Below are 57,671 nucleotides of genomic sequence, written 5' to 3' on the forward strand. Positions count from 1 at the left end.
CGGCGCTTTTTTGCTCAAAGCTCAAATTACTTCATTACAGGAATGGCTCCTCATTTTTTGTGTAACTACTAAACGCAGTATCGGGGAGGAAGGTTGCATTTGTGGGAATGAAACGGCCGGCGTTCCTTAGACAATTCTGTAATCCTATGTTGGAAATCATCCAACCATATGAACCTCTGTTCGCTGAGAGTCCGGTTTATATTGGAAATCGTACAGCGGATCGGCCGTTTTTTTTCTCGAGGGGCGATCGTTGCTTCATTTTGCTGGACAGAATCCAGCATAGCGGTGAAAAGAGGGCTGCATCCCGATTTGCGTTGGATGAAACCCATCGGAGGTGCCCGGCACGGGAAGCTCAGCGGACGCGTTTGGCTGAAAGTCGAGCGGGCCCCAAGTGTGGCGCGTTGACGGCATGTATATGAACCCTGTCCGTACCGGACAGGGTTTCGTTTGACCTATGAACGGCTACGGCGCTTTTTTGGTGCTTTCCCTGACGACGAGTTCCGGCTTTTTGATCATCGCTGCCGGCGTGCTGCCGGGATCGTTGATTCGCTGCAGGAGCATGTCGACCAAGTGCTTGGCCGTAGGCCGCTCATGCGCAAACAGGCTGCCGATGAAGTGATAGCTGCTGTCCATATCCCCCGGCGTTCGGAGCACCATGTTGTCGGCAAAAGGGATCTCATATTCCTGCAGCGATTTTTTAAAGCCGGCAATACGGTTATGGTTGAAAGAAAGAACGGTAATCCATCAATCTTTCGTAAACAGTGTGCCAGCGTTCTTGAATGTCCGAAGATGTATAGGACAAATATTGAAACAAAGTGATAAGATCTTCCTTATTCATATTGCTAATCATCGAATACATGACTCGCTCTTCTTTGACAGTAAGCAAGAAATGCAATAGATCTTTTCGCATGAATTCCCCCTGTAATCGTTTTTTACAGGTCCATTCACTCTTAATGAATAACGCCGGTCAGCTTTTCTCTGGCTGCTCGCGCGGCTGTGATCATATTCCTCAGCGCATGGGCCGTCTCTTCCCAACCGCGTGTCTTCAACCCGCAGTCGGGATTGATCCAGAACAGCTCCGGATCGAGCACCCGGAGTGCCCGATCGATCATTTCGGACATTTCGTCCACGGACGGAACGCGCGGACTGTGGATGTCGTACACGCCGAGGCCGATCCCATGGTCATAGCCGTTGAGCTCGAAGCTGGCAATCAATTCGCCATGGCTTCGGGATGTCTCGATGGAGATGACGTCCGCATCAAGCGCCAGAATCGAATCGATCATATCGTGGAATTCGCAATAGCACATATGAGTGTGAATCTGAGTCGTATCCTTCACGCTCGCGGTTGCGATTCGGAACGCTTTGACGGCCCATTCCAGGTACGCCGCCTGATCCCGCTCTTTGAGCGGCAGTCCCTCGCGGATAGCCGGTTCGTCCACTTGAATCATCTCGATGCCGGCGCTCTCCAGCGCCTCCACTTCTTTCCTTAGGGAAAGCGCGATTTGATTGGCCACCTCTTCCCGGCTGCGATCATCGCGTACGAACGACCAATTTAGAATGGTTACCGGGCCCGTAAGCATACCTTTAACAGGCAACTCGGTCAAGGATTGCGCGTAGGCGGTTTCCTCTACGGTCATGGCTCCTGTGAATGCGACGTCTCCGTAAATAACCGGCGGTTTGACGCAGCGGGAGCCATACGATTGTACCCAACCATTCTGGGTAAACAAGAATCCGGCCAATTTTTCACCGAAAAACTCAACCATATCCGTCCGTTCGAACTCCCCGTGAACGAGCACATCCAATCCGATTTCTTCTTGAACCTTGATGCATTGTTCAATTTGCTGCCGTACGAACATGCCATATCTGGCGTCATCCCATTCTCCCCGCCGCCATTTCAGACGTGCCTGGCGAACCTCGGCTGTTTGCGGGAAGCTGCCGATCGTCGTGGTCGGCAAGAGCGGAAGGTTCCATTTGAGGCGCTGGACCTCGAAGCGGGATTGAAATGGAAGGTTCCGCTTGTCCCGAAGTGAATCGATACCGGCCATCTGAGCGGCGACATCCGGGCGATTCCGTTCCGGAAGCTTGCGGAACAAGGAAAGCGCAGTGCGGCTTGCTTCGAGATCGCCGGTCATATTATCCGATACTGCGGATTTGAGAAGAGTCAATTCATCCAACTTCTCGTTGGCATAAGCAAGCGCGTCTCTTATCGTCTTGTTCATCTTCAATTCCCGCTGCAACGAAACCGGTACGTGGAGCAGGCTGCAGGAAGGCTGCAGAATGAGCCGGTGACCGGGTACATGTTCCAGAATCTCATGGATGAGGGCTAATTTGGCATCCAGATCGGAACGCCATATATTGCGTCCGTCGATAATGCCCGCACCGAGCGATTTGTTGTCGGGCCAACCATACTGTTTCAGAGATTTCAAGTTGGCTCCGCTGTCATGCACGAAATCAAGACCGATGCCGTCAACCGGTAAATTTACAAGACGCTCATAGTTGTCGACCGCCTCGAAATAGGTCTGCAGCATGATGTTCAATTGCGGAACCCGATCCCTTATTGTATTGTAAATCAATTCCACTCTTTCAAACTCTTCCGCTTTCGTATCCGTAACGAGTGCGGGCTCATCAATCTGAACCCAGGCGACGCCCTCCTGTTCCAGTTGTTTCAGCAGTTCCACATAAACAGGAAGGAACCGTTCAATTTGATCGGCAAGATGATGGGATGGGAAACCCTTGGACAGCTTTAAAAAAGTATAAAGACCGACGATGACCGGCCTTCCTTCAATTCCGGCTCTGGACTTGGCAAAGCGGTAAGCGGCAAGCGGTTTGTTCTCCGTCAGGCAAGGAACCGCCTCTCCGATCTCCGGAACAATGTAATGGTAATTCGTATTGAACCATTTCGTCATTTCACATGCTGCCGCATTCTCGTTCCCGCGTGCCATGGCAAAGTAAGTGCTTATCGGAACAGCTCCTCCGGTGTGGCCGAACCGTGCAGGCACGACACCCAGCATGACCGCCATGTCCAGCATGTGATCGTAATAAGTAAAGTCGTTGACCGGAATAGAGTCCAGTCCCTTCGCTTTCTGAACTTCGAGATGCGCGAGCTGAATCCGTTCCATCTCGGCATAGAAAGCCTCTTCGCCGCACTTTCCCGACCAGAACGCTTCCAGCGTTTTTTTCCACTCCCGATCTTCCCCGATTCTTGGATATCCAAGATTTGCAACTGTGACTTTTCCTTGCATTTTTTCTTTTCCTCCCGCTTGGATAAATGGCTTACAGACAAATAAAAAAAGCGTCTCTCCCCGAATATGACAAAGGGAAAGACGCCGCCGTTATAGAACGTTGGTTGCCGTCTAACACCTCCCTATCTCCCGTAGGTAAAGCAGTGCCGTTGAAACAGGCAGGTCTCCTGGCTATTGGCGTCATCATCCACAGCAGCCTTCCCGGTTGCGTTTGCAACCAGTGGCCTATTTGCTGCGACTCTTCCATATACAGTGGCGGGACCGCGTCGGTTTTGCACCGAACTTCCCTTTTAAGCCGATCCGGGCATCTTGTTGTCGGATAGGCACCTGTTTCCGATATTCAGTTTTATGATGGGTTCATGAAGTTCATCGTAACCGATACAAAACCGTTTGGCAAGCATGTTGTGACAGCCATGTTGTGCAGTGTCCGTCATCGTATGAGGTCTTCGGCCATAAGCATACGGCGGGACTGCCGCATATACTGTCTCTGAATCTGTTTTCAGTTCAAACAGGAAAGGAACAGCAGGGATGGATCGTACAGTGCGTGTTCGGATTCATACACATACGCGTTCTAACGGCTTTCGGCAAAGGACCAAAAAGGCTTTGATCGTTTCAGGCGGGTATGCGCCGCACCAGCCGAAGGAAATTGCCGAAATTTTGGCCGATTTATTGAGGCAGGATAATTTTGATGTGGAAATATCCGAGACATGGGACGTTTTTAATGACAAGGCAAAAGTGATGCAAATGGATTTGATTGTTCCTAATTGGACGGAAGGCACCGTTACTCCGCAGCAATTGGACAATTTGCTCGAGACGATCAGCAACGGAACCGGACTGGCGGGGCTGCACGGCGGCATGGGATATACGTTTCCCTGTGAATCCAGATACCAGTTGATGGTGGGCGGAAACTTTGCGGCGCATCCCGGATACCGCTTCAAAGTGCTTATCAAGGACAAAGAAAACCCCATTACCCGCGGGATTTCGGATTTCGAAGTCGCCACCGAACATTACTACATGCTGATCGATCCGGCAATCGAGGTTCTGGCGACTTCTTATTATGAGACCTATCCGCCCGAAGTGTGGAGACCCGTGTTCATGCCCGTCGTGTGGACCAAAAAATACGGCAAGGGACGCGTGTTTTACAACGCGCTCGGTCATTCGGCCGACATTGTGATGATACCCGAAGTGCTGACCATGATGAGACGCGGAATGGCTTGGGCGGCCAGATAAGCTCGAGTCCGCGATGTCATCATTCACCTGCTTCTTTCATATAAATCATACGATGATTTGTAGAAAAGGAGCCCTCTTAAGGCGCTGCGGAAGGAAGGGGATTATGAGGATTTATATCGCGAGTGACGGCGAGGCGTTAAGGAACATTGCACGCCGCCGGAATGTTTCGCTGGAAGCGCTTATTTCCCTCAACCCGCATGTGGGTAGCCCTGACGCAAACCTTTCGGGTCAACCGGTTAGGCTGCCGCCCTATTCGATATCGATGGGAAACCGGGAGCCCGCGGCATCCTCTCCCCGCCGAACGGATTTCCGGAACGAATGGATACCGCTCACTTCGCCGGAGCGAATGGCGCAAACGGAGTACGATGTGCTCATTGTCGGATCGGGAGCGGGGGGCGGCGCCGTTCTGTGGAGATTAGCCCGACAATGGGGCGCAAACGGAAAAAAAATCGGCGTCGTGGAAGCGGGCGATTTGCTGCTGCCGACCCATTTTTATAATATTCCCACATACTCTCTTCCGCGCTTCAGGCAATATTTCGATAAAGTTGCAAGACCGGTTGAGCAAACTTATTTCAGAGAGCTGATCGCATTCGGCGGCAGGACGCTCGCTTGGCAATTAGTGGCGCCGCGGATGCCCGTTTCCGAAACGGCAGGGTGGCCCGTTCCGGCAAAAGAACTGCAGCATTATTACGCGATCGCCGAACGGGCCATGGGCGTCACTCCCTTTTATCAGGAAGGATCCTATTACACGAGCGTCCTGCTTGAACGGCTTCTCGAACGGGGCTTTCCGGATGCTGTCCCGATGCCGATCGCCGTTGACCTCGAGCCGACCCGATACGGACAGCTTCACTCCAATGCCGCTTTCAGCTCGATCGCCTGGTTTGCCGAAGCGCTGAACCGGCGGCCTTACGACTTGGCCGTCAATGCCCGGGCCGTGGAGATCCTTACCGGGCAAAAGAGAGTAACCGGCGTGAGGGTCATGACGCCGGACAAGAAGTCGTATGTCATGAAGGCCAAGACCGTCGTCCTCTCCGCCAGCACGTTCGAGAATCCTCGTCTGCTGCTTGCTTCCGGGATTCCGGGACGGGCGATCGGCCATTATCTGACCACCCATTCGCTTCAGGGGTTGACCGGATATTTTGACCGTGAACAATTTCCGGAGGTGCTGGGGGCGCTCGGCATATTAATTCCCGGCAGGGAAGACCGTCCCTACCAAGTCATGATCGGGGGACCCCCGGAAGAATACAATGCGTACCAGCAGTATCTCGTCAAGCCGCTGCAGGAACGGTTGCGAGTCGTAGCCGGCGCCTTCGGCGTAGTCGAATCGCGATTTGAGAACCGGGTCGAATTGGATCCGCTGGAGCGGGATGAATACGGGGTGCCGGTTATCCGCGTCCATTTTTCCTATAGCGAGAAGGATCAGGCGGTCATTCGCGACATGCAGGAAGGGGTCAGACGGCTTTTTTCCGCCATGCAGGCCACTGCCGTCGAAGAGGAACCGGGGCCTTTGACAGAGGCGATTCATGACGCAGGAACCTGCCGAATGGGATATGACCCCGATACATCGGTAACCGACCTTCACGGCCAGGTACACGGCATATCCGGTCTTTATGCGGCGGATAACAGCGTGATCCCGACGAGCGGAACGGCCAATCCCACACTGACCGCCGTGGCATTGGCGCTTCGGACTGCGGATTATATCAGCCGGCTTTGAAATAGATATGCCCATACAGGGAAATGTATAGTTCATCACAGGAAGAATCATACTAACACAAATTGGTACAGCAAACGGAAACTGGGTGACGTGGATGACCACCAATACTGCCGGCGGAACATCACAGGCGAATAAGGAACAACTTCCGATCTCCGAGAAGCTGTCGGACAATCTGCGTCAGCTGGAAAAGATATTCGCGGTCAGCTCGGATATTGTGTTCAAGCATTGGAATTACGGTCCCGAACTGCAGCACACGGCTTGTTCCGTTTATTACGATTCGCTCGTACAGGAAGACAAGATCAATTTTATGAAGACATCCCTGCAGGATCTCGTCACGCATGAGGTCGGTCCCGGGACGACGATCAAGCCCGAGCAATTCATCTCTTTTTTTGAGCACGACGGGGTTGCGCAGAAAAAACCGACGGTTCTCAACGATTTCAATCTCGTCGTGGAACATATTTCTAACGGACGCATCGTCATCCTGCTTAACCAATGGAACAAAGCGTTAAGCTACAAAGCGCAGTCCGTCGAGACGAGGCAGGTTACCGAACCGGCCAACGAGTCGGTTGTGCAGGGCCCGCGGGAGAGCACCGTCGAAAACCTGCAAAAAAATCTCGGGCTTCTTCGACTGCGCCTGAAGAGCCCTAAATTCAAGATCGAAACGATCATGGCAGGCGGAGAAACCCAAACGAATGTCGCTTACGGATACGTCGAAGGGGCGGTAGACCCCGCATTGCTGAAAGAATTCAAAAAAAGAGTGGAGCAAATCAAACAGCTCGAAATATTGGAGACTTCCTTTATCGAACAAATCATTGAGGATTCCACCTACTCCCCTTTTCCCCAGCATCGGTACACGGAACGGCCGGATGTGGCGGTATCCGCCATGCTGGATGGAAAGATTGCCGTCATGGTGCAGGGCACGAGCAGTATTTTATTGTGCCCGGGTCTCTTTGCGGAATTTTTCCAATCCAGCGAAGATTACTATCAGCGAACGGTATACTCGACCTTCGTCCGTTGGCTTCGAATAATCGCCTTTCTCATGGCCCTGACGCTGCCCAGCGTCTATATTGCGTTATCGACATTCCATCCCGAGCTGGTTCCTACGGTTCTGCTGCTTGCGGTCATTGACGCGCGGGAAGGCATACCGCTGCCCGCCTTTTTTGAAGCGCTGCTGATGGAATTTTTCTTTGAACTGCTGCGGGAAGCCGGGGTCCGGCTGCCCAAGCCGGTCGGCTCCGCGGTCAGCATCGTGGGGGCGCTTGTCATCGGAGAAGCGGCTATCAACGCCGGCATCGCTTCTCCGATCATGGTCATTATCGTGGCGGCGACAGGGATCGCCTCCTTCGCGATTCCCCAATACAATATCGCCATCGCCCTGCGGATATTGAGATTTCCGCTGATGATTTGCGCGGCCTTGCTGGGAGGCTTCGGGATGATGATTTGTTTCCTGCTGATACTGCTCCATGTTTGCAAGCTTCGCTCGCTCGGACAACCTTATCTGGCGCCTTTCGCGCCGTTCCGGCTCGTCGAGCTGCGCGACGTCCTGCTGCGGGTTCCGCTCAAAGTGCTGCTTCGCGCTCCGCGCGATCGGCATATGCATAAGACGGTCAAGTAGCCAGATGCAAATATGCGCATGGAAAGAATGAGGGAAAATGAAAAATTGCATGCTTCTTTTGTATCTGTCGGCACTGGTCTTGATCGTTCCCGGATGCTGGAGCAAATACGAGCTGACGGAGCGGGGATTCGTGATGGGTGTCGCGCTCGACCAGGGGGAGAACGGGAAAATCGCTTTAACGACGCAAATCTACCGCCCGACTCCCGCGAAAGGCGGTTCGGGACCGTCGACCGAAGCCTCCAACATTAATATCAAGACGACCGGCGCTTCCGTCATGGAAGCGGTTCGCGACATTCCGATCCAGCTGGGAAGGAAAGCCCAGTGGAGCCATATGCGCGTCATCGTTGTTGGGGAGAAGCTGGCCAGGAAAGCCGATATCGGCAAGCTGCTCGACTTCTTTTACCGGGACCACGAGCCGAGGCACAGCGTATCCCTCATCGTTGCGAAAGGGTCCGCGGCCAAATTGCTCGAAAAACAGCCGCTTGTCGAGCAGACGACGGGGCAGCAGCTGCTCAGGGCCAGGGAATCCGCTTACAACGATGCCGGCAAAACGCTGGATACGACCCTGCTTGATCTGGTCGTGCAGATGAGAAGCGCGCACAGCGATGCCGCCGTCTCTTACGTATATGAGAACAAAAAGGACAAGCAAACGTTTAACGCAGCCGGCCTTGCCCTTTTCAAGAAAGGGAAAATGACCGGCGTCCTGCCTGCGAAACAGGTGGAAGGTCTGCTCATGCTGCGAAACGAGTACAATGCCGGCGTCGTTGAAGTTGCCTGTCCCGGGAGGAAAGGGGAATCGGAGTCGCTGGAGATTCTTGTTTTGCAGACGAAAATAAAGCCCAGGCTTCGGGGAGACGAGGCAACCGTTCAAGTCCGGGCCCGGGCAGATGTCGCAATCGGCGAGCTGAAGTGTACGAGCATTGAAACGAGAGCGGATGAAGCCGAGCTTGTCCGCAAAACGGAAGAAAAACTGCAAAGCCAGATGGCCGGCGCGATCCGTGAGCTTCAAACCCGCAAAACGGATGTCATCGGGATCGGCAACCGGATTTATCGAATGAACCCCGGGAAGTGGAAGCAAATGAAAAAAAACTGGGACAATCAATTTGCGGAAACCCGTTTCGACATCCGCGTCGACGTGAGGATCGTGACAAGCGGAACCGCGAGCGGCAAACCCGTATTATCCGAAGCTCCGTAGAGGGAGGCGCCCCATATGATGGAACGAATCATCGTCCTGGTTGCCGTTTACGGCAGCCTGATTGCGCATGACAGGCTTCATTTGAAATCCCTGGATAAACCGGAGAAAGCCGTTTATCTGCTGCTCATGGCCGGCTCATTGTACCTTGCCGTTGATTATGCGGTCAACAGGAATTGGATTAATTTTCACGATTTGTTCGAACCTGTTTTCGGGGTGGCGGCGAAACAAATCGACGCGTTGCTGAAGGTTCGCAAATAACGGCGCTGACGCCGGGGAGGCGAGATGATGGATAAACAGCAAAAGATCAGCCACCTTCAGATCGGCGTGCTCTTTTTCGTGTTCATGACCGGCTCTTCCATCATCAATATTCCCGGTCCGCTCATCGCCAGGGCGAGCAACGGCGCCTGGCTGTCCCTTCTCATATCCGGCGGATTGGGAATGTTCCTGTTGGCGTGCATTCTCTTTCTGCAGCGCCGATATCCGGGCTTGACCTTCGTGGAATACAGCCGCAAATTGATCGGACCGTGGCTGACCGCCGCCCTGTCGATCGTGACCCTGTCTTTCCTTGTTCAAATGGAGTCGGCCATCGTCGTGGACGTCAGCTTATTCATGATCACCTCGATGCTGAGGGAAACGCCGATGTATGCTTTTACGTCTCTTATCTTCATGGTATCGGCCTTGACCGTTCGCGCCGGAATCGAGGTGATGGCGAGAATGTTTACGCTGATCATGCTGGTGGCCGCCGTTCTGATCGCAATGGTTCTGCTGTTTGCCTTGCCTGAGTACGAGCCGGCCTTCTTGCTGCCGGTTATGCCGGACGGGATCAAGCCGGTGCTCCACGGCGCCTATTTCACATTCGGTTTTCCTTATGCCGAAGTGTTCCTGTTTTCCATGCTTTTTCCGTTCGCCGCCCAAAGTTCATCCGGGCAATTATCCCGCACCATGGTCTATACCCTGATGCTGAATATTTTCACTCTGTCCGTTGCCAGTCTAGCCGCCATTATGGTATTCGGGCCATACGCCGGGGAAAGGCCGTACGCGCTTTTTGCCCTGGCGCGCATTGTCGAATTTGAGGAAGTTATTCAAAGGGTCGAATCGATCACCGGCATGGCGCTCATCGTCGGCTCTTACATGAAAACGAGCATTACGCTGTACGTGCTGAGCCTGTATTTGACCCAGCTATTCCGATTCAAGGACTACCGGACGTTTGTCATGCCGCTGGCGCTGATCGGATTTCTGCTCACGCTCGTCGGCTTTGACAGCGCTACCGAGTGGGCGGAAATCGTTACCGTCATCCATCCGGTATGGGCGTCGGCCGCGTTTGTCGTTCCGCTGCTGCTGGTCACGGCGGCGGCGTTGTTCAAGCGCGAATGATACGGTCGGCCGTCCGGATCGCCAGGGCAACGGTCGTCAGCGTCGGGTTGGCGGCTCCGAGCGAAGGCAATACGCTGTTGTCGGCAGCATACAGCCCGGAAATGCCGTGTATTTGGCCGTACCGGTCGGCGGCGGAAGTGGAGGGATCCTCGCCCATCCGGCACGTTCCGGATTCATGGTTGTCATCCCCGGGGGGGTGCAGGCACAGATCCGGCAGGCCGCCTGGGGAAATCAGACGGATTCCCGCGGCCGAGGCGGCCTGCCGCATGGCAGATGTCATTTGGCGGATAATCGCCCGATCCCGTTCACTGTACGAGAACTGGATCCGGAGCTCCGGCACCCCGTATTCATCCCGCCTCCAGGGATCAAGATCAAGCCTGTTTTCAAACCGCGATTCGACTGTGCCGAAAGCGCCGTAGAAACCGATGTCCCACTCCTCCCGTGCGGGTTTTTCTTCGTTATGGTAAAAGTAATAGCCTGCCGGTCCGCCAAACTGCAGCTGATAGGGGCGCTGCTCCGTCTGCGGAATCAGAATGCCCAGCGTTCCCAACACTTCGGGAAAGCTTCGGGTGCTTACGGTTCCTCTGGCGGTTATAAACGAATGGTTGGTGAGATAACGGCCGATCGCATGCCCCTGAATGCCCGAGTTCAGCAGCAAGCGCGGTGTTTCATAAGCGTTTGCCGCCAAAACGACGGTTTTAGCTTTGAGTAAATAAGATTGTTTGGCCGTGGTCATGACCCTCACGCCGGCCGCCTTTCCGTTCTCCGCAATCACCTGAACGGCGCGTGCTTTGACCGCCAGGTCGAACGGCCTCCGGTTAAGCGCCCTTCCCAAAAATATCATCGAGCTGAAAATCACATTGGAGCGAATTTCTCCGTATCGGGTCGATTCAAGATCAGCGGCCAGCGGAGCGTATACCGCTTCCGGAAAGCCGTTGTTTCGCAGACGGTCAAGCAGAATTTCCGTGATCGAAGAATCCTTGGCATAGTCCTGCGTAACGTTCATAGCCCGTTCGGCGATATTGTAGTATAACTCCATCTCCTGCGGGGTCACAGGCCATCCGGCAAGCGCGGAAGCATGCATTCGCGGACTTACCGCCCCCCAATGCACCGTTCTTCCGCCAAGGGCGAGAAACGTTTTCGCGCCTGAATATTCCGGCAGGAACCGCCCGAACCGATTCCATAATTTCGGATTTTCGATAAATCTCCCCGCACGCTCGCCATTAAACGTGGGAATATTCCAGGTATGCGTCGGCAGCAGCAGATCTCCCGCCTCCACGACTCCGATCCGTTTCCCGTTTGCCCCCCACTGCTCGCATAATCTCCACAGGACGGCTGCTCCGCCTGCCCCGGTGCCTACGATGACCGCGTCATATTCCGTTTCCGCCATTCGCTCCAAGGGCGTAAGCGGAATCCAGTCTATCAGATAAGCCCTCGGTTCAGGGGGCGGGCACATGGGAACTTCGCCCGTCCCGGATGAAGAAGGAAGCCTTACTTGTCTGCCGGCGATGTTGTGATCGGGATTCGCGATATGCGGATTGAGGGAAATAAGCTCCGTTATCCCGATACCGTTCTTGGCGGCGATCGTTCGAAGGGAATCTCCGGCATCGGCCACATAGAATTTCATTGGCATCACAGCCTTTTGATCAAATTTGTTACTATATATGACGCCATTGCGTGTTCAAGAAGGAATTCCGGTATTTTTCTAAAAATTGGACTCATATAATGGGAATACCTGTCGGGGAACGTTCGGAAGGAGCGGAGCAACATGATCAGAGTGACGATCGGGAATCGGACCGTAGAGTTGAAAACGATCAGAGTCACGATATGGAATGAATTTGTTCCCGAGAGAACCAATCCGGAGGCAGCCCGCATTTATCCGGACGGCATTCACAAGGCTCTTGCGCAAGGCCTTGAGCCGTACGGATTTCAGATTCGCACAGCCACACTGGATGAGCCGGAGCACGGCTTGACGGAAGAGGTGCTCAATCAGACGGAAGTGCTGATCTGGTGGGGGCATCTCGCCCACGAGGAGGTCGCCGACAAGGTTGTCGACCGAATATATGACAGAGTGCTGAACGGGATGGGGCTGATCGCGCTGCACTCGGCGCACTTCTCGAAAATATTCAGGAAATTGATGGGCACAACCGCTGACTTGAAATGGAGAGAAGCTGCCGAGAAACAACGATTATGGGTCGTCAAGCCCGCCCACCCGATCACGGAAGGATTGGGCCAGTATTTCGAGGTCGAGCAGGAAGAGATGTACGGCGAGTTTTTCGATATCCCGGATCCCGATGAGCTGATATTCGTCAGTTGGTTTCCGGGCGGTGAAGTGTTCCGCAGCGGCTGCGCGTTTTATCGCAGGCTCGGAAAAATCTTTTTCTTCCAACCGGGTCATGAAACGTATCCGACCTATTATAACAGCCAGGTCTTGCGGGTCATAGCGAATGCGGTGCGCTGGGCCGCAACCGCTCACGGAGCCGCGCCGGTATTCGGCTTTTCCAAGCCGCTTGAGGAGTAACAGAAATTCGCGCTGAACAACGAAGGCGCGCTGCTGCAAAATGAGCCGTTTGCGGTAAACGGCTCCGCTTATCTGCCGCTGCGCTTTATCAGCGAATCGCTCGGCGCCACAGTCGACTGGGTTCAACAAGATGACAACATATCGATCGCGATGCGGTAAAACATAAGGTTGTTTTCCGGGGTTTCTCGGAAACAGCCTTTTTTTGTCGTCAACGGTCGGTTTATTGCCCCTTTATATTCATTAAAATTCATATATATTCATTTCAATTTGAATATATATGATTGTTATTGACAATGAATGAGTTTTTATATATGATTTGAGTAAGTATCAAGCAGGCATTATCATTTTAAATCAGTTTCATTAAATTTGGTCTGAAGGGTGGTAGTTGCAAAAGGATATTATGAAAGCGTTGTCTGAAACCGCTGCATGTCACATCATTTTTTTGAAGGAGCACAGAGAGAACCTGACTGATAAGGAGACTTGAAATGAAGTTTGCAACCCGGCTTAATTCGTTCAATAACAGTTCTATCGTCGAAACGCTTGATCAAATTGCGGTAGTATCGGGACTCACCCATGTGGACCTGAACTTTCCGGAGCATTTTCAAAGCCATTCGGTTGAAGAGATCAAGGCTGCTCTGGCACGAAACAATCTGCAACTGAATGCAATCGCGCCCCGATTCAGAAGTCAATTCATAAACGGAGAGTTCGGCAATTCGGATTCCGGGATTGCACGGAAGGCGATCGAGCTGTGCAAGCAATCCATCCATGTTTGCCGCGAGCTGGGCGGAAGCCATATCATTATATGGCTCGGCTATGAGGGCTTCGATTACGCCTTCCAAATCAACTATGCCAAGGTTTGGAAGCAAGTGGTCGACGCGTTCAGGGAAATATGCGCATACGGCGACGAACTCAAAATCAGCATCGAATACAAACCGTTCCAGCCGCGCGCCTACTCGTTCATTTCCAGCTACGGCGATACGCTGCTTATGGTTGGTGACGTCGGGGCGCCGAATCTCGGCGTAACGCTCGATTTTTGCCACATGCTGATGAAGGCGGAGAATCCCTCCTACGGTCTCAGTTTGGTGGCGGAACGGGGCAAGCTGTACGGCGTGCATCTTAATGACGGAAACAAGCTGAATGACGACGGCTTGATTGTAGGTTCCGTCAATTTCGCGCAGTCGCTCGAATTCATCTTTTATCTCAAGAAATACGGCTACAACGGCGTCGTTTATTTCGATACCTTCCCGGAAAGAGAGCAGCCGCTGGAGGAGTTGAGAGCCAACATAGCCATGTATGAGAAGCTGGATAGTTTGATCGAGCAATTGGGCCTCGACCGAATCCAGTCGATTATCGACCGGAACGATGCGATCGCCGCGCAAGAAATCATGTTTGCTTGTTTGAAGTAACGAAAGCTGCCGGTGTGCTTTGCCATTAACTATTGGGGGAATTACAATGAAAAGAAACGGAATGTTGAAAGCGTTTGTGATCATGCTTGCCTTAACGATTTTTGCGGCGGGCTGCGGCTCGAACTCGACCGGCCGGAATGAAGCGGCGGAAACGGAGGGCAACGCCGCCTCCGCTTCGTTCAATCCGGATCAAGCGGCGGACGGCATTGACTTCAAGCAATTGCGGGAGCAACTCGGCGCAGTGCCGAAGCCGGAAGGGACGATTAAGCTCGGCGGTGTATCCAAGGCATTCGAGAACGAATACTGGCGGACCCTGAAAGAAGGCATGGAGATTGGCGCAAAGGATATGCAGGCTCAAGGCTTTGATGTCAGCATCGACGTCAAGGCGGCGCAGGGGGAAGGCGACGAACAAGGCCAACTATCCGTGGTCAAGGATATGATCAACAAGAAATATTCCGCGCTGCTGCTGTCCCCGATTTCCGACGGCAACCTGACGCCGGGTGTGGAAGACGCGAAGAAAGCGGGCATTCCGGTCGTCAACGTCAATGACGGACTTATTGCAACCGCTCCCAACTATGTAGGTCCCAAAGCGATTCAGAATGGCGAATTGGCAGCGGAATGGATTTCCGGCAAAATTGGCGGTCAAGGCGAGGTTGCGATCGTCATCGGTATGCCGAAGGCGTTTGCCGCCCGCCAGCGGACGGCCGGCTTCGAGAATTGGATGAAGGCCAACGCGCCGGACGTCAGAATCGTCGAGAAGCAGAACGCGGACTGGGATCGCGCCAAGGCGAAGGACCTGGCGGAGACCTGGATCAAGAAGTATCCGGATTTGAAGGCGATTTTCGCCAACAACGACACGATGGCGCTCGGTATCGTCGAGGCGGTAAAAGCATCGGGCAAGGATATTCTGGTCGTGGGCGTGGACGGAATCGGCGAAGCGTATGAATCGATCAAAAAAGGGGAGTTATCCGCCACGATCGATTCCTTCCCGAAATACAAGGGACAGATCGCTGTAGAGGTAGCGGTCCGCATCCTTGGCAAGCAGGAAGTGCCGCGCGTCGTCTGGACACCGCAGGCGTTGATCGACAGCACCAACGTCGATAAAGCGGCGGAAGAAATCATCGGCTGGGAATCGGCAAAGTTCGAATAAACTCGCAAGCTGATCATTCGGGGAGCGGCCGGAGAGAGGATAATCCGGCTGCTTCTTTATAAAAGGGTGGACGGTATGACGCAAAATCCGATTATAAACTTCAGGGCCGTAACGAAAACGTTTCCCGGACAGAAGGCGCTCGATAACATCAGCTTCGACATCATAAAAGGCGAAGTGCATGCCTTGATCGGTGAGAACGGTGCCGGGAAGTCGACGCTGCTCAATATCCTGCACGGCATTTATAACGAGTACGACGGGGAAGTATGGATAGCGGGCGAGAAGGCCGCTTTTCGCAATGCCCAGGATGCTTTGAACAGAGGGATCTCCAAGGTTCATCAGGAAGTTAGTTTGATTGCCGATTTGACGGTGGGGCAGAACGTGGCGCTCGGCTACGAGCCGATGAAGGGACCTTTCATTGACTTCAAAAAGCTTCACGCCGAAGTTGACGTCATACTGAACCGGCTTCGGTGCCGATTCAGAAGCACGGATCCGGCCGGGGGGCTAAGCACTGGGGAAATGCAAATGCTCTCGATTGCAAAAGCGCTTTTTCACCGATCCCGGATCATCTCTTTTGACGAGCCTACCGCGGCGCTGACCGAGAATGAGACCGGCGCCTTGTTCGACATCATCAGGGAATTGAAGGCCAACGGTATAACTGTCATTTTTATCTCGCACCGGCTGGATGAACTGTTTAAAATCTCGGATCAAATTACCGTGCTGCGCGACGGGAGGCATGTCGGCACCTTTAGGGCGGAGAGCATTACTCGTAAACATCTGATTCAAAGCATGGTGGGGCGGGATGTGGCTGCCTTCGCGGAACGCAAAAAACCGGGCCTTTACACGGACGAGGTCATTCTGGAGGTCAAGAACCTCTCCAGAAACGGTGTTTTTCACGATGTTAATTTTCAACTGCGCAAAGGAGAAATCCTCGGCTTCTCTGGGCTGGTCGGCTCGAAACGGACGGATGTCGTGCGAACGCTGTTCGGTGCGGACGAGAAATCGTCAGGCGATATTTACGTGAAAGGCAAGAAGGTGAAGATCAGAACGCCGAAGCAGGGCCTGAAGCATGGAATAGGGCTTATACCCGAGAACCGCAAAACCCAGGGGTTTGTCCATGTATTCAGCAATACCGTCAACATGGGGCTGGCTTCGATGGATAAATTTTCGACTTTCGGCTTCATTAACGATAGCAAGCGGGATGACAATTGCCGGCATTATGCCGGGGAGATCAGGCTGAATCAGAAGGATCCCGAATATATGACTTCTAACCTGAGCGGCGGTAATCAGCAGAAGGTTGTACTCGGCAAGTGGCTGACGACCGACGTCGATATATTCATTTTCGATGAACCGACCAAAGGGGTCGACGTTGGGGCGAAGGCTGAAATATACAGGCTGATGGAGAGTTTGCTGGAGGCCGGCAAGTCCATCATTATGGTGTCCTCGGAGCTTCCCGAAGTAATCGGGATGAGCGACCGCGTCATCGTCATGCATGAAGGGAAGGTCGTCAAGCAGCTGCAACGAAACGAATTAACCGAAGAAACGTTGCTGCATTACGCCATGGGAGGAACCGAATAACGCCATGAATAAACTAAACCGGTTGAGGTTGACAATGGGCAGGGAGATGGGCCTGGTCATATCGCTTATCCTGATGATCGCTATATTTACGGCTATCGATCCGATCTACTTGAGCCCTGGCAATTTACTTGATATTGTGGATCAGAGTACGATTAACGGGCTTCTTGCCATCGGCATTACATTTGTTATCATTACAGGCGGCATCGACTTGTCGATCGGCGCGATTATGGCGATTGTCATCGTTAGCGTAGGGACGCTGTTGACCAGGAACGGAATCAATCCGCCGACGGCTATTTTCCTCGGAATCGTGATCGGAGCCTTGATCGGCGCGTTAAACGGCCTATTGGTTACGAAGATCAAGCTTCAGCCCTTCATCGCCACCTTGGCAACGATGAGCGCCTTCCGAGGCGTCGCTTACATCATCACGAACGGATGGCCCGTTTTGGATATTCCACCGGATTTTCGCCGTATCATGGATGGCGACCTGGTCGGAAATTTCCCGGTATCGATCCCGATTCTGCTCGGCTTTGCCGTTGTCGGCCATGTGTTGCTGAAGAAGACGCGCTTCGGCACGTTTGTCATTTCGATGGGCGGCAACGAGGAGGCAACGCGGTTATCGGGAGTCAACGTGAATTATAACAAGGTCATGACTTATGCGTTCTGCGGTGTTGGCGCGGCATTGGCAGGCATGGTGATGCTGGCGCGGCTCGGCACGGGCGAGCCGACGGCGGGACAAGGCTATGAGCTGTACGCGATCGCCGCAGCGGCAATCGGCGGCACGAGCCTGGCAGGAGGCAAAGGAAGCATTCTCGGAACGTTATTGGGCGCACTTCTGCTGTCGGCATTGAAAACGGGATTGGTCGTCGTTGGCGTCGATGCCTTCTGGCAATATATCGCGACAGGCGCGATCATCGCGGTCGCCGCTTATTTTGAAATCATTCAGGGTAAATTCAGCAGCATACGACATAAGCTTCTTGCCAAAAAAGAGAACAGCAAGCTGGCCGGATAGGAGCAAACAGCATGAAGGAAAAAATGATAACGGTGATCGGCAGCCTTAATTTCGATTTGATTTTCAAGCAAAAACGGCTGGCCGTGAAGGGAGAAACCTACCCGGCGGACAGCATGACGACGGCCGGCGGAGGCAAGGGCGCCAATCAAGCGGTACAATGCGCCAAGCTCGGGGTTGCCACTTATCTTGTCGGCGCGGTCGGGCGCGATGTGTTCGGCGATTATTTGCTGGACGGCCTGACGCAATACGGCGTAAACACGGACTATGTGAAAAGGGTGGACGAGACGACCGGTGTCGGTGTCGTGCAGGCGCTCCAGGACGGCACGATCTCGGCAACGATAGCCAAGGGTGCGAACGACACGGTAACTCGGTCGCAAATCGATGAGGTCGAGCCGTTGTTGGTTAAGAGCTCGATCGTGATTCTGCAGCTGGAAACGCCGGTAAGCGTGGTGGAATACGCAATCCGCAAAGCCCATGAGCACGGCTGCTACATCATTTTGAATGCCGCTCCTGCTTTGGAATTGTCGCCTGAGGCGTTGGAGAAGGTGAACTGCCTGGTCGTCAATGAGCCGGAAGCCAGCTTCTATTGCGGCGCGGCGATCCACGATCTCGATTCGGCCAAGGAGCATTGCACGAAGCTGTTAGAACAAATCGGCGATTTGTTGATCATTACGCTGGGGAGAGGCGGAAGCTTGCTGTATGACGGCATCCATAAGCTCCACGTGCAAGCTGCGGAGGTAGAGGCGATCGAAACGACCGGGGCGGGAGATTCCTATATCGGAGCGTTTGCGTGCAAGCTGCTTGAGGGCAAATCGATGGCCGAAGCTGCCGCATTCGCTTCCAAGGCTGCGGGAGTCACGGTAACGAAAATCGGAGCGCAGCCGGGTATGCCGACGGCCGTCGAGCTGCAAGCGGATTGTTCCGTATGATTTGTGCTCTGTGTTATAATTTGTTATGTATTTGTTTACCTTGGAGCAACAAATGTGCGAGGGCTGAGGTGCATGAAATTATGATACCGTATGTTCGAAGAAAGCAGATCCTTGAAGAGGTCGAGAAAAAAGAAATTGTGTATGTGGAAGAACTCGCCCAAACCATGAAGAACACCTCATTGTCTACCATTCGCCGGGATCTGCGCATACTGGCCGAGGACGGGCAAATTGAATTGCTGCGAGGGGGAGGCGTCCGGATCAAGGAAGACGCATACGAAACGCCAATTCAAACGAAAGAAATGCTTAATATCGAGAAAAAGGATCAAATAGCAAAATTTGCGGCTTCCTTGGTCAATGACGGAGACGTTATTTACATCGATTCCGGAACGACTGTGCTCGAAATGATTAAGTACCTGAAACATAAAAACATAAAAATAATCACCTCCAACACGAAGGTGTTTGCGCAAATCGCCGACGCAGCGTTTTCATGCATCGTGTTGGGAGGGGAAGTAACGAAATCGCTTGCTTCGATAGCCGGGGCGATGACCGATACGCTGCTCGGCGGTATGTTTTTCGACAAAGCGTTCCTCGGAGCAAGCGGCTATAACCTGAAGAGCGGCATTAACACGCCGGATCTGAAGGAAGCGAAAAAAAAGGAAATCGTCAAAAACAATTCTGCCGAAACGTATGTGCTGGTTGACAGCTCCAAAGCGGGTAAGACGACGTTCTGCAGAGCTTTCGGTATAGAGGAATGCATCATCATCACCGATGAATCGAATGAAATATTGGAGAAGAACGCTAAATATTTTGTTGCCCCCGAGATTGCAAAGGAGCATATGCAGAAGGCATGATCAAGATCGGGTTTATTCGCCACGGGACAACGGAGTGGAATTTGCTCGGCCGCATGCAGGGACAGATGGATACGCCGCTGGCGGAGGAAGGAAGAACGCAAGCGCTATTGCTCGCTCACCGTCTGGAATTTGCCGATTGGGACGGTATGTTGTCAAGCGATCTGATAAGGGCGCAAGAAACGGCTGAGCTTGTGAGCCGTTCGTCCGGTATTCCCTTTTGGGGCGCGGATGCCAGGCTCCGCGAGCGGGGGTTCGGGGAGCATGAAGGAACGACGCTTGCGGAGAGAGTCGAGCGTTGGGGCGACAATTGGCGGCAAGTGGAGGTCGGGAGGGAGCCCATCGAATCGGTGTTGGCGAGATGGGATTCTTTTTTTTATGACATGGGAAGCAACCGAAAAGACAAACGTGTGCTCATTGTTAGTCATGGAGGCTTTATCGAGCCTGTGCTGGTTCACCGCTTCGGCGCGGAGGTGCCGGAGCATCTGGCGAACGCCTCGCTGTCGGTGACCGTGCTTGACCTGGCGGAGTGGCGGTGTGATCTTCTGAATTGCACGAAACATTTGGAGCATAAATAGCGCAAATAAGCATCTTCCGGGATAATCAACGTTGGAAATTATCCAACCGGACGGCCTGTTTTCGCTAATAGGGGCATTTTATGTTGGATGGAATGTAGGAAGGAACACGCAGGGAAACGGGTGCGCGTGAGCGCGCGGATTCGCGGATTGATCTATGGCGGTGAAAAAAAGGAGCCGATTCCGAAAAGTCGTACGACCCCGGAATCGGCTCCTTTTTTTGTTAAAACAGCAACTATGCGCGTATCATACGGCTCTTAATTTCAAGCCTTCCGCCCGGCCCGCTTCGATAATTTGCCGGGCGCGCTCAACCTCCTGTCCGGTCGGCGTCGGGACGCCGGCAAGCGGGTACGGCATGTCAAGTTCCTGCCATTTATAGACGCCCATCCGGTGATAAGGCAGCAGTTCCAGCTTTTGCACGCCCCGCAGCGTTCCGACGAACCGGCCCAGCTCCAACAGATCCTGATAGCCGTCCGTGACGCCGGGAATGAGCACATGGCGGATCCACATGCTTTTGCCCAGGTCCGACAGGTGGCGCGCAAAGCGCAGGATTCGCTCGTTCGACTGGCCTGTCAGCGTCTCGTGCCGTGCGTTGTGCATTTGCTTCAGATCGAGCAGCACCAGATCGGCGGCGTCCAGCAGGCCGGAGGCGTCGGCGTGCGACGGCTCGCAGAAGCCCGATGTGTCGAGGGCGGTGTGAAGGCCGAACCGGCTCTTCACCTCTCGAAGCAGGGCGGCCACGAAGGGCGCCTGCAAGGTAGGTTCGCCCCCCGTTACGGTAATGCCTCCGCCTGAAAGCCTGTAATAGTCGACATACGGCTCTATTTCCGCGAGAACGGCCTCGACGTCCATCGGTTTCCCTGCCGCGGTGTCCCAGGAGTCGGGGTTGTGGCAGAATTGGCAGCGGAGCGCGCAGCCCTGCATGAACAGGACGAAGCGGATGCCCGGACCGTCCACTGTGCCGAACGTGTCGAGGGAGTGGATGCGGCCTCTGGTCTCGGAATCGGGATGGTTATGCCGGCTCGTGCTCATGGTGCAAAACCTCCAGACTTGTTGCCTATCGAAAAGGATAAGTTTTTCTCACATCGACCCGTGGAACGTCCGGCTCAGGACTTCCAGCTGCTGCTCGCGCGTCAGCTTGATGAAGTTGACGGCGTAGCCCGATACCCGGACGGTCAGCTGCGGATACTGCTCGGGATGCTCCATGGCGTCCAGCAGCGTCGCGCGGTCGAATACGTTGACGTTGAGATGGTGCGCTTTTTGCGACATGTAGCCGTCCAGCAGGGCGGTCAGGTTATTCACTCTGGCTTCAGGCTCGCGTCCCAAAGCTTTGCCTACGATGGAGAAGGTGTTCGAGATGCCGTCAAGCGAATCGCCGTACGGCAGCTTCGCAACGCTGGCGAGCGAAGCGAGCGCGCCTTTGCGGTCCCTGCCGTGCATCGGGTTGGCGCCCGGCGCGAATGGTTCGCCCGCTTTGCGGCCGTCCGGCGTGGAGCCGGTTTTCTTGCCGTAAACGACGTTGGACGTGATCGTCAATACCGACTGCGTATGAATGGCGTCCCTGTAAGTCGGATGCTTGCGCAGCTTCTCCATGAACACCCGCACCAGCTCCACGGCGATATCGTCGACGCGCGGATCGTTGTTGCCGTACTGCGGGTACTCGCCCTCGATCTCGAAGTCGACCGCGATGCCTTTCTCGTTGCGGATCGGCCGCACCTTGGCGTATTTGATCGCGCTCAAGGAGTCGGCCACTACGGACAATCCGGCGATGCCGCATGCCATCGTGCGAATGATGGAGCGGTCGTGCAGCGCGAACTCGAGACGCTCGTAGCAGTATTTGTCATGCATGTAGTGGATGATGTTCAGCGTGTTCACATACAGCTCCGCCAGCCAGTCGAGCGTGCCGTCGTAACGGGCGCGGACTGCGTCGTAGTTGAGCACTTCGTCCTTGACAGGCTCCGTTGCCGGTGCGACCTGGATGCCGAGCTTCTCGTCGATTCCGCCGTTGATCGTGTAGAGCAGCGCCTTCGCCAGGTTGGCGCGCGCCCCGAAGAACTGCATCTGCTTGCCGACCCGCATCGCGGACACGCAGCAGGCGATGGCGTAGTCGTCCCCGTAGACCGGGCGCATGATGTCGTCGTTCTCGTATTGGATGGAGCTCGTCTCGATCGATACCTTGGCGCAGTAATCCTTGAAGCCTTGCGGCAGCTCCGTCGACCAGAGCACCGTCAGGTTCGGCTCCGGCGCGGGGCCCAGGTTGTACAGCGTATGGAGGATGCGGAAGGAGCTCTTCGTGACGAGCGTCCGCCCGTCCTCCGCCATGCCGCCGATCGATTCGGTCACCCAGGTCGGGTCGCCGCTGAACAGCTCGTTATAATCCGGCGTCCGCAGAAACTTGACGATCCGCAGCTTCATGACGAAATGGTCGAAAATTTCCTGGGCTTCCGTTTCCGACAGCGCGCCTTCCCTGATGTCGCGTTCGAAGTAAATGTCGAGGAAGGAGGAGACGCGTCCGAGGCTCATCGCCGCGCCGTTCTGTTCCTTGATGGCGCCGAGATAGGCGAAATACAGCCATTGCACCGCTTCCTTCGCGTTCTGCGCCGGGCGGGAAATGTCGTACCCGTAGGAGAGCGCCATTCTTTTCAACTCATCGAGCGCGCGGATTTGCTCGGAATGCTCCTCGCGCTCGCGGATGACCGATTCCGCCATGGCCGCCTTCTCCGTCTGGCGGAGGTCGTCCTTCTTCTCCTTGATCAGCCGGTCGACGCCGTACAGCGCGACGCGGCGGTAATCGCCGATGATGCGGCCGCGGCCGTATGCGTCGGGCAGGCCGGTAATGATGCCGGCTTTGCGGGCGTTCCGCATGTCGGCCGTATAGGCGTCGAACACGCCCTGGTTATGCGTCTTGCGGATGTCCGTGAACAAGCGGACGATCTCGTCGGGCAACTGGAAGCCGTATGCTTCGCAGGCGTCCTGCACCATCCGGATGCCGCCGAACGGCTGGATGGAGCGTTTGAACGGCGCGTCCGTCTGCACGCCGACGATCTGCTCCAGGTCGCGGTCCAGATAGCCGGGTCCGTGGGAGACGATCGAGGACGGCGTATTCGTATCGACGTCCAGCACGCCGCCGCGCTCCCGTTCCATGCGGGTCAGCACGCTGACGATTTCCCACAGACGGTTCGTCGCTTCCGTCGGGCCGGACAGAAATGTATCGCCGCCGGTGTAAGGGGTGACGTTCGCGATGATGAAATCGCGAACGTTGACCCGATCGGTCCAGGCTCCTGTGTTGAAGTCTCGCCAAGCATCGAAAGAACCGCCGGACTGCAAGGTTTTTTCCAATAGGGACATGATGGTTTCCTCCATTTCCGTCTAGTCTGTTGTTTTTCGGGGCCCCCGAACAGTAATCGGAATTATCTGCGAAGGCCATCTTCACTTTTTGGGGAGTAGTTGCCGTAAAACGCTCTGCGGTAAATGTCGGCCAGCTCGGTCACGAGCGGCAGGCGCGGGTTTGCCGTGGTGCATTGATCCTCGAAGGCGCGGTCGGCCAAATAGTCGGCCTTCGCCTCGAACGCTTCGGCATTGACGCCCGCGGCCTGGAAGCTTTCCGGTATGCCGAGCGAACGGTTCAGCTTGCGGATGGCATCGATCAGGCTATTGACGCCTTCCGCCACCGAACGGGCGGGAAGTCCCAGCATGCGCGCGATTTCGGCATAGCGCTCGTCGGCTTTGAAATGATCGTATTTCGGGAACGACTGGAACTTGCTCGGCCGCTGCGCGTTGTAGGCGATGACGTGCGGCATCAGAATCGCGTTCGTGCGTCCGTGCGCCGTATGGAACTCCGCCCCGAACTTGTGCGCCAGACTGTGGTTGATGCCGAGGAACGCGTTGGCGAACGCCATTCCCGCAATCGTCGATGCGTTGTGCATTTTCTCGCGGGCGACGGGATCGGCGGTCGCGAACGATTTCTCCAGATTCTCGAACACAAGCTGGATCGCCTTCATCGCCAGGCCGTCCGAATAGTCGCTTGCCATGACCGACACATAAGCCTCGATGGCGTGGGTCAGCACGTCCATGCCGGTATCGGCGACGACTGTCTTAGGCAGGCTGTAAACAAACTCCGGATCGATGATCGCGACGTCCGGCGTGAGCTCATAATCGGCCAGCGGGTATTTCGTGTTGCCGTTGTTCTTGTCGGTAATGACGGCAAAGGACGTGACCTCCGAGCCTGTGCCGGACGTGGTCGGGATCGCGACGAATTTGGCTTTCTGGCCGAGCCGCGGATATTTGTAGATCCGTTTGCGGATATCGAGAAATTTCTGCTTCATGCCGCCGAAGTCGGTATCCGGATACTCGTAGAAAAGCCACATCGCCTTCGCCGCGTCCATCGGCGATCCGCCGCCGAGCGCGATAATGCAGTCGGGCTGGAACCTGTTCATCACGGTCGTGCCGCGGGTGACCGTGTCGACCGACGGATCGGGCTCGACGTCGGCGAATACCTCGATTTGCACGGGCGACTGCCTTTTGCGCAGGTAGTACTCAATCTTCTCTACATAGCCGAGCTTGATCATCATCTCGTCCGTGACGATCAGAATGCGCGAGATGTCCGGCATTTTGGCCAAATACTGCGTCGAGCCCTTCTCGAAATACAGCTTCGGCGGTATTTTGAACCACTGCATGTTCACCGTGCGTTCGGCCACCCGCTTGATGTTCAGCAGGTTGACGGCCGAGACGTTGTTCGTCGTGGAGTTATGGCCGTAAGAGCCGCAGCCCAGCGTCAGGGACGGCAGGTTCGTGTTGTAAATGTCACCGATCGCGCCGTGCGTCGAAGGCGAGTTGACGATCACGCGGCCGGTCTGGAGCCGGGATGCGAACAGCTCGATGATCCGGTTGTCGTACGAGTGGATGACCGAGGAATGGCCCATGCCGCCGTACCGGACGATCTCCGCCGCACGCTCGACGCCGAGCTCGGCCGATTTGACTTTGTAGCAGGCGAGCACGGGGCTCAGCTTCTCGGCGGATAGCGGATATTTCTCTCCGACGCCGTCCAGCTCGGCCACGAGAATTTTCGTATCGGCAGGCACTTCGATGCCCGCCATCTGGGCGATTTTGACGGCGGGCTGGCCGACGATGACGGCGTTGACCGCGCATTTTTCCGGGTTGATGACCAGCTTGGACACCGCCTCCGTTTCTTCCCGGTTCAGGAAGTGGCAGCCCAGCACGGACATCATTTTTTTCACCGGCTCGTAGATCGCCTCTTCCACAATGACGGCTTGCTCGGACGCGCAGATCATGCCGTTGTCGAACGTCTTGGACAGGATCAGGTCCGTGACCGCCTGCTTCAGGTTCGCGGTTTTGTCGATCAGGCAGGGCACGTTGCCGGGTCCGACGCCGAGCGCGGGCTTGCCTGTGCTGTATGCGGCTTTTACCATCGCGGATCCCCCCGTTGCCAGCACGAGGGCGACGCCTTCGTGGTTCATCAGCAGCCCCGTCGCTTCCATGGACGGCTGTTCGATCCATTGGATGCAGTTGGCCGGCGCGCCTGCGAGCACGGCCGCGTCCAGCAGGATGCGGGCCGCTTCGGCGCTGCAATGCTGCGCGGACGGATGGAAGCCGAAGATGATCGGGTTGCGTGTCTTGATGGCGATCAGCGCTTTGAACATGGTGGTCGAAGTCGGGTTCGTGACCGGGGTCACACCGGCGATGACGCCGACCGGTTCCGCGATCATTTTGTAATTCTCGTAAGGGTTCCGTTCGATGACGCCTACCGTCTTGTCGTATTTGATGCTGTGATAGATGTACTCGGTCGCAAAAATGTTTTTTGTGATTTTATCCTCGTAGACGCCCCGCCCCGTTTCCTCTACGGCCAGCTTCGCCAGGTACATGTGCTTGTCGAGCCCGGCCAGCGCCATTTTCTGCACGATGGTATCGACCTGCTCCTGGGTGAGGGACATGAATTCTTCCTGCGCCTTCTTGGCGCGTTTGACCAATGCGTCGATTACTGATTTGGCCGATGGCTGCTCCTGCACCTTCGTTTCTTTAATTGCCATTCGATTCCACTCCCTGCTTCTGATTGGTTTTGCATTTATCGTACGCCACCTGGCATCCGGTCACTGTACGAAAAATCACAAGGAGCACGGAAGTTTTGGGGCGGTTCGCCGCGCGGACGGGACGGCGCCGGTCAAATCCGGCAAATTTCCTTCGGACAGGCCGGGCAGTCGGGGCAGCCCGCCGCCAGGCGCAGCGCCTCCAGGTTCAGAATCCGCAGCATGCCGCCTTCCGCGGCTTCAACGACGCCTTCGTCTTTCATGGCGCTCAGCATCCGGTTCACGCTTTCCCGCGTTGTGCCGACGAGCTCGGCCATTTCGCTGTTCGTCAGCTTGATGTCGATCAGGATGCCGTTCGGCTGCACGATGCCGAAGCTGTTGCTCAGCCTGATCAACGTGGAAGCGAGAGCGCCGTGCTTGCCGCCCATCAGCAGGTCGCGCAGCTTGGATTCGGTTTGCCGCTGCATGAGGCTCATCCACATGGCGAAGCGGAACGAGAAGTCGCCGGATTTGCTCATGAGCAGCTCCAGCTGTAGGCGGGAGATGACGCCGACTTCGACGTCGTCCATCGCCTCCGCGCTGAATCGATGGGCCGTATCCCAGGCGTCGATATCGGCCAGCAGATCGTTGGGCTGCATGATGGAGATCAGCAGATCCTTGCCTTCGTTGGTCGACTTGCGCAGCTTGATCCGGCCTTTGCGTACCCAGTATACGGATACGGCGTCGTCGCCTTCCCAGAACAGGTGGGAGCCGGCGGGTACTTTTTTCACATGCATAATGGAAGCGAGCTGGTCCAGCTGGCCCGCGGTGAACAGGGATGCGTTGCCGTCGTGGCCGCGTCCTTCCGCCGTTTTCGTATTGCGTTCCGTTTCGTTTGCGAAATAAATGCTCATTTTGTTCGTCCTCCCCGAATCTCGATGTCTTCATCATACCTGCGGGGGCTGGATAAGGTAATCAGGGGATTTCCTGATTTATCGGGCGTGAAAATCCTGAAAATGCTGTGAGGGTTATCACACCCCTTGCCTCGGGAAGGATGGAAAGTGCGGCAGGGACGGGCTGCTTCCCGCGCTCGGGGAACAGACTGTAACAATTCAGGGAATTCCCTGACTTACAAAGCGGGAGGGAACCTTTACAATAAGATCATAGCGCCTGGGAGAGGCGAGTGTGATCGATCGCCAGGTGTAGAGCAAGGCCGAAAGTGGCCGTCAATAGGGGCAAAGGTTGCTGCAAGGCGGAAAACCGCGTTACAGCAGCGGAAGCGGGCTCGGTGGCGGTCCGCAAGCCGCATGTTGCGTGTTGCAGCGGCGATAGATCGGGCAATTTGTATGAAGGAGGAAAGACGATGAAGACGATACACGCGGGGATCGCCTCCAGCATGGAGCGGTTGAGACTCGAGACATGCAGCGATTTCGCGGGACTCGGCTTGATCGATGCGGATACGCGTAAATTGCGCTGGCACATTGCGGCCGGCAGCATCAGCGAGCGGACGCTGCTCGTGGAACAGAAGCCGACGGCGGGATTGTCCGGCACGGCCATCCGCTCCGGTAGGCCGGCGCGCACGGATGCGGCGGTGACGGATGCGGAAAGGTTTCGGCTCGGCGAGCCTGTCATGCTGGGGGAACAGCTCCGCATCGCGGTGTCGGTGCCGATGGAATCGGCGGAAGGCATCCAAGGCGTTCTGCTGCTCGGCAGGCGATCGGGAGCAAGCTACGGTAAGGAAGAGTTGGAATGCGCGTGCCGGGCTGCCAGGGAAATTGCGCAAGGATGCTGAAGGCGTAAAGCGTTGGACGGACCGTACGGCCAAAATGAAATATGCAGATGCGACAGCAGTGACCGGAAGGGCCTGCCTCGAACTCGTCGATGAGTTTCGGGCAGGCTCTTTGTGTGGTGCGTTTGCCGATCTTTTCATGAAAGCCCGCTTCGGGAAAATATGCTATACTACGGGAAAAGAGGCGCGCGAATTCGTTTCCGCCGCAAAGGAGAGAGAACATGATCAAGCTGCTGATTTGCGACGATCACGCGGTGGTCCGGTCCGGTTTGAGCATGCTGCTGCATGGCAAGCACGATATCGAGGTAGCGGGCGAGGCGTCGGAGGGCGATGAGGCGATCCGGATGGCTCAGGAGCTGCTGCCGGATGTCGTGCTGATGGACCTCAGCATGCCGCACGGCAAGGACGGAATGACGGCGACGACGGAGTTGAAAAAGCTGCTGCCGGATACGGCGATCCTGATCCTGACGATGCATGACGACGACGAGTATTTGTTTCGGGCAATCCAGATCGGCGCTTCCGGCTATATCCTGAAAAATGCCCCGCACGACGAGCTGCTGTCTGCGATTCAATGCGTTGCCAAGGGCGACGCCTACCTATATCCGACGGCGACGAAGCGGCTGATGAGCGAGTATCTCGTCAAGATGAAGCAGGGCGGCGAGGGGGCCGGGCCGTATGATGCGCTGTCCGAGCGGGAGAAGGAAATATTGGCGTGGATTGCGAAAGGGTATTCCAACAAGGAAATCGCGGACAGTCTCGTGATCAGCGTGAAGACGGTGGAAACCCACAAGAGCAACCTGATGGAGAAGCTGGGGCTTAAAACCCGGCCGGAGCTGATCAAATTCGCGCTGAAGAAAGGACTGCTTACCTTTGAATAGAAACGGCGGCAAGAAATACCGGGACATCATCGGTGAAGACGTCGACTATCTGTTGTCCGTGCTTGAGGGGCAGATCGACGACAAAGAGCTGCTGGCCCGCATGAATCAGTCGCTCAAGCAGCTCGCGGACGTCAAGTTCGCGCTGGACGAATCGTCCATCGTCGCGATTACGGATGCGAAGGGCGTCATTCAATACGTGAACGACAAGTTTTGCGAAATCTCGAAATATGAGCGCGAGGAACTGCTCGGCCAGGATCATCGGATCATCAATTCCGGTTATCACGGACGCGATTTTTTCCGCGAGCTTTGGCGGACGATTGCGTCCGGCGAGGTATGGCACGGGGAAATCAGGAACCGGGCCAAGGACGGCAGCTTTTACTGGGTGAGCACGACGATCGTGCCTTTCCTGGACGATGACGGCCGGCCTTATCAGTACCTGGCGATCCGCAGCGAAGTGACGCAGCGCAAGCAGGCGGAGCAGGAGCTGAAGGAGATGATGGTCAAGGTCATCGAGATCCAGGAGGAAGAGCGCAAACGTTTCTCCAGAGAGCTTCATGACGGGATCGGCCAAAGCCTTTTCTCCCTGCTCATCAAGCTGGACCGGTTGATCGGCGACCATGAGGAGATCAAGGAGCTGAAGGCGCTGCGGGGCGAGGTGTCCGGCATGATGGAGGACATTCGCGGACTCGCATGGGAAATGCGCCCTTCGGTGCTTGACGATCTCGGCGTTGTGCCCGCGATCCGGACGTACGTGGACAACTATTCGCAGCATTTCGGCATCCGCGTTCATTTGGAGTGCGGCTTGAAGAGCCGGCTCGGCGTGATGAAGGAAACGGCGATCTATCGCGTCATTCAGGAGGCGCTGACCAATATCGCCAAATATGCGGATGTCATGGAGGCGCAGGTCTCTCTGACGGAACGGGACAACGAGGTGGAAGTGCGCGTCAAGGACCGCGGCCAAGGCTTTCATTCCGACCGTGTCGGACGCGGGGTCGGCTTGTTCAGCATGGAAGAGCGCGCAAGAAGCATCGGCGGCCGTCTGGAATTGACCTCCCAACCGGGACGCGGCACCGAGGTTCGTTTCTTTGTGCCCAAAGAGGAACACCAGTAAGCCGCAGCCATTAAATATGATCATCAAGGCCTAAACCCGCCATTCACAATGGACGGCGTTTAGGCCTTTTTGTATTGCAGCGCGATGCGCTCCTGAGCGTGCAGTAACGCCGGAATCCGGCTTTAAAGTGCCGCGATGAGCGGGGGCTGTCGGGGTTTTCCCTAGTGATTTTCCACACCGCAAGTAGGGGAATCGGACCGGGAAATTCAGAGTTTCCCCCGATACACAATGCAGCCGCAATGCCGCTAAGATTGGTTTATGCCAAAGAGGCAACACGATGGAGGGAAACAAACGATATGGATAACACAAAAGAGAGACTGGTGCTGGTCGGCAACGGCATGGCCGGAATCAACACGATCGAACAGATTCTGAAGCTGGCTCCTTCCCGCTACGACATCACGGTATTCGGCGCGGAGCCTTATCCTAATTATAACCGGATCATGCTGTCTTATGTATTGGAAGGCAGCAAAACGATCGACGATATCATCCTGAACGGATGGTCGTGGTATAAGGAAAACAACATTACGCTGCACACCGGAACGAACGTGACCCGTATCGACACGCGGGAGCGGACCGTGCATACCGATACCGGCCTTGCCGTTCCGTACGACCGGCTCATTATCGCGACCGGCTCCAACCCGATCGTGCTGCCGATTCCGGGCAAAGACAAGGAAGGCGTCATCGGCTTCCGCGACATTGCGGACTGCAGCGCGATGATGGAAGCGGCAAAAACCTTCAGGAAAGCGGCCGTTATCGGCGGAGGACTGCTCGGTCTTGAAGCCGCCAAGGGCCTGGTCAACCTGGGCATGGAAGCGACGGTCGTCCATCTGATGCCGGATTTGATGGAGCGCCAGCTCGATCCGACCGCATCCGCCATGCTGAAGGCCGAGCTTGAACGCCAGGGCCTGCAATTCCTGATGGAGAAGCAAACGGCCGAAATTTACGGCGAAGATCGCGTGCAAGGGCTGCGCTTCACCGACGGCACCGGGCTGGAGGCCGATCTGGTCGTCATGGCCGTGGGCATTCGCCCGAACACGGCGCTTGCCGCGGACAGCGGGATCGCAGTGAACCGCGGCATTCTCGTCGACGACTACATGCAGACCTCCGTTCCGGGCGTCTATGCCGTGGGCGAATGCAATGAGCACCGCGGCGTATGCTACGGTCTGGTCGCGCCGTTGTTCGAGCAAGGGCAAATTCTGGCGAAGCATATTACCGGCACCGACACGGCGCCTTATGTAGGCTCGGTCACGTCGACCAAGCTGAAAATCTCCGGCGTGGACGTGTTCTCGGCCGGCCAATTTCTGGACAGCAAGGAGCTCACGGTTCTCCGCAAACAGGACGAATGGAAAAACACGTACAAGAAGCTTTTGCTGAAGGACCGTACGATCGTGGGCGGCGTGCTGTTCGGGGACGTGACGGATTCGGCCGTCATCCAGCAGTGGATCCGGACCGGCGCGACGATGACGGACGAACTGTACGCAGAGTTCATGGGCACGGCGGCCGCAGTCGGCCGATCGCCCGCCGAGCGCATTGCCGCCATGCCGGATGAAGAAATCGTGTGCGGCTGCAACGGGGTTTCCAAAGGCGTGATCATTAACGCCATTAACGAGCAGGGCCTGACGACGGTGGACGAAGTAAAAGCATGCACCGGCGCCGGCCGTTCGTGCGGCGGCTGCCTGCCAACCGTAGGAAGCATTTTGCAGCTTGTGCTGGGCGACAAGTACGCGAATACCGCCGCCGCGAAAACCGGCATTTGCGGGTGCACGGCCTTCAGCCGGGACGAGGTGGTCGCCGCCATTCGCGAGAAGCGGTTGACCACCGTCCGCGAAGTGATGCACGTTCTGGCATGGAGCAACACGGAAGGCTGCTCGAAGTGCCGTCCGGCGATCAATTATTACCTCGGCATGGCGTGGCCCAAGGAGCATGCGGACGAGAAGGATTCGCGCTTTGTGAACGAACGGCTGAACGCGAACATCCAGAAGGACGGCACCTACACCGTCATTCCGCGGATGTACGGCGGGGTTACGACGCCCGAAGAGCTTCGCCGCATAGCCGAGGTAGCCGTGAAATACGACGTGCCGATGGTCAAGGTGACCGGCGGCCAGCGCATCGATCTGGTCGGCGTGAAGAAGGAGAATCTGCCGGACGTGTGGTCGGAGCTGGATATGCCGTCGGGCTACGGCTACGCCAAGGCGCTGCGCACCGTGAAAACCTGCGTCGGTTCCCTCTACTGCAGATTCGGCACCCAGGACTCGGTGAACATGGGCGTGCGCCTGGAGAAAATGTTCGAGCGCCTCGACATGCCGGCCAAGCTCAAAATGGCCGTCAACGGCTGTCCGCGAAACTGCGCCGAATCGTGCACGAAGGATGTCGGCATCGTCGGCAACGACGGCGGCTGGGAAATCTATGTGGGCGGCAACGGCGGCATCAAGCCGCGGATCGCGGACCTGCTGTGCAAGGTCAAAACGGACGAGGAACTGGTCGAGGTGACGGGCGCTTTCCTGCAATACTACCGGGAGGACGCCAAATATTTGGAGCGCACCTCGGATTGGGTGGAGAGAGTCGGACTCGACCGGATTAAGCAAGCCGTGCTCGAGGACGAAGAAAGCCGCGCGCAGCTGAATCAACGGATCGGCGTCGCGCTTGCCGAGGTCAAGGAGCCTTGGAGCGAGGTTGTCGGCGATCGGAGCATCCGCGAACGCGTATACGGCAACATCAAGTTGGAAATGAAATAGGAGTGAAGACAATGGAGAACAAAACGGTACTTGCAACGGATTCGATCCGTTACGTGACGGTCGGCCGCCTGGACGATTTCCTGGTCCGGATCGGCCGTACGATAGAAGTCGAGGGGAAGGTTATCGCCTTCTTCCGCGCAAGCGACGACCGGTTGTTCGCGGTGGACGACCGCAACCCTCACCGGAAGGGCGGACCCCTGTCCGAAGGCATCGTATCGGGTCACGATTTGTACGATCCGCTGTACGACACGAAAATCAGCCTGGAAACCGGACAAGTGTACGAGCCGGATTCCGGCAGCGTCCGGACGTATCCCGTCCGTGTCGAAGGCTCCGAGGTGCTGGTCGGTCTGCCGATTTCCGAATAGGCCGGGGAACCGAAGTCACAAATTCGCCGCCGATATATGTGATCGGCATCACACTTGCGGCAATATCGCATGCTTATACTTGATTCACGTCAAGAATACAGAGGGAGAGACAATCGTGCTTAACGAACAAACCGTTCAAATCATCAAATCCACCGTACCCGTGCTGGAAATTTACGGCACCGCCATTACGAAACGCTTCTATGAAAGGATGTTTGCGAACCATCCGGAGCTGCTGAACGTTTTCAATCACGCCAACCAGAAGCAGGGCAGACAGCAGACCGCGCTGGCCAACGCCGTCTACGCCGCCGCGCTGCATATCGACCGGTTGGAAGCCATTCTTCCGGCGGTGAAGCAAATCGCCCATAAGCACCGGAGTCTCGGCATCAAGCCCGAGCAGTACCCGATCGTCGGCGAAAATCTGCTCGCGGCGATCAAGGAGGTGCTGGGCGACGCGGCGACGGACGAGATTCTGCAGGCCTGGGCGGAAGCGTACGGGGTCATTGCGAAAGTATTCATCGACGTGGAGGCCGGCATGTACGAGCAATCCGAGCGCCAGGAGGGCGGCTGGGCGGATTTTCGGGCGTTCACGGTGGAGAGGAAAGTGAAGGAAAGCGCCGTCATCACCTCCTTTTATCTCGTTCCGAGGGATGGTCGAGCGATTGCGGCCTTTGAGCCGGGGCAATACATCAGCGTGAAGCTTAATATTCCGGGCGAGGCCTATACCCATATTCGCCAGTACAGCCTGTCGGACGCCCCGGGCAAGCCTTATTACCGGATCTCCGTGAAGCGGGAGGATGCGCTCGGAAACCTTCCGGCCGGGAAGGTGTCGATTTATTTGCACGAGCAGGTCGGGGAAGGCGACGAGCTGCTGATATCGGCGCCCGCCGGCGATTTCGTGCTGGACCGCAAGGATACGCGCCCTGTCGTCCTGCTTAGCGGCGGCGTCGGATTGACGCCTATGCTCAGCATGCTGAACATGCTTGCCGAAACGGAGCCGGATCGGCAGGTCACATTCGTTCATGCGGCTCAGAACGGGGATATGCATGCGTTCAAGGGACATGTGGAGGACTTGGCCCGCAAGCACGCGCAGGTGTCCGCCTACTGGTGCTACGATAAGCCGACAGCCCGCGATAAGGCGGCGAACGCTTTTCACAAAGAGGGATTTATCGATTTGGCTTCGCTGAAGTCGTGGGTTCCGGTAAAGGACGCGTGTTATTATTTCTGCGGACCTGTTCCTTTTATGAAGGCGATGCATCGTGCGTTGAAAGACTGGGGCATACCGGCCTCCGACATCCGCTATGAATTTTTCGGTCCGGCTGGCCGCCTTGAGGAGGATTCCGAACCGAAACAGGAGGAACTCGTTCAACGTTCTTAAGGACTGCACGGCTAACATTCAGTGGACGAATCGAAGGTGCAGAACTCAGGCGTCAGGAGGAGGTCCGGCACGTATCGTTCGGCGAATGGCCGAAAAGGGGCTGTCTCGAAGGTCTGAAAAGGCCTGGGAGACAGCCTTTTTGCATGGAGTTGTGCTTTCCGAGCCATTGTGCGCGGGCTGACCGCAGACAGTGGCGGGAAGGAAAGCGGGCACAGCGCGGAAAAACGCGCATGACAGGCGGAGGACGCTTAAATAGAGAAAAAAGTTCGCTAATAGTGAACAACGGGCACTATAAAATCGGGTTTTGCTAGCATGTCGGAGTATTGTAAAGTTTTTTCCCTATTAGGGAAAGAAACTCACTATATAGTGAAGATTCTTCACTAACCCGTTGCAAAGACGTCAGGAGACAAGGATTTAGCGAACAGAATGCGCTAATAACGCAATTTTTTCGCTAATGGTCGAACCCGGTGGTGTGGGGAACCGTACGGGCAGCAAGGACGAATGTATCCTGCAGGGAGCGGTACGGGTAGCAAGGGCGAATGTAGCGGAGCCGCTACCGGCCGGCCATTCCCCGCGAATGACCGGTTTTCTCGCCGCAGACTTTGTGAAAATAATCACCGCTAACCGGCGCGCGAAGAAGTACATTGAATATATACGACCGGGCCGGCGTTTCGCGCGAATGAAGGCCCCAATCCTTCCTTGAAGCAGGTGACCCATGGAAACAGAACAGTTGAAACTCGTCGAGGCGGTGGCTGTCAAGAAACATAAAATCTTCAGCAAGAGCAAGCCGCGATTTCTGCTTCGTTCCGTCATCGCGGGCATGTTTATCGGCTTCGGGGTGATCGCGGCTTACAAGACGGGCAACTTTTTTTACCTGGAGGATTCCCCGTTGGCTTACCCCGTCGCGGCCCTCACGTTCGGAGCGGCGATCATCCTGGTCGCATACGGCGGCGGAGATTTGTTTACCGGCAATACGTTCTATTTCACCTATGCCGCGTTGAAGAAAAAGATCAGATGGCCCGATGTTTTGCGCATCTGGACCGCCAGCTACTTCGGCAATCTCGTCGGCGCCGTCCTTTTCGCGCTCCTGGTGCTCGGGACCGGCCTGTTCGACGACGGCAGCGCCAACGGATTTCTCCTGAGCGCGGCGGAGAAGAAGATGAATGCGCCGGTGATGGAGCTTTTTTTTCGCGGGATTCTCTGTAACTGGCTCGTAAGCATGGCTTTCTACGTTCCGATGACGCAGAAGGGCGACGGGGCGAAAATGTTCACGATGCTGCTGTTCGTATTCGTCTTTTTCGTCTCGGGGTACGAACACAGCATCGCCAATATGGGCACATTCGCAGTTGCTTTGCTGATCGATCATCCGGATACGATCACGCTGGCAGGCGCCGTCCGCAACCTGATCCCCGTTACGCTCGGCAATATAGTCGGCGGCGGCCTGATGATGGCGGCGGTCTATTATTATCTGAATCGTCCGCTTCCGGGAGAAACGGAAATGAATGCGGAATCAAGTGATCTGGTTCACATTCACCGGAGCCAAGCGAATCTATAATGGATCGTACCACGGCGCGTTTCGCGCTTTTGAAAGGGAGGAATCGGACAATGGCACACCCCCATCATTACGAACCGGTTTATGAATCGCGGCATCATCCGCTGCACCTGAGGAAGAAGTGCTCGCCGCGCTTTGGGAGAAATCCAATGATTACGGCTACTGATCGGAAGTAAAGCAAGGGAAGGAGAAATCGTATGATCAGACGACGAAAAAGCCTGCTGGCTCAAGTGCCGCTTTTTAAATATTTGACGTCGCAGGAGCTGGAGGAGTTGAGCTGGTGCGCCGCGCTTCGGGACGTCGGCCGCAAGACGCTCATTTTCGCGGAGGGAGACGCGAAGGACGCCATTTTCTTCATCGTATCCGGATTGGTGAAAACCTATAGCGCCGGCGCATCGGGACATGAGAGCAATCTGGCCTTCCTGAAGAAGGGCGATGCGCTTCCGGGGGAAGGGCTGTTCTCGAGAAGCGTCTACGCCGTTTCCGCCTCGGCAATCGTCCAGACGCAGCTGCTTGTCCTGCCCTTCGGGCAGCTGATGAAGTTTCTGGCCGCCAACCCGAACGCGGCCGCTTCCATGATGCGGATGATGGATGAAGCGAATGCGGCGCTTCAGAAGCAGCTGCACGATCTGACCTGGGCCGGCTCCCGGAATCCCGGCCAGCTTTTCCTTTTGAAGCTGGCGGAGCATTACGATCATCCGCCCAAAGGCAAGCTGCGGATCGGCATTCCGATGACGGCTGATGATTTCGCCCACACGATCGGGTCGTCCAAGGAACTGGTGGACCGCCTGCTCCATCGGCTGCATGCGGAAGGCATTGCGGACATGAACCGTTCCGGGTTCGTGATCCACGACGTGGAGGCGCTCCGGTGCTGGCGGGATCAGGAGCAGGTGTAGACGCCGATGCAAATGAAGAAGAGACGGAGAGAAAGGCGTTCCCCGAAGCTTGGACTTCGGTCGGAACGCCTTTCTTGCTTATTTGGGGATGATTCAACGGTTCACATCCGGCAAATATCTTTCGTGCAACTCTCGCAATGGCAGACGTTCCGCAAATAATCGGGATCGTTGATGACGATTCGTCCCCTTTCCACGGATATGACGCCCTGCGACCGCATATCGCTCAGCATCCGGTTGACGCTTTCCCGGGTCGCGCCGATCATCTCGGCCATCTCCGAATTGGTGATCCGCTTGCCGATCACGGGACGGCCGCCGCGCTCGGGGCCATACATATTGGACAGGCGCAGCAGCAGAGAGCAGAGCGCGCCTGATTTGCCGTAGAGAAGCAGATCCCGGAACTTGCTTTGCGTCATCCGGTGGATCGTTCCCATCCAGTTCATGAATTCCAGGGCAAAGGCGCCGTTCGCTTGGAGAAGGCCGTTCACCTCCGCCTGAAGGATTTCGCCGGCCTCCGAATCTTCCAAAGCCCGCGCTTCAAACCTGTGGGCGGAAAGTCCGAGCGGATCGGGCTCGCCGAACAGATCGCCGGGAATGTGCAGATAGAGGGTGACCGACGTGCCGTCCCCCAGCGGCTTGGACACTTTGAAGCTGCCCGCGGTTACCAGGTACAGCCGGTTCGCGGGCTCGTTCTCCCGGTATAAACAATCGCCGGCCGACACCCGGACCGGCTTGGCGGTCTGCCGCAGCAGGCTGAGGCTGTCGGCCGAGAACACGGCGGACGTTCCTGCCGGAAGCGGGTTGACCGATTGCGCTTCGCGCTCCAAAGCTTCGTTTCTCTTCATTTCGACCGTCTCCTTCCCGGGACGCCGGGTTCGATGCCGATTCCCCGGAGATCCACAGTTCTCTAGTTCCAGCCTACCAGACCCGAATGCCGGCGAATGTGAGAAATGTCATTTCCGGAAGCGGAAAACCACAGCCGCGGCGCTCGTGGGCGCCGCGGCTTCTTTGTGTGTGAAGTATGTCACTGCGAAGGACTGAGCCGCGTCATATACTGGCCTTATCTCAAGAGGGAGGCCGGAAGATCAATGGCGACTGATTTCAAAGCTGACCGGTACGGACGTCGAATCCCTATGGCAGATCCAGCTTTTGATTTGTTAACCCCGGAAGATTATGAACGGCTATGCTTCGACTTCGGAAAAGAAACGGTTGATCCTTACGTCGAACTGATCGGCGCACAGATCAACCGGACCCGTAAAGCACAGAACAACAGAACCATTCGTCTATGGATAAAAAAAGACGCGGCGCGAAGAAGACATATCACAGGCCTGAAGAAAAAAAAGGACGGGCCCTCCGGCGCCTCTGCCCAATCCGGATAACCGTCAAACAATGCCCCTTATCTCCTCGAGCGAGCGGATTCCTTCCCGTGCCATCAGCTTCAGCAGCTCATTCGCCAGCGTACCGCCGGCCCGCAGGTTCATGAAATTATAGGTTCCGATCTGCACGGCGGCGGCTCCGGCCATTATAAATTCCAGCACGTCCGCGGCCCCGGAAATGCCGCCTATGCCGACGACCGGCACGGATACCGCTCGGGCGACCTGATGGACCATGCGCAGCGCGATCGGCTTGACGGCGGGACCCGACAATCCGGCGTACACCCGATCAAAGACGCTGCGCCGTTTCCGGATGTCGATGGCCATCGCCTGAAACGTATTGACCAGCGACAACCCGTCCGCGCCTTCCGCTTCGCACATGCGCGCCATTTCCGTCAGGTCGCGGGCACCCGGCGACAGCTTGACGAGCAGCGGAAGGTCCGTCGCCCTCCGGACGGCGCGGACGACTTCAAGCGCTTGGCCGGTTTCAAGCCCGAACTGCAATCCGCCTTCCTTGACGTTGGGGCATGAAATGTTCAGCTCGATCAAATCGGCGGCCCGCTTGCCGGCATCCCGCAGTCCGCGGCAGACGTCCGTGAGCAGCTCCGCGCCCTCCTTGTATTCCCCGACCGTTCCGCCGCCCAAATTCACGATGACCGCCGGCCCGTAGCTTGTCATCACTTCAAGCTCGCGATCCAGAAATGCCGGAAGGCCGGGATTTTCGAGCCCGATGCTGTTCATGAGGCCGGACGGCGTCTCATAAATCCGCGTACCGGCGTTGCCGGCCCGGGGGTGGAGGGTCAGTCCTTTTGTGACGATGCCGCCCAGTTTATCAAGCGGATACAAGGGCGCATACGGCTTGCCGAAGCCGAACGTGCCCGACGCCGTCAGAATCGGATTGGACAAGGGCACTCCCGCCAGCTCACAGGCTAAGGAGATCATGGAAGTCCACCTCCCCGGCCGAGAAAACGGGACCTTCCACGCATGCCTTGCGGTATGCGCCGTTTCCGGCGACCGCACAGCCGTTGCAAGCGCCGAGACCGCATGCCATGCGCTTTTCGACGGATACGTACAGACGTGCGCCCGTTCCCTCCGCTTTCCGGGCCAGCTGCGCCATAAGGGGAACCGGCCCGCAAGCGAAAATCGTATCGTATACCGCCGGCTCGACGCTGTCGGCCACCGTTCCGCCGGACACGACCGTCACATCCGGGTGCGCGCCGCGGAACCGGGAAACCCCGAACGGCTCACCGGAAAAGCCGAGGAACACCTTGGCTCCTTGCATCCGTCTGGCGGCAAGCAAGAGGGGGGCGACACCCATACCGCCGCCGACGATTGCGGTGCGCCCTTCGGGCTTGGGGAAGCCTTGGCCGAAAGGGCCCTCAAGGCGAAGATGATCGCCGGGCCGCAGCTCCGACAGCAGCCGGGTGCCGGTTCCGCCGACCCGGTACAGGAACGATATCGTCCCCGGGCCGATGTCGTGGATGCTGATCGGCCGGGACAAGACGGGAAAGGCTTCCCAGCAGCGAAGCATATAGAATTGGCCCGATTCGGCGCGGTAGTCTCCCTCGGCGGTCAGCCGGTAAATGCCCGGCGCAAGCTTTTCATTCGCGATCACGCGTGCCACATCGAATTCTCCTTTCAAAGGCAAGCTCCTCGCTTGACCTGATCCTCCACGCTACCGTATCACAGCCGGATTTTTCAACCAGTGACATTTCGCATAGAGGCAGGCCGGTTTACTTGTTGCACTTTTCACATGAAAAGGTGCACGGCCGGGTGCTTTTTGCGCATGTACCCTTCCAATCCGCACGGAGTGCGGTTCAAATGGGGAACGCCGGTTATCGCTCAACGTGATCATGCTCACAGCTTATCAAAGGAAAGAAGGATATAATCGGGTTATAACAAAACCTCTCTGAGGAGGATGAGTATCCATGAATGGCAAAACGTCGTTGCCGACGGTTTCCCAGGATTCGGCGAGACCGACGGATTTCATGTATGCGGTAGGGCGGCTGAAGGAAGAACACGACCGGCTGAACGAACAAGTGAAGGTTTTATATACCGACGCCTTGGAGGCGGGCAGGGAAACGGACGCGGATACCGCCCTTCGGCTGCTTGGCGGACTGCGCGAACGGACGGTGGCGTTCGCGCTGCAGCTTGAAGCGCATTCGGAATGGGAGGAGCGGGAGATGTTCCCGCTGGTCAGCGATTATTTTCATAAACGCACCGTCCCGTCGATAACCCCTTCGTTCTGGGTGATGGAAAAAGATCACGAGCTGGCCTTGTTGTTCATCGGGACCTTCATGGAGCTGACGGAGGACAACGTGCCGGCGGCCCGCATCGACCTGATCCGGCAAGCCGCTTCCAATATGGTGCAGGCGTGCCTCATCCTGCAGGAGCACTTCCGGCTGGAGGAAGAGCTTATTTTCCCGCTCGCCGACGAGATGTTGACCGATATTGACTATTTCTATTCCTAGCGGGTTCGGGTTCGCTCTTGTTCGCCCGCAATCACGGCAGCGCCCTCCGCTTTGCCTTCCGAGGCAAGGCGGGGGGCGCTTCTTTTGCCGGCCTTCTTTGAGTGACGAATCTCATATCGCCGGTTTATGAAAAGCGTTACGCTGATTTCATCCACCGAAGGAGGTTGAGATCGATGCAAAGAACGATAGACAGGCCGGGTGAAACCGGGCGGCCTTCCGATATGGTTGAGGCGGTGAGACGGCTCAGGGATGAGCATTCGGATTTGAGGCAAACGATCGAACGTATAGAAGCAGCCGCCGCCCGCGCGGACAGAATGGCTGCCGTATCGGCTGCGGCGAATGAAATAAGCGGCGTCAAGCAGCCGCTGGTCGCCTTCATGCATGCGCTCGAGCGGCATGCGGCGTGGGAAGAGGAGAACCTGATTCCGTTGATTGAAGAGCATATGCCTCGTTCGCATGAATCCGCGGTGCGCGATTCGATTTGGGTGATGGAGAAGGATCACCAGATGGCCACTGTGTATCTGCGGGTGTTTCTCGAGCGCTTGAACGAGTTCGGAGACCGTCCGAACGCGGGCGTCGTGGCGGATGCGGTCAGATGTCTCCTGCAGGGCTGCGTCCTGCTCAAGGAGCATTTCAGAATCGAGGAGCAAACGATATTTCCGGCGGTGGAGCAGCTTGTGGGCGAGACCGGGCTGTGAACGACCGTCCGTCCGCCGGTTCGGCGGGTGAGCGGAATAACGCCGGAATCCGGCACTAAAGTGCCCGACCTGTGTGGATATGCCTGACACTCACACGCCCTCCCTGATTTTCTTGTAATACTGCGTCGGCGACAGGCCGACGTACTTCTTGAACACCTTGCTGAAATAGAAAGGATCGTTCAACCCGGTCAAATAGCCGATTTCGTTCATGCTTAGGTGGGTGGCCTCGATCAATTCCTTCGCGTGATTGATGCGGATCAGGTTCACGTAGCGGATGATCGTATGGCCCGTCACCTCGCTGAACACCCGATTGATGTAGTCGTAATTGCAATCGAATTCCTGCTCGATCTCCGCGCTCGTGATCGGTTTCGTGTAGTTCCGGTGGATATAATCGAGCAGCGCATGCACTTTTACGAACGATTTCGTATTCCGCCTGTTGTTTTTCACCAGCTCCGCCATGAAGCTGTCGCGCGACGCCTCGATCAGAAACTCCGCGTATTTCAGGCCGGTCAGGCCCCGGTTATAATGTTTGCGTTTGTACAACTGTACGATTTCGTTCATCGCATGAATCGCTTGACGGAAGCTGTTTTTATCGGATAAAGTGAAATGCTTGGGCATATAGCAAAGGTTTAGATCGTGCAAATTTCTGAATTCGCCCGGCTCCGGGACAGGCTGCGTATTTTCCTCCAGAAAAAGCCGCTTCGCCATCGAGAGCACATCGTCCACCTGCACGGACCGGATATCGGGATGCTCGAAGTGGACATAGTAGTAATCGCAGACATGCCTGTCGAAGCCCTCATGGTCGAGATTCGGCTCCAGCATGAAAATATCGCCCTTCTTCAGCACGTACCGCCCGCCGTTCTCCTCGATGTGAAGCTCGCCGCTTTTGATAAAATACAGGATGTATTCATCAATGTTCCGTTTGAAATGGATCCATGGGCTTTTATACGAAACGAACCCCATATAGCGTATTTTTGGAACCGACTCCATGTTGATCGCAAGCATGCGCCTTGCCTCCCCGTCAATCCGGCCTGAAAGTCGCTATTGTACAAAAACTGTCTGTATCCGACATTCCCGTTCATTCTATCACATCCTATACTGGGAAAGAAGTTTCAACTGACCTGTAGATGAGGGATGGTGGATATGAAAAAGTTGAAAATCGGCGTTATCGGCCTGGGCGGCATCGCGAACTTTCACATTTCGGGTATTCTGGCAAGCGCGGACGCCGAGCTGTGGTCGATCTGCGACGTGAACGAAGAAGCCGTTCTGAAGAGAGCGGAAGAGTTGAACATACCGGAATCGCGGCGTTACCTCAACCATGAGGAAATGCTCAGGGATCCCGACTTGGACGGCGTTTTCATCGGCACACCGAACTTTAACCATTTTACGGTCGCTTATGAGGCGATCAAAAACCGCAAGCCGTTCGCGCTCGAGAAGCCGGTCTCCCTCGATACGAGGGAAGCGGCCATGCTGAAGGAATTGCTGGAGGCCGATCGCGTTCCGCATATGATTTGTTTTACGTACCGCTACAAGGCGGCGGCCCGTTACGCGAAGCAGCTGATCGGGCAGGGCGCGCTCGGCAAAATCAACCATATTTACAGCCAATACCTGCAGGGCTGGGCGATTAACGAGGACATTCCGCTTGTCTGGCGTTTTCAGAAAGCACTTTCGGGCTCCGGCGCGTTGGGCGATCTCGGCTCGCATATGCTGGACCTGCACCGTTTTCTTGTCGGCGAGACCGAGAAGGTGATCGCGGACGCCGGCACGATCGTGAAGGAGCGCGGCCGGATCGGCGAGGAAGGCAAGGGCGAGGTGGACGTCGACGACTTTTGCCATGTTCTGGCGCGGCTTGAAGGCGGTATATCCTCGACCATGGCCATTTCCCGGTTCGCTTACGGTCGCGGCAATTATCAGCGCATTGAGGTATATGGAACGAAAGGCGCGCTGGTTTACAGCCTTGAGGAAGAGGACACGCTGCTCGTGAAAATGGCGGAGCAAGGCGACGAGCAGTTCCGCGAGCTCCCGATTCCGGATACGTTCAAGGTCAACCAAATGCAGGCTTTCTTCGATCTGCTGAACGGCAAGGAGGACGGACTCGACGCCACGATCGAGGATGGTTACATCAACCAGCTGACGCTGGATTCGATCATCGAGTCGTTTACGGAGGAACGCTGGATTGCCGTACAAAAGGAGGCCTCGCATGTTGCACGCGTTGTCTGAGATCAAGGTTACCGTATGGAACGAGTACAGGCACGAGAAGCAAAATGAGCACGTGGCGGGCATTTATCCCGAGGGCATCCACAATGCGATCGCGCAGCATCTGGCTAAGCAGGACGGCCTGCAGGTGAGAACCGCAACCCTCGACGAGCCCGATCATGGGCTGACGGACGAGGTGCTGCGGGATACGGACGTGCTCACCTGGTGGGGGCATCTGGCGCATGGAGAAGTCAGGGACGACATTGTCGAGAAGGTGCGGCGGCGGGTGCTGGAGGGAATGGGGCTCATCGTGCTTCACTCCGGCCACGGGTCGAAAATATTCGAGCGCCTGCTGGGTACGCAGACCGGGGCGCTGAAGTGGCGGGACGACGGCGAGAAGGAAAGGCTGTGGGTCATCGAGCACGGCCACCCGATCGCCGACGGCTTGGGCGAGTACATCGAGATTCCGAAGGAAGAAATGTACGGTGAGCGGTTTGAAATTCCGGCGCCGGACGAACTTGTGTTCATCTCCTGGTTCGAGGGCGGAGAAGTGTTCCGCAGCGGCTGCACCTATCGCAGGGGCAAGGGGAAGCTGTTCTATTTTCGACCGGGCCATGAGACCTTCCCGATCTACCATCAGCCGGAAATTCTCCAGGTGATCGCAAACGCGGTACGGTGGGCGGCTCCCGTTCAGGGCGCGCAGGCATGCTACGGCCGGGTCGCTCCGATTGAAAGCGTACGTCCGTAGCGCTGCATATAACACGTTTAATGAGGGGGAGCACGGGATGGCGCAAGGCGCTTTTTGGCAGGAAGGCGTTGTGTATCAAATTTATCCGCGAAGCTTTATGGACAGCAACGGGGACGGCGTCGGCGACCTGCAGGGGATCATAAGCAAGCTGGATTATTTGAAGGAGCTGGGTGTCGATATCGTTTGGCTCAGCCCTGTGTATAAATCGCCCAACGACGATAACGGCTATGACATCAGCGATTACGAAGCGATCATGGATGAGTTCGGGACGATGGAAGACTGGGAAAAGCTGCTGCACGGCCTGCACGACCGCGGCATCAAGCTGATCATGGATCTGGTGGTCAACCATTCCTCGGACGAGCATGCGTGGTTTCAGAAAGCGAGGAAGTCGAAGCATAATCCTTACCGCGACTACTATATCTGGAGGCCCGGCAAGCCGGACGGCTCGGAGCCGAACAACTGGCTGTCGTTCTTCGGGGGCTCCGCTTGGCAGTACGACGAAGCGACGGACGAATTTTATCTGCACTTGTTTACGAAGAAGCAGCCTGACCTGAACTGGGAGAATCCGAAGCTGAGGCAAGAAGTGTACGAGATGATGAAGTTCTGGCTCGACAAGGGGATCGACGGCTTCCGGATGGATGTCATCAACTGCATCTCGAAGGTCGACGACCTGCCGAGCGCGGGTGAAGAGCGCTACGCCTGGGGCGGCGATTTCTTCCTGTGCGGACCGCGCCTTTCGCAGTACCTGCGGGAGATGAACGAGCAGGTGCTGTCGAAGTACAATGCGATGTCCGTCGGTGAAATGCCGGGCGTGACGCCGGAGCAGGCGGCCGTGTTCACGAATCCCGACAACAGGCAGGTGAACATGGTATTCCAGTTCGAGACGATGGACATCGATTCGGGCGAAGGCGGCAAATGGAATTTCAAGCCTTGGCGGCTGTCCGACCTGAAGGCCGTCACGAGCAAATGGCAGTATGCGCTCGACGGCAAAGGCTGGAACAGCCTGTACCTGAACAACCATGACCAGCCGCGCATGGTGTCCCGCTTCGGCAACGACACGGTGTATCGCAAGGAATCCGCCAAGCTGCTCGCAACCTTCCTGCACACGCTGCAGGGCACGCCTTATATTTACCAGGGCGAAGAAATCGGCATGACGAATGTGCAGTTCGGCAGCATTGACGATTACAAAGACGTCGAAACGCTTAACTTCTACCGCGAGGCGGTTCATGAGCGCGGCGTTTCGCCGGAGCGGGCGATGGCTTCCATCTACGCGAAGGGACGGGACAATGCGCGCACGCCGATCCAGTGGGACGACAGCGAGAACGGCGGCTTTACGGCCGGCGAGCCGTGGATCGCCGTCAATCCGAACTACCGCGAGATTAATGTCGAGGAATCGCTGCGGGATCCGGATTCGATTTTCCATTATTATAAGACATTGATTGCGCTGCGCAAGCGGCATCCGATCATGATTTACGGCAGCTACGATATTGTCGCCGAAGAGCATGAGCAAATCTATGCGTATACGCGCAGCCTGGGCGAACAAAAGTGGCTTGTCGTGCTGAATTTCTCCGGCAAAGAGGCGCAGTTCGTGCTACCGGAGGCGTTGAAATCGTTCAGCGGCGGCGGTAACGAATTGATTATCGCGAATTACGGCGATGTGCCCGCGGCATCGGTCGAGGAACTCCGCCTGCGGCCTTATGAGGCGAGAGTATACAAGCTGGTGTAATGCGTAACCATGAAAAAGGGAGGCCCCGGCCTTCCTTTTCGTCATGTCGGACACCTCGATTATGAATGCTTTATTGTCGCACTCTCGGTTCTTTGTGTCCAAGGTAAAGTCCAGCATCAGTATCGCCATCCGTCACTCCCACCAGCACCAGCACCCCCACACCCCCCGCAAATAACTACTAGCACCTATACAACGCCCAACATCCTTACTCGCATGTTCTCGTTCTCCAGCTTTAAAACTTCTTGCTGCCGTGAAATAGCGAAGAAAGGTTACTAATAGTGAAGCTGTATCGCTATCAGTCGGTATCAAAGCTGTACAGATAAGCGATAGCGAATGATTTTCTCTATTAAGGAACTGAACTACTCTAATAGAGAAACATGTTCCCTATTGCCCTTCACGGCGAAGAAGTGTCCATACAATAGAGAAATGAGTTCTCTATTGGCGCATTTTTTTCACTAAACCCGGACAGGAAGGCGAAAATACCACGGCTGAGAAGAAAGTAACTCCGGAGATACCGCAGGCTTCGGATCCGCGCCCAAATGGAGGCCGTTATCAGAGTCAAGGTGTCGGATATTTTCCGATTTACCGCAATATAAGCCACCTTTGCCCCGCCCAAATAATAACAGTTTGCAAACCCGTAAAAATCGACACCCCAATCGCAATGTAAACGGTTTCGGTCATTTTGCAAGCGCTGCATAATAAGGAGGCAAGGCAAAATATCCTCTCGGAATTAGTACGAGGTTTTTGAGGAGATGACAGCCTATTTGATGAAAATGGGATGGGAAATAAGGATTTGAAAACCAATTTTCAAAAAAGGACAGACTGCCCCAATTTCTAAACAGGAATTTTTAAAAATTCAGGCGATTGCAGGGTAGATTGTGGACTTCAATTTGTCCCATTCATCCTTCTGGCTCACGTACCAAGCATCAATGTGCTGACAGATCATAATTCCGAAGATGCGCATGTTCCACATCATCGTCGACCGATGCCGACCGGATTCAAGCTTGTAGTCGATTTTCTCCCGTTTGTTGGATCGCTCAATAGATGAGCGGCGCTTATAAATGAGCTTCCACTTATCCGAGCCGCGAACCGTCTTAGGAAACAAGCGAAGATTGTCGCTGCTATGCGTGTGGTACGTTCGGCCGTACTTGGTGCTTGAGCAGCCGCAGGACGGTGAGCATCGCCACTTACGGCGGTTCTGTGATTTGTCAAATCCGTTAGGCTTCATCTCTTTGCCTTTGGGACAAATAGGAATGCCAGTTGGGGAAATCCGGATGTCACTATCCGTTGCCGTATTCTTCTTGCTCCGGTTGTTTAGATCGATGAAGGGCTCGATGTTCTGATGATCCAGCAGCCTATAAATCGCTTCGGCGTCATGAGCAGCATCCAGGAGTATCTTGTCTACCGCGCCCAAGGTGAAACGTTGCTTGAATTCGACCGCACCCACGACCAGGCTAACAGCATCATGCCGCGAGGCGGGATGCAGCCTTGGATACAAGGGCAAATCGTGTTTGCTGTTTGCCGCAGAGATCATGTACAGGTGGTATCCGTTGAAATACTTTTCTCTGGCACTGTCCCATCCCGAGTTGCAGTCGGGCTGGGAGTAAATGCGAAAGTGGTTGCAATCAGCTATACCGCGGGCGCGACAATCGCAAGAAGGTTTGCTCCGGGGATAAACGGAAGTGACGACGGGCATGCCATCACCGGCAACCGTTAGTGCCGACATATCCCCGAGCAGACCCAAATCTGCTGACACGGACAGAATTTGGGATTGAAAGAAGTTGAAAAGCCTGTCAGAAGGCAAAGCAGATTTCCTGTCTGCGTGGCGCATCATCCATTCCACAAGACGTTTGACTCTTCCTGGCGTGGTGGTCGGGGCTTTCTCGCCTTTCTTCTTGCCTTTCTTGGGTTTGCCTTTGCGTTTACGTTGCGACTTGGGCTTGAGGTTCTTATCGACGACAGGCCATAAGCGGGAGAAAAAGTCGTAGAACGTTCCGACACCGGGAAGATCGTCCGGTGTAAAGCCGCTAAGAATGGCATAGATAGGGGTACGCTTCATTTCGTTGATCCACTCGGTAATACCCATCTCAGGATTGGTCATGAGGCAGATCAAGTAAGAACGCAGCATGGAAGCAGGGTCCCGAGTTTCTGGCCCTTGGTCCGAGTAGGATTCGTAAAGCAGGGTTGTGATGGCGGACAAATCCGCCATCCAGAATTTGACCGCAAGCGGCCAGTCTTTGTTGATGAGGACGATTCCGGGGCCGTAATCGTTGCGCAGTTGCTGAAGAACAGATTTCTGGTAATCCGAGTGCGGTATGAATGTGGGTTTCAAGTGTAACACGCTCCAATCGCAGGTAGTAAGGGGGTATATCCCTTCTCACGCGATTTTGGAGTGAATTCAAAAAAGTCAAGTCCATTTGTTGGTACTTCGGCGAAATTTCAAAATATTTATTTCCAATTCACAAAGCACCAAAAATAGAAATCCCCCCTACGAAAGTAGGAGGAAAGCATTTTGGATGGTTCGAGGAAACCCTTGTCCCATCTGCCTCGGCGAATGCCGAGAGGCTATCAAATATAAAGGAGGTCTTTCTCAAGATGAAATGGTACAAAAAATTGTCCTACGGCGTTCTGGCAACGGTATTTGCAATCTCGCTGACGGCTTGCGCTAGCGGCGGAAACGATAGCGGCAACGGAGGGAACGGCGGCAACGGCGGCGGCAATACGGCTGCGGGCGGCGGCAATGCTCCGGCCGGCGACACCAAAAAGGTAACGATCGAATATTGGCATACCTACAGCGACCAAGAAGAGAAGGTGTTGACCGAAGAGATCAAGCCGCTCTTTGAAAAGGAAAATCCGGGCATTGAGCTGAAGCTGACGCGCATGCCGTACGAAGGCCTGAAGGAGCAGGTCATCGCGGGCGTCGCCGGCGACGCGGCACCGGATCTGATGCGGATGGACATCATCTGGGTTCCCGAATTCGCGAAGATGGGCGCGCTTGCCGATGTGAGCAAATTGGACGGCTTTGAGGAATTGAAAGGAAGCGTTTTCGAAGCTCCTTTGGCCACGAACGCCTACGAAGGCGGCTACTACGGCGTGCCGCTCAACACCAACACCAAAATCGCCATCTATAACAAAGCGGTCCTCGATGAAATCGGCGTAACGAAAGCGCCCGAGACGATGGATGAGCTCGTTGCCGCGGCCAAGCTGGCTGTGGAAAAAGGGAAGCCGGGCGGCATCGGCATCGGCGGAGCCAACGTATGGGCAGCCTCGCCTTACTTCTGGAGCCTCGGCGGTCAATTGACGAACGAGGACTACACCAAGGCTGAAGGCTACCTGAACAGCCCGGCGAGCGTGAAGGCGCTGGAGACGATCGTGCAATGGAACAAGGACGGCCTGGTCACGCCTACCATTCTCGGCGGAGAGCCGGGTTCGTGGGACGGCATGAAAAACAACGACTACCTGATGATCGACGACGGCCCTTGGTTCTACAGCATTCTGATGAACGAAGCGGACTCCACGTTCAAGCCGATGGAGCAAACCGTTCGCGGCTTGATCCCGGCGGGAGAAGGCGGCAGCCGTTCGGTTGTCGGCGGCGAGAACCTGGTGACGTTCGCAAACTCCAAAAACAAGGAAGCGGCATGGACCTTCATGAAATGGATGCTCGGCGAAGAGCCGCAAAAAATCATGAGCAAGGTCGGCATGATTCCGACAAACAAAAATGCGGCGAATGACCCGGCGTTCCTCGATACGCCATACATTGCCGAGTATGTAAAGCAGCTGGAAACGGCGCTGCCGCGCACGCCGATCCCGCAATACGGCGAAATGGAAACGATCGTGAACCTGGCGTTCGAGAAAGCGGTCCGCGGAGAGCTGGCGCCGAAAGCGGCACTGGACGAAGCGGCGAAAAACATCGAAGCGATTCTGAATCCATAATCGGCATCGGAGCAATTGCATGAAGGAGCCTTCGCCCGGCGGATTCCGCCGGGCGAACCACCGCTCCCCCAAGAGAGCGGGAAAGGCGCATTAAGATTTCCAAGGGCCGGAAACAATGGATGAACGTTCTGGCGTTCATTCTGTTAGGCGTCGCGGGTACGGCGGTATTCGTCATCTACCCGATGATCCGAAACATTATCATCAGCTTCCAGGATTACAGCATCATGCCGAATGCCGAGAATCCGTTCGTCGGTTTCGACAATTACAAATCGGCGTTTACCGATCCGAACGCCAAGGTCTGGATGGCGATCCGCAATACGGTGTTGAACGTCGGGGTGACCGTGCCGATCAACTGGTTTTTGGCCATCGTGTTCGCCGTATTGATCAATTTGCAATTCATCAAGTACAAAATCGCGTTCCGGACGATTTATTATCTCCCGATCATCACGTCGTGGATCGTCGTCGCTTTTCTGTTCAAGTTTCTCTTTGCCAGCGGCGAATACGGCCTGATCAATTATATTTTTTATAAGCAGCTCGGCATTTTCAACGAACCGGTTAATTTCCTGGCGAACTATTGGACGGCTATGGTCGTCATCTGGCTATTTCACATCTGGAAGACGGTCGGCTGGGGTGTCGTCATTTATTTGGCCGCTTTGCAGGGCATTCCCAAAGATTTCTACGAAGCCGCGGCAATCGACGGGGCAACCGGCGTGAAGCAGTTTTGGCACATTACCGTTCCGATGCTGGGTCCGGTGACCGCATTCGTGATCATCAACCTGGTGAACGGCGCCTTCAACTTCTTCCCGCAGGTTTATTTCATCACCAAGGGCGGACCGATGGATCAAACCCAAACGCTGCCGAGCTTGATGTATATTCAGGCGTTCAAAAACTTCAACTTCGGATATGCTTCCGCGGTTGCCGTCATGATGGGGATCGCAGTGTTTCTCCTGACCTATTCCCAGATGAAAAAATTCGGCAACCAGCGGTTTATGTAGGAGGGGCGACAATGAAAACGAAATGGTTAACGCAGCTCCTCGTATACACCGTTATCATTCTGGGAGCATTGGCTTTTCTGTTCCCCTTCGCTTATATGATCATGACGACCTTCATCAAAAGCGCCTACTCGCTGCCGAGGCCGGCGCAAATCTTTGCGGTTACTCCGAATCTGGATAACTATGTGCTCGTATGGGGCAAAAACAATTTCGCGGGATACTTCCTCAACAGTACGCTCGTGACTACGGTTTCGGTGATCGGCAGCATGTTCCTGGGCTGCCTGACGGCTTACGGGTTTGCAAGGTTCCAGTTTCCGGGTAAGGAGATTCTGTTCCGCACTTTCCTGCTGACGATGATGATCCCGGGCGTCATCAACATCATCCCGCAGTTCCTGATCATCAAATCGTTCGGCCTGATCAATACGTATTGGGGCCTGTGGCTGATCTATATCGGCGGCGGGGTCGTGGGCAGCACGTTCTTCCTGAGGGGCTTCTTCGAGAGCATTCCGAAGGAATACGAGGAGTCGGTGCTGATCGACGGCGGCGGCAACTGGCGCATTTTCTGGAACATTTACCTTCCCCAGTCGCTGCCGGCAATCGGCACGCTGTCCGTGCTCGCTTTTCAGGGCACATGGGAAGAGTATTTTACGGCGCTGGTCATTATCAAGGACGAAGCGATGCGCACCTTGCCGATCGCGCTCCTGATGTTCAACGACAAATATGCCACCAACTATGCCTGGGTATTTGCGGCTTCGGTTATTGCGCTCGTTCCGACCGTGCTCTTGTATATCATCTTCCAGAAACGGTTCGTCCAGAGCGGATTTAACGAAGGCGGCGTCAAAGGATAAGCAACTCAAAACCTCAGCGGATACGCACAGGAGAATAACGATGACATCGAATCGCATGACAAAGGGCAAGACTGCCGTGCTGCTGCTGCTGCTCGGCCTCATGGTTTTTGCAGCGGGCTGCAGCGAGAAGAAAGCCGTCAAACCGGAGGACGTAGTCAGCCAGGGCATCCTCCAAGGGCTGTCCACCGATAAGGCGGCTTACCGTCCCGGCGAACCGGTCAGCTTCAAGCTCGAGCTGAAGCAAGCCGCAAGCGGCGCCAAGGCGCTTGTACGGTATCGTTATCTGAATGAAGTGATCGCCGAGGAAGAAGTTGCGATCGAAGGACAGCAGGCCGCCTGGGAGTGGAGTCCGCCGAAGGATGACGGCAAAGGTTATATGGCGGAGGTCTATCTGAGCGACAAAGGCGAAGTGAAGGACCATCTCAACATTGCCGTGGATGTCTCCTCTGATTGGAGCAAGTTTCCGCGTTACGGCTACCTGGCCGATTTCGGCCCGATGAGCGGGGAAGAGAGGACGGCGGTCATCGAGCGGTTGAACCGGTTCCACATTAACGGCATTCAGTTCTACGACTGGCAGTACAAGCACCAGCAGCCGATCAAGATGGAGGGCGGCAAGCCGGCCGCCGAGTGGGTCGATATCGCCAACCGGCCGGTCGCCTTTGACACCGTCAAGGGTTATATCGATTTGGCCCAGGCCAGAAATATGAAGGCCATGAATTACAACCTCTTGTTCGGCGCTTATGAGGATGCGGAGCAGGACGGCGTCAAGAAAGAGTGGGGCTTGTATAAAGACCCGACGCAAACGAATCAGGACAAGCATCCGCTTCCGGACAGCTGGGCGAGCGACATTATGCTGTACGACCCGAGCAATCCGGAGTGGCAGCAGTTTCTGGTCGACCGGGAGATCGAGGCGTTCAAGTATCTGCCTTTTGACGGCTGGCATGTCGACCAGCTGGGCGACCGCGGGCCGCTGTGGGACGGAACCGGCAAGAGCGTCAAGCTGCCGCAAGGGTATGTGTCCTTCCTTAAAGCGGCCAAGGAAAGGCTGGATGTCGACTACGTCATGAACGCCGTTGCCCAGTACGGGCAGGCGTTCCTGGCGACACAGGCGCCGCTCGAGTTTCTGTACACGGAAGTATGGTCGGGCACTCCGCAATACAAGAATTTGAAGGAAATCATCGACCAGAACTACAAGTTCAGTAAAAATCAAATGAACACCGTACTGGCCGCCTACATGAACTACGATTTGGCCGATTCCCCGGGCGAGTTCAATACGCCGGGCGTCCTTTTAACGAACTCGGTCATCTTCGCTTCGGGCGGCTCGCATCTGGAGCTCGGGGAAAACATGCTGGCCAAGGAGTATTTTCCGAACAAAAATTTGACCGTCCCGGCGGAGCTGGAGGAAAATCTCGTTCGCTATTACGATTTTCTTGTCGCCTACCAGAATGTGCTGCGCGACGGGCTGGAGGAGTCGGAGCTGGAAGTACGCGCTTCCGGCGATGTGGAGATTTCCGCCGAAGCGGAGCAAGGGAAAGTATGGTCGTTCGCGAAGCGGAAGGACGGCCGGGACATCGTGCAATTCATCAACTTTACGGATGCAACGACGATGGAATGGAATGACGGCGCGGGCACGCAGGCAGAGCCGGCGGAACGCCGCGATGTAGCGGTTTCCGTCAAGACGGACAAGAAAGTCAGCGGCATTTGGGTAGCGTCTCCGGACTACTACAACGGTTCGCCGGTGGAGCTGGCCTTCGAGCAGAAGGACGGCCAAGTCTTTTTCAAGCTCCCGAATTTGAAGTATTGGGACATGGCCGTGATCGACTACAAATAGGCGGCGGCATAGAGCGCCATGTCGTACCAAAGCGATGCGAAGACCGTTTCGGTCGCTTTGGTTTACATCCGTAATGTAAGCGTTTGCTGGGAAACCGGGATCGGGAGACCCGTCACCTGCCATCATGTGGCGCAGCCGGGCGGGCTGCGTCGCTTTTCTTGCTTTTACCAGCAATGGCGATTAGGTATCGTGCAGCTTTTCAGGTAAAATCAGAGGTAATACGAGTCGATAAGGTGGACAGAACATGCTGCGCATCGATAAGCTTTCGAACCGGTTCGCCTCCAAAATGATATTGGCATTCGCGTTGATTATTCTCATACCGACTACGTTATCGGGCTTTGCTTTCTACCTGGAGTCTTCCTCGCTGGTGAAGAAGAATGTGAGGGCTTCGACGGTCCAGCTCACCAGGCAGACGGCGGATGCCTTGTCCTCGATGTTCAACGCGGGCAGCGACGCGTCCGATTTGATATACGGCGATTTGCAGGTTCAACGGGCGGCGATGAACTACAGCACCAGCCCGTTAGGCGCGCAAATGCAAATGAACCAGTCCATGAACACTTTATTGAACAATATGGTCTATTCGAGCTCCTTCGTAAGGGTCGTTTATGTCGTTAAGGAAAACGGAACCGGTTGGGGGAGCGGAACCTTCTCGCCGCAGAAGCTGAAGAGGACGGAGCTTTCCCGGCTGGACTGGGTCGCGGAATCCAGAAGCAAGGACGGGGCGCTCGTCTGGCAGCCCTTGCACAAAGATCCTTTCAGCGGCGCGGGCGACAATACCGATTTGGTGCTGCCGATCAGCCGAACACTCAAGGATTTCCGGACGCTGCGGCAGATCGGACTGCTGGTCGTGAATTTGGACGGCAAAGCGATCATTAACACGATTAATCGGGTCAAGCTGGGAGAGACCGGCAGCTATACGGTGGTGAATCCGGACGGAATCGTCATGATCGATGCCGACCTGTCCCGGATCGGCAAACCGATCGGCAATCCGCAATTATTCGAGCTGGTGGTGAACAACGATCAGGTTGAATTCGAATATACGGCTCGCGACGTTCCCTATTACGGCGTCAAGCAGCTGCTGAATAACGGCTGGATGCTCGTCGGTACCGTTCCGACATCCGAGATTACGGGAGCGTTGGACACGCTTCACAGACGTATCCTGCTCACCTCCGCCGGCTTTGCGCTGCTCGCGGTATTGGTCGGCCTGTTGATCGCCAAAAAGGTGACGAATCCGATCAGACAGCTGACGCTGGGCATGAAGCGGGTGCAGCAAGGGGATTTGAAGGTCAGGACGGAAGTGAAATCGACCGATGAAATCGGCTTGATGAGCAAGCATTTCAATAAAATGCTGGATGAAATCGAGCAACTGATGATCAGGGTTGAAGAGGAGCAGCGGCAGAAGACGACAGCGGAAATCCGGGCCGTCACTTACCGGATCCATCCCCATTTTCTGTACAACACCTTAAGCACGCTGAGATGGCTGATCCGGTCGGGAGACAATGAGCGCGCGGATCAAGGGCTGGCGGCACTGATCAGGCTGCTGCAGGCCAACATGGGGAAGAACGGCCCGTTGATCGCGTTGGAAGAGGAGCTCGATATCATCCGGAAATATATCGTGATTCTGGAAATGCGCTACGAGCAGTCCTACGAGCTGTCGATTGCAATGGATCCCGGCGCCGGGAAGGTCAAGGTTCCAAGAATGCTGCTGCAGCCGTTGGTTGAAAACGCCGTTTTCCACGGCTTCGTGCCTTTGAACCGCGGCGGCAAAATTTCGATCGGCATCCGGCTCGAGCAGGATGAGTTGCGGATTTTGCTGGAGGATAACGGAGCGGGAATGTCCGAAGAACAGCTGGGGAAGCTTACATCGAACAGCGATTTCAGCGAGGCGGGAATCGGTCTGAAGCATGTCTATGATTCGCTCAGGCTCTATTGCGGTCAGGGGCCGGGTATTGCGATAAACAGCGAGCCTGGGCGCGGGACGCGAATGCTGATCACGGTACGCCTGCGGAAGGAGGAGACATCATGACGGACCGCGTACTGATCGTGGATGACGAGCCGATTATCCGCAAGGGACTGAAAGGTTTTATTGAATGGGAGAAGGAAGGGCTTGCGTTGGAAGCGGATTGCGCCAATGGCATGGAGGCGCTTGAAATCCTGCAGTCCCGGCCAATCGATATTCTGATTACGGATATTAAGATGCCTGTGATGGACGGCCTTCAGCTGACGCGGAAAGCGCTGGAAATCAACCCGAACATGAAAGTCGTGCTGATCAGCAGCTACGGGGAATTCGATTATGTGCGCGAGGGCATGAAATACGGCGCAGTCGACTACCTGCTGAAGCCGACATTGGAAGTGGACGAATTCGTTTCCGTCCTCAAGCGCTGCCAGGACATGCTGCAGAGAAATCGCAAGCGTGCCGCGGAAAAGGAGAGCTACAACCGGCATGCGGTCATGCGCGAGCGAAAAAAGCTGGAGCACGATATCATCCGGCTGCTCGCGTCCAATCAAACCGAGTTCAGCTTTCAGGATATTCTCGGAAAGCAGGATTGTTCCTATGTGTGCGCGTTTGTCATGCCGGACGGCCTTGACGAATCGCAAGAGCTTTACGGCAAGCTTCATGTCAGCGTGATCTATGAAGATATACAGGCGAGCTTTTATGAAGCGTTCGGTAAAGGCAGTGCGCCCATGTTTGCAGGCGAAGGCTTGTTTCTCGTTTATCCCGACAGCGAAGGAACGGAAGAAACCGCGGCGGCATTCAAGCGTCTTATCGAAACGGAATTGAACATGTCCGTCACAATCGGTTACACGGTGGAGCCGGAAACCGAAGTCGTTGAGCACAGCTTGAGAAGAAGCCGTGAAGCGGGCTGGCGCCGATTCTATGAAGGAACGGGAAGGATTTATAAGTGGCGGAATCCGGGAAGCGGGGAGGATGCGGCTGGCGGACCGGCAGAGATGAACATGCATGCCGTTCTTGAGACAATCCGGACCTCCAGACACCATGCAGCCGTGATGGAAAGCATGATTTCCCGCTGGAGAAGCGGCGGGCTTTCTCCGGAGCAGGTCAGGAAGGAGGCATATGAACTGCTGTCGGCATTCGCCTATTCGGACGGCGATTCGAAATCCTCCGTTGTCGACTGCCGGGATGCGATATGGCGCTGCGAGACGATGGATCGGCTTGAAGCGTCCGTCAGAGGTTGGATCGAGGAGCTTGAGCATCCGGGCATGCTTCGTTTGACCGACAAGGGCGGGCATAGCGGACAATTGGTGACGAAAGCGATCGAATATATCATGCTTCATTACCGGGAGGAATTGACCCTGCAGGATGTGGCCGATTCCATTCACGTGAGCAAAAGCTACTTCTCCAACTTGTTCAAAAAACAAACGGGGCAAAATTTCATCGATTATCTGATTGATTTGCGCCTGCATGAAGCGAAGCGGCTGCTCGCGCACGACGATTGCAAAATTTATGAGGTTGCTGAAAAGTCCGGCTTTAACGACGTGAAATATTTCAGCAAGCTTTTTAAGAAGATCACCGGCATGACGCCTATGGAGTACCGGGAGAAACACCAGCAACAATAGCGGCGGGGGTATCGAATGCGAACGGCCATATTTGTACTAAGCTTGATGTTGATAATGACGGCGTGCGGACAGCAATCGATCATAACGGATGGCAGCCGGGTCGAGAAATTGCGCGGCCGGGAAACCCGCACGATCGAGTTTTGGCATACGTACAGCGATGAAGAGACCAGGC

Annotated in this window: 48 protein-coding genes and 1 riboswitch (1 of these 49 running past the window's edge); of the genes, 36 read left to right on the plus strand and 12 right to left on the minus strand. The window is 55.6% G+C overall.

Features of this window, described 5'->3' with window-relative positions; translation table 11 throughout:
* Window positions 1–462: 462 nt before the first annotated feature.
* Complete coding sequence (locus RWM61_RS08285; RefSeq protein ID WP_313999435.1) at window positions 463–633, minus strand: hypothetical protein; 171 nt, start codon at window positions 631–633, stop codon at window positions 463–465.
* Between the two features lie 317 nt (window positions 634–950).
* A complete protein-coding gene (gene metE, locus RWM61_RS08290; protein WP_313999436.1) occupies window positions 951–3,242 on the minus strand; it encodes a 5-methyltetrahydropteroyltriglutamate--homocysteine S-methyltransferase in 2,292 nt (763 codons plus the stop codon).
* A gap of 139 nt (window positions 3,243–3,381) precedes the next feature.
* A riboswitch (cobalamin riboswitch) is annotated at window positions 3,382–3,588 on the minus strand.
* Window positions 3,589–3,845: 257 nt separating this feature from the next.
* On the opposite strand from metE, the gene RWM61_RS08295 reads away from it, so the two are divergent.
* From RWM61_RS08295 to RWM61_RS08320, 6 genes are all read left to right on the plus strand, one after another.
* On the plus strand, window positions 3,846–4,472 hold the full coding sequence (locus RWM61_RS08295; protein WP_313999438.1) for a ThuA domain-containing protein: 627 nt from the start codon (window positions 3,846–3,848) through the stop codon (window positions 4,470–4,472).
* Window positions 4,473–4,575: 103 nt separating this feature from the next.
* The gene (locus RWM61_RS08300; protein WP_313999440.1) at window positions 4,576–6,186 is read left to right on the plus strand and encodes a GMC family oxidoreductase; all 1,611 of its coding nucleotides are present in this window, start codon (window positions 4,576–4,578) and stop codon (window positions 6,184–6,186) included.
* A 94-nt stretch (window positions 6,187–6,280) separates the two neighbouring features.
* On the plus strand, window positions 6,281–7,801 hold the full coding sequence (locus RWM61_RS08305) for a spore germination protein (RefSeq protein WP_313999442.1): 1,521 nt from the start codon (window positions 6,281–6,283) through the stop codon (window positions 7,799–7,801).
* Between the two features lie 49 nt (window positions 7,802–7,850).
* Complete coding sequence (locus RWM61_RS08310; protein ID WP_313999444.1) at window positions 7,851–8,996, plus strand: Ger(x)C family spore germination protein; 1,146 nt, start codon at window positions 7,851–7,853, stop codon at window positions 8,994–8,996.
* Between the two features lie 15 nt (window positions 8,997–9,011).
* Window positions 9,012–9,254 (plus strand): hypothetical protein, encoded by a 243-nt coding sequence (locus RWM61_RS08315; protein ID WP_313999446.1) that lies wholly within the window; start codon window positions 9,012–9,014, stop codon window positions 9,252–9,254.
* Window positions 9,255–9,281: 27 nt separating this feature from the next.
* A complete protein-coding gene (locus RWM61_RS08320; RefSeq protein WP_313999448.1) occupies window positions 9,282–10,370 on the plus strand; it encodes a GerAB/ArcD/ProY family transporter in 1,089 nt (362 codons plus the stop codon).
* Here the strand turns inward: RWM61_RS08320 and RWM61_RS08325 are convergent.
* A complete protein-coding gene (locus RWM61_RS08325) occupies window positions 10,357–11,997 on the minus strand; it encodes a GMC oxidoreductase (RefSeq protein ID WP_313999450.1) in 1,641 nt (546 codons plus the stop codon). The genes RWM61_RS08320 and RWM61_RS08325 overlap by 14 nt on opposite strands.
* A gap of 141 nt (window positions 11,998–12,138) precedes the next feature.
* On the opposite strand from RWM61_RS08325, the gene RWM61_RS08330 reads away from it, so the two are divergent.
* From RWM61_RS08330 to RWM61_RS08370, 9 genes are all read left to right on the plus strand, one after another.
* Complete coding sequence (locus tag RWM61_RS08330; protein ID WP_313999452.1) at window positions 12,139–12,891, plus strand: ThuA domain-containing protein; 753 nt, start codon at window positions 12,139–12,141, stop codon at window positions 12,889–12,891.
* Window positions 12,892–12,903: 12 nt separating this feature from the next.
* Window positions 12,904–13,050, plus strand: a complete 147-nt coding sequence (locus RWM61_RS08335; protein ID WP_313999529.1) for a stalk domain-containing protein — start codon at window positions 12,904–12,906, stop codon at window positions 13,048–13,050.
* A 326-nt stretch (window positions 13,051–13,376) separates the two neighbouring features.
* The gene (locus RWM61_RS08340; protein ID WP_313999454.1) at window positions 13,377–14,297 is read left to right on the plus strand and encodes a sugar phosphate isomerase/epimerase family protein; all 921 of its coding nucleotides are present in this window, start codon (window positions 13,377–13,379) and stop codon (window positions 14,295–14,297) included.
* A gap of 46 nt (window positions 14,298–14,343) precedes the next feature.
* Entirely contained in the window at window positions 14,344–15,447 is a 1,104-nt protein-coding gene (locus RWM61_RS08345) for a substrate-binding domain-containing protein (RefSeq protein ID WP_313999456.1), read from the plus strand.
* A gap of 75 nt (window positions 15,448–15,522) precedes the next feature.
* Complete coding sequence (locus tag RWM61_RS08350; protein ID WP_313999458.1) at window positions 15,523–17,022, plus strand: sugar ABC transporter ATP-binding protein; 1,500 nt, start codon at window positions 15,523–15,525, stop codon at window positions 17,020–17,022.
* 4 nt (window positions 17,023–17,026) lie between these two features.
* Entirely contained in the window at window positions 17,027–18,031 is a 1,005-nt protein-coding gene (locus RWM61_RS08355; RefSeq protein ID WP_313999460.1) for an ABC transporter permease, read from the plus strand.
* 11 nt (window positions 18,032–18,042) lie between these two features.
* Entirely contained in the window at window positions 18,043–18,960 is a 918-nt protein-coding gene (locus RWM61_RS08360) for a ribokinase (RefSeq protein WP_313999462.1), read from the plus strand.
* Window positions 18,961–19,040: 80 nt separating this feature from the next.
* On the plus strand, window positions 19,041–19,811 hold the full coding sequence (locus RWM61_RS08365) for a DeoR/GlpR family DNA-binding transcription regulator (protein WP_313999464.1): 771 nt from the start codon (window positions 19,041–19,043) through the stop codon (window positions 19,809–19,811).
* Window positions 19,808–20,386, plus strand: a complete 579-nt coding sequence (locus RWM61_RS08370) for a histidine phosphatase family protein (RefSeq protein WP_313999465.1) — start codon at window positions 19,808–19,810, stop codon at window positions 20,384–20,386. The genes RWM61_RS08365 and RWM61_RS08370 overlap by 4 nt, the downstream gene beginning before the upstream one ends.
* Before the next feature lie 243 nt (window positions 20,387–20,629).
* Here RWM61_RS08370 and pflA read toward each other — a convergent pair whose 3' ends face one another.
* The 4 genes from pflA to RWM61_RS08390 all read right to left on the minus strand — a co-directional run bounded on the left by pflA (window position 20,630) and on the right by RWM61_RS08390 (window position 27,320).
* The gene (gene pflA, locus RWM61_RS08375) at window positions 20,630–21,415 is read right to left on the minus strand and encodes a pyruvate formate-lyase-activating protein (RefSeq protein WP_313999467.1); all 786 of its coding nucleotides are present in this window, start codon (window positions 21,413–21,415) and stop codon (window positions 20,630–20,632) included.
* 48 nt (window positions 21,416–21,463) lie between these two features.
* Window positions 21,464–23,731: a formate C-acetyltransferase gene (gene pflB / locus RWM61_RS08380; RefSeq protein ID WP_313999469.1), complete on the minus strand. Its 2,268-nt coding sequence runs from the start codon at window positions 23,729–23,731 to the stop codon at window positions 21,464–21,466.
* 62 nt (window positions 23,732–23,793) lie between these two features.
* Window positions 23,794–26,430, minus strand: coding sequence for a bifunctional acetaldehyde-CoA/alcohol dehydrogenase (gene adhE, locus RWM61_RS08385; RefSeq protein WP_313999471.1), 2,637 nt, complete (start codon window positions 26,428–26,430; stop codon window positions 23,794–23,796).
* A gap of 131 nt (window positions 26,431–26,561) precedes the next feature.
* Window positions 26,562–27,320: a Crp/Fnr family transcriptional regulator gene (locus tag RWM61_RS08390; protein ID WP_313999473.1), complete on the minus strand. Its 759-nt coding sequence runs from the start codon at window positions 27,318–27,320 to the stop codon at window positions 26,562–26,564.
* A 449-nt stretch (window positions 27,321–27,769) separates the two neighbouring features.
* Here RWM61_RS08390 and RWM61_RS08395 point away from each other — a divergent pair, with 449 nt between their 5' ends.
* The 8 genes from RWM61_RS08395 to RWM61_RS08430 all read left to right on the plus strand — a co-directional run bounded on the left by RWM61_RS08395 (window position 27,770) and on the right by RWM61_RS08430 (window position 37,107).
* Window positions 27,770–28,198, plus strand: coding sequence for a GAF domain-containing protein (locus RWM61_RS08395; protein ID WP_313999476.1), 429 nt, complete (start codon window positions 27,770–27,772; stop codon window positions 28,196–28,198).
* A gap of 218 nt (window positions 28,199–28,416) precedes the next feature.
* Window positions 28,417–29,073, plus strand: coding sequence for a response regulator transcription factor (locus RWM61_RS08400; RefSeq protein WP_313999479.1), 657 nt, complete (start codon window positions 28,417–28,419; stop codon window positions 29,071–29,073).
* Window positions 29,066–30,184 carry a PAS domain S-box protein gene (locus RWM61_RS08405; RefSeq protein WP_399538199.1) on the plus strand — a complete coding sequence of 373 codons (1,119 nt, stop codon included), beginning with the start codon at window positions 29,066–29,068 and terminating at the stop codon, window positions 30,182–30,184. Before RWM61_RS08400 ends, RWM61_RS08405 begins: the two co-directional genes overlap by 8 nt.
* A 296-nt stretch (window positions 30,185–30,480) precedes the next feature.
* Window positions 30,481–32,919, plus strand: coding sequence for a nitrite reductase large subunit NirB (nirB, locus tag RWM61_RS08410; protein ID WP_313999481.1), 2,439 nt, complete (start codon window positions 30,481–30,483; stop codon window positions 32,917–32,919).
* An 11-nt stretch (window positions 32,920–32,930) separates the two neighbouring features.
* Window positions 32,931–33,284 carry a nitrite reductase small subunit NirD gene (gene nirD, locus RWM61_RS08415; RefSeq protein ID WP_313999483.1) on the plus strand — a complete coding sequence of 118 codons (354 nt, stop codon included), beginning with the start codon at window positions 32,931–32,933 and terminating at the stop codon, window positions 33,282–33,284.
* A 115-nt stretch (window positions 33,285–33,399) separates the two neighbouring features.
* A complete protein-coding gene (hmpA, locus tag RWM61_RS08420) occupies window positions 33,400–34,659 on the plus strand; it encodes an NO-inducible flavohemoprotein (RefSeq protein WP_313999486.1) in 1,260 nt (419 codons plus the stop codon).
* A 715-nt stretch (window positions 34,660–35,374) separates the two neighbouring features.
* Window positions 35,375–36,214 carry a formate/nitrite transporter family protein gene (locus tag RWM61_RS08425; RefSeq protein WP_313999488.1) on the plus strand — a complete coding sequence of 280 codons (840 nt, stop codon included), beginning with the start codon at window positions 35,375–35,377 and terminating at the stop codon, window positions 36,212–36,214.
* 194 nt (window positions 36,215–36,408) lie between these two features.
* On the plus strand, window positions 36,409–37,107 hold the full coding sequence (locus RWM61_RS08430) for a Crp/Fnr family transcriptional regulator (protein WP_313999490.1): 699 nt from the start codon (window positions 36,409–36,411) through the stop codon (window positions 37,105–37,107).
* Between the two features lie 101 nt (window positions 37,108–37,208).
* Here RWM61_RS08430 and RWM61_RS08435 read toward each other — a convergent pair whose 3' ends face one another.
* Window positions 37,209–37,949 (minus strand): Crp/Fnr family transcriptional regulator, encoded by a 741-nt coding sequence (locus RWM61_RS08435; RefSeq protein ID WP_313999492.1) that lies wholly within the window; start codon window positions 37,947–37,949, stop codon window positions 37,209–37,211.
* A gap of 243 nt (window positions 37,950–38,192) precedes the next feature.
* On the opposite strand from RWM61_RS08435, the gene RWM61_RS08440 reads away from it, so the two are divergent.
* On the plus strand, window positions 38,193–38,483 hold the full coding sequence (locus RWM61_RS08440; protein WP_313999494.1) for a hypothetical protein: 291 nt from the start codon (window positions 38,193–38,195) through the stop codon (window positions 38,481–38,483).
* A 3-nt stretch (window positions 38,484–38,486) separates the two neighbouring features.
* Here the strand turns inward: RWM61_RS08440 and RWM61_RS08445 are convergent, their stop codons facing one another.
* Together RWM61_RS08445 and RWM61_RS08450 are read right to left on the minus strand one after the other, a co-directional pair.
* Window positions 38,487–39,419, minus strand: a complete 933-nt coding sequence (locus RWM61_RS08445; protein ID WP_313999496.1) for a dihydroorotate dehydrogenase — start codon at window positions 39,417–39,419, stop codon at window positions 38,487–38,489.
* Window positions 39,400–40,101 (minus strand): dihydroorotate dehydrogenase electron transfer subunit, encoded by a 702-nt coding sequence (locus RWM61_RS08450; RefSeq protein ID WP_313999498.1) that lies wholly within the window; start codon window positions 40,099–40,101, stop codon window positions 39,400–39,402. Before RWM61_RS08450 ends, RWM61_RS08445 begins: the two co-directional genes overlap by 20 nt.
* Before the next feature lie 304 nt (window positions 40,102–40,405).
* Between RWM61_RS08450 and RWM61_RS08455 the strand changes: the two genes are divergently transcribed.
* Both RWM61_RS08455 and RWM61_RS08460 read left to right on the plus strand, forming a co-directional pair.
* A complete protein-coding gene (locus RWM61_RS08455; protein ID WP_313999500.1) occupies window positions 40,406–40,948 on the plus strand; it encodes a hemerythrin domain-containing protein in 543 nt (180 codons plus the stop codon).
* Window positions 40,949–41,121: 173 nt separating this feature from the next.
* Window positions 41,122–41,646 carry a hemerythrin domain-containing protein gene (locus tag RWM61_RS08460; protein ID WP_313999502.1) on the plus strand — a complete coding sequence of 175 codons (525 nt, stop codon included), beginning with the start codon at window positions 41,122–41,124 and terminating at the stop codon, window positions 41,644–41,646.
* Between the two features lie 90 nt (window positions 41,647–41,736).
* Here RWM61_RS08460 and RWM61_RS08465 read toward each other — a convergent pair whose 3' ends face one another.
* On the minus strand, window positions 41,737–42,651 hold the full coding sequence (locus RWM61_RS08465) for an AraC family transcriptional regulator (RefSeq protein WP_313999504.1): 915 nt from the start codon (window positions 42,649–42,651) through the stop codon (window positions 41,737–41,739).
* Between the two features lie 138 nt (window positions 42,652–42,789).
* Between RWM61_RS08465 and RWM61_RS08470 the strand changes: the two genes are divergently transcribed.
* Genes RWM61_RS08470 through RWM61_RS08480 form a run of 3 tightly spaced genes read left to right on the plus strand, consistent with a single transcriptional unit; the run spans window position 42,790 to window position 46,316 of the window.
* Window positions 42,790–43,866, plus strand: coding sequence for a Gfo/Idh/MocA family oxidoreductase (locus RWM61_RS08470; protein ID WP_313999505.1), 1,077 nt, complete (start codon window positions 42,790–42,792; stop codon window positions 43,864–43,866).
* A complete protein-coding gene (locus RWM61_RS08475) occupies window positions 43,859–44,590 on the plus strand; it encodes a ThuA domain-containing protein (RefSeq protein WP_313999533.1) in 732 nt (243 codons plus the stop codon). The genes RWM61_RS08470 and RWM61_RS08475 overlap by 8 nt, the downstream gene beginning before the upstream one ends.
* Before the next feature lie 37 nt (window positions 44,591–44,627).
* A complete protein-coding gene (locus RWM61_RS08480; protein WP_313999508.1) occupies window positions 44,628–46,316 on the plus strand; it encodes an alpha-glucosidase in 1,689 nt (562 codons plus the stop codon).
* Window positions 46,317–47,172: 856 nt separating this feature from the next.
* Here RWM61_RS08480 and RWM61_RS08485 read toward each other — a convergent pair.
* Window positions 47,173–48,648 carry a transposase gene (locus tag RWM61_RS08485; RefSeq protein ID WP_313999511.1) on the minus strand — a complete coding sequence of 492 codons (1,476 nt, stop codon included), beginning with the start codon at window positions 48,646–48,648 and terminating at the stop codon, window positions 47,173–47,175.
* Window positions 48,649–48,911: 263 nt separating this feature from the next.
* Here RWM61_RS08485 and RWM61_RS08490 point away from each other — a divergent pair, with 263 nt between their 5' ends.
* The 7 genes from RWM61_RS08490 to RWM61_RS08520 all read left to right on the plus strand — a co-directional run.
* A complete protein-coding gene (locus tag RWM61_RS08490) occupies window positions 48,912–50,249 on the plus strand; it encodes an extracellular solute-binding protein (RefSeq protein ID WP_313999513.1) in 1,338 nt (445 codons plus the stop codon).
* A gap of 119 nt (window positions 50,250–50,368) precedes the next feature.
* Window positions 50,369–51,244, plus strand: coding sequence for a sugar ABC transporter permease (locus tag RWM61_RS08495; protein WP_313999515.1), 876 nt, complete (start codon window positions 50,369–50,371; stop codon window positions 51,242–51,244).
* Window positions 51,245–51,255: 11 nt separating this feature from the next.
* Window positions 51,256–52,089: a carbohydrate ABC transporter permease gene (locus RWM61_RS08500; protein WP_313999517.1), complete on the plus strand. Its 834-nt coding sequence runs from the start codon at window positions 51,256–51,258 to the stop codon at window positions 52,087–52,089.
* 40 nt (window positions 52,090–52,129) lie between these two features.
* Window positions 52,130–53,920 carry a glycoside hydrolase family 66 protein gene (locus RWM61_RS08505; RefSeq protein ID WP_313999519.1) on the plus strand — a complete coding sequence of 597 codons (1,791 nt, stop codon included), beginning with the start codon at window positions 52,130–52,132 and terminating at the stop codon, window positions 53,918–53,920.
* A 244-nt stretch (window positions 53,921–54,164) separates the two neighbouring features.
* Window positions 54,165–55,946 carry a sensor histidine kinase gene (locus RWM61_RS08510; protein WP_313999521.1) on the plus strand — a complete coding sequence of 594 codons (1,782 nt, stop codon included), beginning with the start codon at window positions 54,165–54,167 and terminating at the stop codon, window positions 55,944–55,946.
* Window positions 55,943–57,499: a response regulator gene (locus tag RWM61_RS08515; protein ID WP_313999523.1), complete on the plus strand. Its 1,557-nt coding sequence runs from the start codon at window positions 55,943–55,945 to the stop codon at window positions 57,497–57,499. The genes RWM61_RS08510 and RWM61_RS08515 overlap by 4 nt, the downstream gene beginning before the upstream one ends.
* Window positions 57,500–57,514: 15 nt before the next feature.
* Window positions 57,515–57,671 carry the 5' end (the start) of an extracellular solute-binding protein gene (locus RWM61_RS08520; protein ID WP_313999525.1) on the plus strand. Its footprint extends 1,097 nt past the window's final position, so 157 of the gene's 1,254 nt are visible here — the first part of the coding sequence; it begins with the start codon at window positions 57,515–57,517; its stop codon lies off the right edge, out of view.

Source organism: uncultured Paenibacillus sp., from assembly GCF_963515335.1.
GTDB lineage: Bacteria > Bacillota > Bacilli > Paenibacillales > Paenibacillaceae > Paenibacillus_I.

Bases quoted from the DNA above. Each gene is read 5' to 3' on its own strand.
- RWM61_RS08510 (WP_313999521.1), top strand. From the start codon at position 54,165: ATGCTGCGCATCGATAAGCTTTCGAACCGGTTCGCCTCCAAAATGATA.
- RWM61_RS08350 (WP_313999458.1), top strand. From the start codon at position 15,523: ATGACGCAAAATCCGATTATAAACTTCAGGGCCGTAACGAAAACGTTT.
- RWM61_RS08395 (WP_313999476.1), top strand. From the start codon at position 27,770: ATGAAGACGATACACGCGGGGATCGCCTCCAGCATGGAGCGGTTGAGA.
- RWM61_RS08500 (WP_313999517.1), top strand. From the start codon at position 51,256: ATGAAAACGAAATGGTTAACGCAGCTCCTCGTATACACCGTTATCATT.
- RWM61_RS08340 (WP_313999454.1), top strand. From the start codon at position 13,377: ATGAAGTTTGCAACCCGGCTTAATTCGTTCAATAACAGTTCTATCGTC.
- RWM61_RS08440 (WP_313999494.1), top strand. From the start codon at position 38,193: ATGGCGACTGATTTCAAAGCTGACCGGTACGGACGTCGAATCCCTATG.
- RWM61_RS08345 (WP_313999456.1), top strand. From the start codon at position 14,344: ATGAAAAGAAACGGAATGTTGAAAGCGTTTGTGATCATGCTTGCCTTA.
- RWM61_RS08460 (WP_313999502.1), top strand. From the start codon at position 41,122: ATGCAAAGAACGATAGACAGGCCGGGTGAAACCGGGCGGCCTTCCGAT.
- RWM61_RS08315 (WP_313999446.1), top strand. From the start codon at position 9,012: ATGATGGAACGAATCATCGTCCTGGTTGCCGTTTACGGCAGCCTGATT.
- RWM61_RS08360 (WP_313999462.1), top strand. From the start codon at position 18,043: ATGAAGGAAAAAATGATAACGGTGATCGGCAGCCTTAATTTCGATTTG.
- RWM61_RS08430 (WP_313999490.1), top strand. From the start codon at position 36,409: ATGATCAGACGACGAAAAAGCCTGCTGGCTCAAGTGCCGCTTTTTAAA.
- RWM61_RS08330 (WP_313999452.1), top strand. From the start codon at position 12,139: ATGATCAGAGTGACGATCGGGAATCGGACCGTAGAGTTGAAAACGATC.
- nirB (WP_313999481.1), top strand. From the start codon at position 30,481: ATGGATAACACAAAAGAGAGACTGGTGCTGGTCGGCAACGGCATGGCC.
- RWM61_RS08425 (WP_313999488.1), top strand. From the start codon at position 35,375: ATGGAAACAGAACAGTTGAAACTCGTCGAGGCGGTGGCTGTCAAGAAA.
- RWM61_RS08365 (WP_313999464.1), top strand. From the start codon at position 19,041: ATGATACCGTATGTTCGAAGAAAGCAGATCCTTGAAGAGGTCGAGAAA.
- RWM61_RS08470 (WP_313999505.1), top strand. From the start codon at position 42,790: ATGAAAAAGTTGAAAATCGGCGTTATCGGCCTGGGCGGCATCGCGAAC.
- RWM61_RS08320 (WP_313999448.1), top strand. From the start codon at position 9,282: ATGGATAAACAGCAAAAGATCAGCCACCTTCAGATCGGCGTGCTCTTT.
- RWM61_RS08370 (WP_313999465.1), top strand. From the start codon at position 19,808: ATGATCAAGATCGGGTTTATTCGCCACGGGACAACGGAGTGGAATTTG.
- adhE (WP_313999471.1), bottom strand. From the start codon at position 26,430: ATGGCAATTAAAGAAACGAAGGTGCAGGAGCAGCCATCGGCCAAATCA.
- RWM61_RS08400 (WP_313999479.1), top strand. From the start codon at position 28,417: ATGATCAAGCTGCTGATTTGCGACGATCACGCGGTGGTCCGGTCCGGT.
- RWM61_RS08390 (WP_313999473.1), bottom strand. From the start codon at position 27,320: ATGAGCATTTATTTCGCAAACGAAACGGAACGCAATACGAAAACGGCG.
- pflA (WP_313999467.1), bottom strand. From the start codon at position 21,415: ATGAGCACGAGCCGGCATAACCATCCCGATTCCGAGACCAGAGGCCGC.
- RWM61_RS08325 (WP_313999450.1), bottom strand. From the start codon at position 11,997: ATGAAATTCTATGTGGCCGATGCCGGAGATTCCCTTCGAACGATCGCC.
- RWM61_RS08355 (WP_313999460.1), top strand. From the start codon at position 17,027: ATGAATAAACTAAACCGGTTGAGGTTGACAATGGGCAGGGAGATGGGC.
- RWM61_RS08310 (WP_313999444.1), top strand. From the start codon at position 7,851: ATGCTTCTTTTGTATCTGTCGGCACTGGTCTTGATCGTTCCCGGATGC.
- RWM61_RS08480 (WP_313999508.1), top strand. From the start codon at position 44,628: ATGGCGCAAGGCGCTTTTTGGCAGGAAGGCGTTGTGTATCAAATTTAT.
- RWM61_RS08490 (WP_313999513.1), top strand. From the start codon at position 48,912: ATGAAATGGTACAAAAAATTGTCCTACGGCGTTCTGGCAACGGTATTT.
- RWM61_RS08445 (WP_313999496.1), bottom strand. From the start codon at position 39,419: ATGATCTCCTTAGCCTGTGAGCTGGCGGGAGTGCCCTTGTCCAATCCG.
- pflB (WP_313999469.1), bottom strand. From the start codon at position 23,731: ATGTCCCTATTGGAAAAAACCTTGCAGTCCGGCGGTTCTTTCGATGCT.
- RWM61_RS08285 (WP_313999435.1), bottom strand. From the start codon at position 633: ATGGACAGCAGCTATCACTTCATCGGCAGCCTGTTTGCGCATGAGCGG.
- RWM61_RS08505 (WP_313999519.1), top strand. From the start codon at position 52,130: ATGACATCGAATCGCATGACAAAGGGCAAGACTGCCGTGCTGCTGCTG.
- RWM61_RS08455 (WP_313999500.1), top strand. From the start codon at position 40,406: ATGAATGGCAAAACGTCGTTGCCGACGGTTTCCCAGGATTCGGCGAGA.
- RWM61_RS08465 (WP_313999504.1), bottom strand. From the start codon at position 42,651: ATGCTTGCGATCAACATGGAGTCGGTTCCAAAAATACGCTATATGGGG.
- RWM61_RS08300 (WP_313999440.1), top strand. From the start codon at position 4,576: ATGAGGATTTATATCGCGAGTGACGGCGAGGCGTTAAGGAACATTGCA.
- RWM61_RS08305 (WP_313999442.1), top strand. From the start codon at position 6,281: ATGACCACCAATACTGCCGGCGGAACATCACAGGCGAATAAGGAACAA.
- RWM61_RS08515 (WP_313999523.1), top strand. From the start codon at position 55,943: ATGACGGACCGCGTACTGATCGTGGATGACGAGCCGATTATCCGCAAG.
- metE (WP_313999436.1), bottom strand. From the start codon at position 3,242: ATGCAAGGAAAAGTCACAGTTGCAAATCTTGGATATCCAAGAATCGGG.
- RWM61_RS08435 (WP_313999492.1), bottom strand. From the start codon at position 37,949: ATGAAGAGAAACGAAGCTTTGGAGCGCGAAGCGCAATCGGTCAACCCG.
- RWM61_RS08495 (WP_313999515.1), top strand. From the start codon at position 50,369: ATGAACGTTCTGGCGTTCATTCTGTTAGGCGTCGCGGGTACGGCGGTA.
- nirD (WP_313999483.1), top strand. From the start codon at position 32,931: ATGGAGAACAAAACGGTACTTGCAACGGATTCGATCCGTTACGTGACG.